The sequence below is a fragment of the Antribacter sp. NEAU-D49 genome (assembly GCF_057158775.1).
In genome coordinates, this window is sequence record NZ_JBXTSN010000013.1 from 70,841 (window position 1) to 126,039 (window position 55,199).

General features: G+C 73.2%; 55 protein-coding genes and 1 riboswitch (1 of these 56 cut by a window edge). Of the genes, 34 read left to right on the top strand and 21 right to left on the bottom strand.

The features are described 5' to 3' along the window. Positions 1-90: 90 nt before the first annotated feature. Positions 91-867, bottom strand: coding sequence for an ROK family protein (locus AC060K_RS11870; RefSeq protein WP_483765618.1), 777 nt, complete (start codon positions 865-867; stop codon positions 91-93). 28 nt (positions 868-895) lie between these two features. On the opposite strand from AC060K_RS11870, the gene AC060K_RS11875 reads away from it, so the two are divergent. Continuing rightward, positions 896-1,804: a tRNA pseudouridine synthase A gene (locus AC060K_RS11875; RefSeq protein WP_483765619.1), complete on the top strand. Its 909-nt coding sequence runs from the start codon at positions 896-898 to the stop codon at positions 1,802-1,804. Positions 1,805-1,970: 166 nt separating this feature from the next. On the opposite strand, the gene AC060K_RS11880 is transcribed toward AC060K_RS11875, so the two are convergent. Next, on the bottom strand, positions 1,971-2,384 hold the full coding sequence (locus AC060K_RS11880; RefSeq protein WP_483765620.1) for a DUF5709 domain-containing protein: 414 nt from the start codon (positions 2,382-2,384) through the stop codon (positions 1,971-1,973). Positions 2,385-2,827: 443 nt separating this feature from the next. Here AC060K_RS11880 and rplM point away from each other — a divergent pair, with 443 nt between their 5' ends. From rplM to AC060K_RS11900, 4 genes are all read left to right on the top strand, one after another. Then, positions 2,828-3,277, top strand: a complete 450-nt coding sequence (gene rplM, locus AC060K_RS11885; protein WP_483765621.1) for a 50S ribosomal protein L13 — start codon at positions 2,828-2,830, stop codon at positions 3,275-3,277. Positions 3,278-3,310: 33 nt separating this feature from the next. Then, positions 3,311-3,796 (top strand): 30S ribosomal protein S9, encoded by a 486-nt coding sequence (gene rpsI / locus AC060K_RS11890; protein ID WP_483765622.1) that lies wholly within the window; start codon positions 3,311-3,313, stop codon positions 3,794-3,796. Between the two features lie 211 nt (positions 3,797-4,007). After that, positions 4,008-5,369: a phosphoglucosamine mutase gene (glmM, locus tag AC060K_RS11895; protein ID WP_483765623.1), complete on the top strand. Its 1,362-nt coding sequence runs from the start codon at positions 4,008-4,010 to the stop codon at positions 5,367-5,369. A gap of 153 nt (positions 5,370-5,522) precedes the next feature. Continuing rightward, a complete protein-coding gene (locus AC060K_RS11900; protein WP_483765624.1) occupies positions 5,523-6,272 on the top strand; it encodes a DedA family protein in 750 nt (249 codons plus the stop codon). Here the strand turns inward: AC060K_RS11900 and coaA are convergent. Next, positions 6,269-7,261, bottom strand: coding sequence for a type I pantothenate kinase (coaA, locus tag AC060K_RS11905; protein WP_483765625.1), 993 nt, complete (start codon positions 7,259-7,261; stop codon positions 6,269-6,271). The genes AC060K_RS11900 and coaA overlap by 4 nt on opposite strands. A 70-nt stretch (positions 7,262-7,331) precedes the next feature. Here coaA and glmS point away from each other — a divergent pair, with 70 nt between their 5' ends. Continuing rightward, positions 7,332-9,221: a glutamine--fructose-6-phosphate transaminase (isomerizing) gene (glmS, locus tag AC060K_RS11910; protein WP_483765626.1), complete on the top strand. Its 1,890-nt coding sequence runs from the start codon at positions 7,332-7,334 to the stop codon at positions 9,219-9,221. A gap of 30 nt (positions 9,222-9,251) precedes the next feature. Further along, entirely contained in the window at positions 9,252-9,602 is a 351-nt protein-coding gene (locus AC060K_RS11915; RefSeq protein ID WP_483765627.1) for a holo-ACP synthase, read from the top strand. 39 nt (positions 9,603-9,641) lie between these two features. Here AC060K_RS11915 and AC060K_RS11920 read toward each other — a convergent pair whose 3' ends face one another. Then, positions 9,642-10,673, bottom strand: a complete 1,032-nt coding sequence (locus tag AC060K_RS11920; protein ID WP_483765628.1) for an LLM class F420-dependent oxidoreductase — start codon at positions 10,671-10,673, stop codon at positions 9,642-9,644. 89 nt (positions 10,674-10,762) lie between these two features. Here AC060K_RS11920 and AC060K_RS11925 point away from each other — a divergent pair, with 89 nt between their 5' ends. The 5 genes from AC060K_RS11925 (at position 10,763) to AC060K_RS11945 (ending at position 16,123) form a co-directional block, all read left to right on the top strand. Next, the gene (locus tag AC060K_RS11925; RefSeq protein ID WP_483765629.1) at positions 10,763-12,478 is read left to right on the top strand and encodes a bifunctional ADP-dependent NAD(P)H-hydrate dehydratase/NAD(P)H-hydrate epimerase; all 1,716 of its coding nucleotides are present in this window, start codon (positions 10,763-10,765) and stop codon (positions 12,476-12,478) included. Positions 12,479-12,591: 113 nt separating this feature from the next. Then, positions 12,592-13,695 carry a hypothetical protein gene (locus AC060K_RS11930; RefSeq protein WP_483765630.1) on the top strand — a complete coding sequence of 368 codons (1,104 nt, stop codon included), beginning with the start codon at positions 12,592-12,594 and terminating at the stop codon, positions 13,693-13,695. A 23-nt stretch (positions 13,696-13,718) separates the two neighbouring features. Continuing rightward, entirely contained in the window at positions 13,719-14,969 is a 1,251-nt protein-coding gene (locus tag AC060K_RS11935; RefSeq protein WP_483765631.1) for a sensor histidine kinase, read from the top strand. After that, a complete protein-coding gene (locus AC060K_RS11940; RefSeq protein ID WP_483765632.1) occupies positions 14,966-15,622 on the top strand; it encodes a response regulator transcription factor in 657 nt (218 codons plus the stop codon). The genes AC060K_RS11935 and AC060K_RS11940 overlap by 4 nt, the downstream gene beginning before the upstream one ends. Positions 15,623-15,658: 36 nt before the next feature. Further along, the gene (locus tag AC060K_RS11945) at positions 15,659-16,123 is read left to right on the top strand and encodes a hemerythrin domain-containing protein (protein ID WP_483765633.1); all 465 of its coding nucleotides are present in this window, start codon (positions 15,659-15,661) and stop codon (positions 16,121-16,123) included. A gap of 19 nt (positions 16,124-16,142) precedes the next feature. Here the strand turns inward: AC060K_RS11945 and AC060K_RS11950 are convergent, their stop codons facing one another. Continuing rightward, entirely contained in the window at positions 16,143-17,174 is a 1,032-nt protein-coding gene (locus tag AC060K_RS11950; RefSeq protein WP_483765634.1) for an NAD-dependent epimerase/dehydratase family protein, read from the bottom strand. Between the two features lie 127 nt (positions 17,175-17,301). Here AC060K_RS11950 and AC060K_RS11955 point away from each other — a divergent pair, with 127 nt between their 5' ends. Further along, on the top strand, positions 17,302-18,351 hold the full coding sequence (locus AC060K_RS11955) for a Fic family protein (RefSeq protein WP_483765635.1): 1,050 nt from the start codon (positions 17,302-17,304) through the stop codon (positions 18,349-18,351). 94 nt (positions 18,352-18,445) lie between these two features. Then, positions 18,446-18,799, top strand: coding sequence for a hypothetical protein (locus tag AC060K_RS11960; RefSeq protein ID WP_483765636.1), 354 nt, complete (start codon positions 18,446-18,448; stop codon positions 18,797-18,799). A gap of 2 nt (positions 18,800-18,801) precedes the next feature. On the opposite strand, the gene AC060K_RS11965 is transcribed toward AC060K_RS11960, so the two are convergent. After that, positions 18,802-19,284, bottom strand: coding sequence for a glutathione peroxidase (locus AC060K_RS11965; protein WP_483765637.1), 483 nt, complete (start codon positions 19,282-19,284; stop codon positions 18,802-18,804). A 75-nt stretch (positions 19,285-19,359) separates the two neighbouring features. Between AC060K_RS11965 and AC060K_RS11970 the strand changes: the two genes are divergently transcribed. The 8 genes from AC060K_RS11970 to AC060K_RS12005 all read left to right on the top strand — a co-directional run bounded on the left by AC060K_RS11970 (position 19,360) and on the right by AC060K_RS12005 (position 25,554). Continuing rightward, on the top strand, positions 19,360-20,313 hold the full coding sequence (locus tag AC060K_RS11970) for a pseudouridine synthase (protein WP_483765638.1): 954 nt from the start codon (positions 19,360-19,362) through the stop codon (positions 20,311-20,313). A gap of 26 nt (positions 20,314-20,339) precedes the next feature. Continuing rightward, a complete protein-coding gene (gene alr / locus AC060K_RS11975; RefSeq protein ID WP_483765639.1) occupies positions 20,340-21,641 on the top strand; it encodes an alanine racemase in 1,302 nt (433 codons plus the stop codon). Next, a complete protein-coding gene (tsaE, locus tag AC060K_RS11980) occupies positions 21,638-22,216 on the top strand; it encodes a tRNA (adenosine(37)-N6)-threonylcarbamoyltransferase complex ATPase subunit type 1 TsaE (RefSeq protein WP_483765640.1) in 579 nt (192 codons plus the stop codon). The genes alr and tsaE overlap by 4 nt, the downstream gene beginning before the upstream one ends. Positions 22,217-22,245: 29 nt before the next feature. Next, entirely contained in the window at positions 22,246-22,989 is a 744-nt protein-coding gene (gene tsaB / locus AC060K_RS11985) for a tRNA (adenosine(37)-N6)-threonylcarbamoyltransferase complex dimerization subunit type 1 TsaB (protein ID WP_483765641.1), read from the top strand. Then, entirely contained in the window at positions 22,986-23,639 is a 654-nt protein-coding gene (rimI, locus tag AC060K_RS11990) for a ribosomal protein S18-alanine N-acetyltransferase (protein WP_483765642.1), read from the top strand. Before tsaB ends, rimI begins: the two co-directional genes overlap by 4 nt. After that, entirely contained in the window at positions 23,636-24,514 is an 879-nt protein-coding gene (locus AC060K_RS11995) for a sulfurtransferase (protein ID WP_483765643.1), read from the top strand. Before rimI ends, AC060K_RS11995 begins: the two co-directional genes overlap by 4 nt. A gap of 134 nt (positions 24,515-24,648) precedes the next feature. Then, positions 24,649-24,996, top strand: coding sequence for a PadR family transcriptional regulator (locus AC060K_RS12000; RefSeq protein ID WP_483765644.1), 348 nt, complete (start codon positions 24,649-24,651; stop codon positions 24,994-24,996). Between the two features lie 27 nt (positions 24,997-25,023). Next, complete coding sequence (locus tag AC060K_RS12005) at positions 25,024-25,554, top strand: HAAS signaling domain-containing protein (protein ID WP_483765645.1); 531 nt, start codon at positions 25,024-25,026, stop codon at positions 25,552-25,554. 4 nt (positions 25,555-25,558) lie between these two features. Here AC060K_RS12005 and tsaD read toward each other — a convergent pair whose 3' ends face one another. After that, the gene (gene tsaD, locus AC060K_RS12010) at positions 25,559-26,602 is read right to left on the bottom strand and encodes a tRNA (adenosine(37)-N6)-threonylcarbamoyltransferase complex transferase subunit TsaD (protein WP_483765646.1); all 1,044 of its coding nucleotides are present in this window, start codon (positions 26,600-26,602) and stop codon (positions 25,559-25,561) included. Positions 26,603-26,720: 118 nt separating this feature from the next. On the opposite strand from tsaD, the gene AC060K_RS12015 reads away from it, so the two are divergent. Further along, positions 26,721-27,338: a malonic semialdehyde reductase gene (locus AC060K_RS12015; RefSeq protein WP_483765647.1), complete on the top strand. Its 618-nt coding sequence runs from the start codon at positions 26,721-26,723 to the stop codon at positions 27,336-27,338. A 71-nt stretch (positions 27,339-27,409) separates the two neighbouring features. On the opposite strand, the gene AC060K_RS12020 is transcribed toward AC060K_RS12015, so the two are convergent. Further along, the gene (locus tag AC060K_RS12020) at positions 27,410-28,555 is read right to left on the bottom strand and encodes a glutamate--cysteine ligase (RefSeq protein WP_483765648.1); all 1,146 of its coding nucleotides are present in this window, start codon (positions 28,553-28,555) and stop codon (positions 27,410-27,412) included. Then, entirely contained in the window at positions 28,552-29,823 is a 1,272-nt protein-coding gene (locus AC060K_RS12025; protein ID WP_483765649.1) for a class I SAM-dependent methyltransferase, read from the bottom strand. The genes AC060K_RS12020 and AC060K_RS12025 overlap by 4 nt, the downstream gene beginning before the upstream one ends. Positions 29,824-30,267: 444 nt before the next feature. Here AC060K_RS12025 and groES point away from each other — a divergent pair, with 444 nt between their 5' ends. Beyond that, complete coding sequence (gene groES, locus AC060K_RS12030; RefSeq protein ID WP_125773677.1) at positions 30,268-30,564, top strand: co-chaperone GroES; 297 nt, start codon at positions 30,268-30,270, stop codon at positions 30,562-30,564. Between the two features lie 252 nt (positions 30,565-30,816). Here the strand turns inward: groES and AC060K_RS12035 are convergent, their stop codons facing one another. Next, the gene (locus tag AC060K_RS12035) at positions 30,817-31,104 is read right to left on the bottom strand and encodes a WhiB family transcriptional regulator (protein ID WP_125773679.1); all 288 of its coding nucleotides are present in this window, start codon (positions 31,102-31,104) and stop codon (positions 30,817-30,819) included. Between the two features lie 202 nt (positions 31,105-31,306). Between AC060K_RS12035 and AC060K_RS12040 the strand changes: the two genes are divergently transcribed. After that, the gene (locus AC060K_RS12040) at positions 31,307-32,509 is read left to right on the top strand and encodes a MerR family transcriptional regulator (RefSeq protein WP_483765650.1); all 1,203 of its coding nucleotides are present in this window, start codon (positions 31,307-31,309) and stop codon (positions 32,507-32,509) included. A 72-nt stretch (positions 32,510-32,581) separates the two neighbouring features. Then, positions 32,582-34,105, top strand: a complete 1,524-nt coding sequence (guaB, locus tag AC060K_RS12045) for an IMP dehydrogenase (RefSeq protein ID WP_483765651.1) — start codon at positions 32,582-32,584, stop codon at positions 34,103-34,105. Positions 34,106-34,174: 69 nt separating this feature from the next. Here the strand turns inward: guaB and AC060K_RS12050 are convergent, their stop codons facing one another. Both AC060K_RS12050 and AC060K_RS12055 read right to left on the bottom strand, forming a co-directional pair. Next, positions 34,175-35,728: a UDP-N-acetylglucosamine 1-carboxyvinyltransferase gene (locus tag AC060K_RS12050; protein ID WP_483765652.1), complete on the bottom strand. Its 1,554-nt coding sequence runs from the start codon at positions 35,726-35,728 to the stop codon at positions 34,175-34,177. Between the two features lie 73 nt (positions 35,729-35,801). Continuing rightward, the gene (locus AC060K_RS12055) at positions 35,802-36,524 is read right to left on the bottom strand and encodes an exonuclease domain-containing protein (RefSeq protein ID WP_483765653.1); all 723 of its coding nucleotides are present in this window, start codon (positions 36,522-36,524) and stop codon (positions 35,802-35,804) included. Between the two features lie 173 nt (positions 36,525-36,697). Here AC060K_RS12055 and AC060K_RS12060 point away from each other — a divergent pair, with 173 nt between their 5' ends. From AC060K_RS12060 to AC060K_RS12070, 3 genes are all read left to right on the top strand, one after another. Further along, positions 36,698-37,822: a GuaB3 family IMP dehydrogenase-related protein gene (locus AC060K_RS12060; protein WP_483765654.1), complete on the top strand. Its 1,125-nt coding sequence runs from the start codon at positions 36,698-36,700 to the stop codon at positions 37,820-37,822. After that, positions 37,819-38,247: a GNAT family acetyltransferase gene (locus tag AC060K_RS12065; RefSeq protein ID WP_483765655.1), complete on the top strand. Its 429-nt coding sequence runs from the start codon at positions 37,819-37,821 to the stop codon at positions 38,245-38,247. Before AC060K_RS12060 ends, AC060K_RS12065 begins: the two co-directional genes overlap by 4 nt. A gap of 87 nt (positions 38,248-38,334) precedes the next feature. After that, positions 38,335-39,945 (top strand): succinic semialdehyde dehydrogenase, encoded by a 1,611-nt coding sequence (locus AC060K_RS12070; protein ID WP_483765656.1) that lies wholly within the window; start codon positions 38,335-38,337, stop codon positions 39,943-39,945. Between the two features lie 5 nt (positions 39,946-39,950). On the opposite strand, the gene AC060K_RS12075 is transcribed toward AC060K_RS12070, so the two are convergent. Genes AC060K_RS12075 through AC060K_RS12095 form a run of 5 tightly spaced genes read right to left on the bottom strand, consistent with a single transcriptional unit; the run spans position 39,951 to position 47,459 of the window. Further along, positions 39,951-40,550: a SanA/YdcF family protein gene (locus AC060K_RS12075; RefSeq protein ID WP_483765657.1), complete on the bottom strand. Its 600-nt coding sequence runs from the start codon at positions 40,548-40,550 to the stop codon at positions 39,951-39,953. Positions 40,551-40,578: 28 nt separating this feature from the next. Next, positions 40,579-41,625, bottom strand: coding sequence for a DUF4031 domain-containing protein (locus AC060K_RS12080; RefSeq protein WP_483765658.1), 1,047 nt, complete (start codon positions 41,623-41,625; stop codon positions 40,579-40,581). Next, positions 41,622-42,821, bottom strand: coding sequence for an acetate/propionate family kinase (locus AC060K_RS12085; RefSeq protein ID WP_483765659.1), 1,200 nt, complete (start codon positions 42,819-42,821; stop codon positions 41,622-41,624). Before AC060K_RS12085 ends, AC060K_RS12080 begins: the two co-directional genes overlap by 4 nt. Next, a complete protein-coding gene (gene pta / locus AC060K_RS12090; protein WP_483765660.1) occupies positions 42,818-44,938 on the bottom strand; it encodes a phosphate acetyltransferase in 2,121 nt (706 codons plus the stop codon). The genes AC060K_RS12085 and pta overlap by 4 nt, the downstream gene beginning before the upstream one ends. Positions 44,939-44,948: 10 nt before the next feature. Then, positions 44,949-47,459, bottom strand: coding sequence for a phosphoketolase family protein (locus tag AC060K_RS12095; protein WP_483765661.1), 2,511 nt, complete (start codon positions 47,457-47,459; stop codon positions 44,949-44,951). Positions 47,460-47,666: 207 nt separating this feature from the next. Here AC060K_RS12095 and AC060K_RS12100 point away from each other — a divergent pair, with 207 nt between their 5' ends. Next, entirely contained in the window at positions 47,667-48,563 is an 897-nt protein-coding gene (locus AC060K_RS12100) for an SURF1 family protein (protein WP_483765662.1), read from the top strand. Between the two features lie 99 nt (positions 48,564-48,662). Here AC060K_RS12100 and AC060K_RS12105 read toward each other — a convergent pair whose 3' ends face one another. Together AC060K_RS12105 and thiE are read right to left on the bottom strand one after the other, a co-directional pair. Next, on the bottom strand, positions 48,663-49,388 hold the full coding sequence (locus tag AC060K_RS12105) for a YceI family protein (RefSeq protein WP_483765663.1): 726 nt from the start codon (positions 49,386-49,388) through the stop codon (positions 48,663-48,665). A gap of 103 nt (positions 49,389-49,491) precedes the next feature. Beyond that, positions 49,492-50,142 (bottom strand): thiamine phosphate synthase, encoded by a 651-nt coding sequence (gene thiE, locus AC060K_RS12110; protein WP_483765664.1) that lies wholly within the window; start codon positions 50,140-50,142, stop codon positions 49,492-49,494. 32 nt (positions 50,143-50,174) lie between these two features. Then, a riboswitch (TPP riboswitch) is annotated at positions 50,175-50,279 on the top strand. Between thiE and thiO the strand changes: the two genes are divergently transcribed. From thiO to AC060K_RS12125, 3 genes are all read left to right on the top strand, one after another. Then, positions 50,271-51,542: a glycine oxidase ThiO gene (gene thiO, locus AC060K_RS12115; RefSeq protein ID WP_483765665.1), complete on the top strand. Its 1,272-nt coding sequence runs from the start codon at positions 50,271-50,273 to the stop codon at positions 51,540-51,542. It overlaps the preceding riboswitch by 9 nt. Further along, complete coding sequence (thiS, locus tag AC060K_RS12120; RefSeq protein ID WP_483765666.1) at positions 51,539-51,787, top strand: sulfur carrier protein ThiS; 249 nt, start codon at positions 51,539-51,541, stop codon at positions 51,785-51,787. Before thiO ends, thiS begins: the two co-directional genes overlap by 4 nt. Next, complete coding sequence (locus tag AC060K_RS12125) at positions 51,784-52,599, top strand: thiazole synthase (RefSeq protein ID WP_483765667.1); 816 nt, start codon at positions 51,784-51,786, stop codon at positions 52,597-52,599. Before thiS ends, AC060K_RS12125 begins: the two co-directional genes overlap by 4 nt. An 80-nt stretch (positions 52,600-52,679) precedes the next feature. Here AC060K_RS12125 and AC060K_RS12130 read toward each other — a convergent pair whose 3' ends face one another. After that, entirely contained in the window at positions 52,680-53,981 is a 1,302-nt protein-coding gene (locus tag AC060K_RS12130) for a ThiF family adenylyltransferase (RefSeq protein WP_483765668.1), read from the bottom strand. After that, positions 53,978-54,370: a DUF3817 domain-containing protein gene (locus AC060K_RS12135; RefSeq protein WP_483765669.1), complete on the bottom strand. Its 393-nt coding sequence runs from the start codon at positions 54,368-54,370 to the stop codon at positions 53,978-53,980. Before AC060K_RS12135 ends, AC060K_RS12130 begins: the two co-directional genes overlap by 4 nt. 118 nt (positions 54,371-54,488) lie before the next feature. On the opposite strand from AC060K_RS12135, the gene AC060K_RS12140 reads away from it, so the two are divergent. After that, positions 54,489-55,199: the 5' end (the start) of an ABC transporter ATP-binding protein gene (locus tag AC060K_RS12140; RefSeq protein WP_483765670.1), read on the top strand. The gene runs 1,077 nt beyond the window's last position; 711 of the gene's 1,788 nt are visible here — the first part of the coding sequence; it begins with the start codon at positions 54,489-54,491; its stop codon lies beyond the right edge, outside the window.

The window sequence follows — 55,199 nt, forward strand, 5'->3', positions numbered from 1 at the left end:
GGCCGCCCCCCACGTCTGGGGGGCTTGGGGGGGGGGGGCCCCCCCCCCACCCCCCCCCCCCCCCCCGACGAACTGCCGAAGCAATGTGCGTCAGGCGCCCGGCGGGTCCCAAGCCCTCGGCAGGTCCCAGGCCCGTGCTCCGCCCACGAGGGCGGCCGAGTTGGGCACGACGACGACGTCGTCACCGAGGCGTGCCAGCGCCGACGCGGTGATCCGCCGTGAGTTGCCGCCGCCGACGTAGAGGCGGTCCCAGAGGAAGACGGGTCGCAGGCCTTCCACCATGGTGACGACCCGGCGCGACCACAGGGCGTCGCCGAGCCGACGTCGTTCCGGCTCGCCGACGTACTGGTCGTACGTGAGGTTCCGGCGCACGGGCGCGTGCGACCACTCCAGGTGCGGTGCGAGCCGGCCGCCGTGGAACAGTGCCGAACCGAGCCCGGTCCCGAGAGTCAGGACGAGCTCCAGCCCGGACGCCGCGACGACGCCGGCCCCGTGCACCTCGGCGTCGTTGAGCACGAGCGACGGGAGACCGAGGCGCGCGGACACGGCCGCCTGCATGTCGAAGCTGCGCCACTGCGCCTGCAGCGCGGGATCGACCCGGGAGCGCGGGCCGGACCGCGTGATGTAGTGCGGCGTGTGCACGACCACGCCGCGGCGGATCATGCCGGGCATGCCCACCGTGGCCCGGCGGGCGGACGGCAGCTCCGCCGCGATCCCGGCGATCGTCTCGACGAGCAGCGCCGGGGGGAGCGGGTAGGGCGTGGGGACCCGGACCGGGTTGGCATGGGCGGTACCCGCCGCGTCGAGCACCGCGGCCTTGATGCCGCCGCCGCCGCAGTCCACCGCCAGCGTCAGGGTGTCGTCCATGCCGTCACTGTAGGTCGGGGCTGGGAGAATGGACGGCGTGAGCGACACCCCGACCGTCCGCGTCCGCCTCGACCTGGCCTACGAGGGCACACGATTCGCCGGCTGGGCGCGGCAGCCGGTCCTCCGTACCGTGCAGGGGGCCCTCGAGGAAGCCCTGGCGATCGTGCTGCGCACGGAGCCCCTGGGTCTTCCCGAGCCGCGGCTGACGGTTGCGGGCCGCACGGACGCAGGGGTCCACGCCCGTGGTCAGGTGGCCCACGTCGACGTCCCCCGCGAGCGGTGGCTCGCTCTCCCGGGGCGGTCCGGGCGGGAACCCGGCGACGCGCTGGTGACCCGGCTCGCGGGCGTCCTGGACGCCGACCTGGTGGTCCACCGCGCAGCCCCCGCGCCGACGGGGTTCGACGCGCGGTTCTCGGCGCTGCAGCGCAGCTACACCTACCGCATCGCCGACGATCCGGCGCTGCGTGACCCGCTCCGGCGTTCCCACGTGCTGTGGAACCGGCGCAGGCTCGACCCCGGCGCGATGGCCGAGGCGATGGCACCGCTGCGTGGCGTGCGAGACTTCGCCGCCTACTGCAAGCCACGGCCGGGTGCCACGACGATCCGGGAGCTCCAGGAGATGACGTGGGAGCGACCGGAGGACGGTCCGGACGCGGGCCTGGTCGTCGCGCACGTCCGCGCTGACGCGTTCTGCCACAACATGGTGCGTGCGCTCGTCGGCGCATCGATCGCGGTGGGGGAGGGTCGGCAGCCCGTCGGCTGGCCGGCCGAGCTGCTCGCCTCCCGGCGGCGCGACTCAGGAGCCAAGGTGGTGCCTCCCCACGGGCTCGTGCTCGAGTCGATCAGCTATCCCGCCGACGCCGAGCTCGCGGCCCGTGCGGACCTGGTCCGAGCCAAGCGCATGGACGAGGACGTGTGGGAGATCCCCGCGAGATAGGCCCGCGTCGCACGAGACAGGTGAGGGCAGGGCGGGTGCCTCGTTCCTCGGCCCCCACCCTGCACTGCGCTCCGGTCACGGCTCCTCGCTGATGAGTCGCCGCGACCTGCACTCCGCTACGGGCGGGTGCCTCGTTCCTCGGCCCCCACCCTGCACTGCGCTCCGGTCACGGCTCCTCGACCCAGTGGACCGCGGCCTCCTCCGCGCTGGCCCCGGCACCGTCGATGCCGGCGTCGTCGCCGTAGACGTCGTTCTCACGCGCTCCGTCCTCTCCCGGGTCCGCGTCCGAGTCCGCGACCAGGCGACCGGCCCGTGTGGTGTCGGGGCGGCTCAGCGGGTCCTGCTCCCAGAAGTCGGGCTCCTCCTCCGCGAGGCGCCGGTCCATGGGCTCGCCGTGGACCTCCTCCCAGGGGGTCTCGCCCCAGTGGTTGGAGCGAGGGCGCTCGGGCGGTGAGTAGCCCTCGTCGAGCACGTCGTCACCGCCGCGGTCGAGGAGCGTGTCGTCGTTCTGCAGCTGGTTCGTGTCGCCCTCGGCCCCGGTCTCCGGGTCGGGCGACGTCGCTGGGGTGTCGGCTGTCATCCCCCTACCGTGGCACTGCCTGTGCGGAGACGCTACCTGCGGAAAACCTTGCCGTCGGCCCATATCACAAGCAGAGGTTGCACCCCGAGGCCGTGCGGGTAACCTCCAGGCATCGCAGAGGGGTGCGACGGGGTACAACGGGGGCAGCTCAGGGGCGCGGGGGCGCTAGGGACGGGCGGAGGCGCAACGGCGTTTCCGCCCGTCCGTCGTCCCGGTGTGACCAGTTCGACGACCGTGTGACGCGCTCCGCTTTGACCGCCCTCCCCCGAGCCGGGTATCGTGGTGAGTCGTTGTGCTATCCCTCCGACGTCCTGCGCTCGGCAGTGCGCCCACTCGCGTGCCGGCGTCTGGCCCGGTCGTCACCGGAGGTCCCGCGCACAACAACCGACTCTTCGGGCGCCGCTTCTCGCCCGACGACACCAAACACGAAAAGGTTACGAACCGTGCGTACGTACACCCCGAAGCCCGGCGACATCCAGCGTGACTGGTATGTCGTCGACGCGACCGACGTCGTCCTGGGCCGTCTGGCCACCCAGGTCGCCACCCTCCTGCGCGGGAAGCACAAGCCGACCTTCGCTCCGCACGTCGACGGTGGCGACTTCGTCATCGTCATCAACGCGGAGAAGGTCGCCCTGAGCGGCAACAAGCGTGAGACCAAGCTGGCATACCGCCACTCCGGCTACCCGGGCGGTCTGCGTTCCGTCGCGTACGGTGAGCTGCTGGAGAAGAGCCCGCGCAAGGCCATCGAGAAGGCCGTCCGCGGCATGCTGCCGAAGACGTCCCTCGGCCGCGGCCAGATCGCAAAGCTCAAGGTGTATGCGGGTGCCGAGCACCCGCACGCCGCGCAGCAGCCCAAGCCGTTCGAGATCACCCAGGTTTCGCAGCAGGCCTGAGGCCTCTGCTAGACGTAACGCGAAGGACACCAAGTGGCCGAGACCACCGTCGACATCGAGCTGGACGACGAGACGCCCAGCACCTACACATCCGAGACTGCCGCACCCGCGACGCGCGGCCAGTCGATCACCGCCCCGGGCCAGGCCCTCGGGCGCCGCAAGGAGGCCGTGGCGCGCGTGCGCCTCGTCCCCGGCACCGGCACCTGGAAGATCAACGGCCGCACCCTTGAGGACTACTTCCCCAACAAGGTGCACCAGCAGCTGGTCAACTCCCCGCTGAAGCTCGTCGAGGTCGAGGGCCGCTTCGACGTCATCGCCCGCATCACGGGTGGTGGCTCGTCCGGCCAGGCCGGCGCGCTGCGCCTGGGCGTTGCTCGCGCGCTCAACGCGATCGACTCCGAGTCGAACCGTGCGGCGCTCAAGAAGGCCGGCTTCCTCACCCGCGACGCTCGCGTCGTGGAGCGCAAGAAGGCCGGTCTCAAGAAGGCCCGCAAGGCTCCGCAGTACAGCAAGCGCTGATCGGTTCTCTCGCTCAGCGAGAGACCGTTCTGCACAGACGGCCCCGCCGGACTCTGTCCGGCGGGGCCGTCCCGCGTCCTGTTCGGGGTCGCGTCTCGTATTTCGGATTCCCCGGCCCGGCCGCTACCGTGATCAGGATCGACCGACGCGCGCCCCGAGGCGCGGCGTGGCTGGGGCTCGGGCCCTGGAATCACCCACAAGGAGGACACGCATGGGCAGGCTGTTCGGCACGGACGGCGTACGCGGGCTAGCCAACCAGCACGTCACGGCGGAGCTGGCGCTCGCGCTGGGGAGCGCGGCGGCGCGGGTCCTCACGTCGGCGGTCCAGCCGGGCCACCGCCCGCGTGCGATCGTGGGTCGCGACCCTCGAGCCTCCGGCGAGTTCCTCTCGGGCGCCGTCGCCGCGGGCCTCGCCTCTGCCGGCGTCGACGTGGTCGTCCTCGACGTTCTGCCGACGCCGGCGCTCGCCTTCCTCGTGAGCGACCTCGGTGCCGACCTCGGCGTCATGGTCTCTGCCTCGCACAACCCGATGCCTGACAACGGCATCAAGTTCTTCGCCCGAGGAGGCCTCAAGCTCGACGACGAGCTCGAGGATCAGATCGAGGCCCGCCTCGACGAAGAGTGGGACCGGCCGGTGGGCGCCGCCGTCGGGCGGATCCGGGGTGATGCGGGGGTCGCGGCCGCCTCCTATGTGAAGCACCTGACGGAGACCGTCGGCACGACGCCGGACCTCCGGCCGCTCGAGGGCCTCCGGATCGCCGTCGACTGCGCCAACGGCGCGGCGAGCGACGTGGGCCCCGCAGCGCTCCGGGCGGCCGGAGCAGACGTGGTGGTCATCAACGCGAGCCCTGACGGGCGCAACATCAACGAGAAGTGCGGCTCCACGTACCCCGAGCAGCTGCAGGCCGTCGTGGTGGCGTCCGAGGCCGACTTCGGCGTCGCCTTCGACGGTGACGCCGACCGCTGCATCGCCGTCGACCACACGGGCGCGCTCGTGGACGGGGACCAGATCCTGGGCATCCTCGCCCGTGGGCTCAAGGCCGAGGGGCGCCTCCCGCAGGACACGCTTGTGGTGACCGTGATGAGCAACCTGGGCCTCGTCCTCGCGATGCGGGAGCAGGGCATCCGGATCATCCAGACCGCCGTGGGGGACCGGTACGTGCTGGAGGAGATGCGCGCGCACGGGTACGGGCTGGGCGGCGAGCAGTCGGGCCACATCATCCTGGCCGACTACGCCACCACGGGCGACGGAGTGCTCTCCGCGCTCCACCTGGCGGCCCGCGTCAAGGCCGCCGGCCGTCGTCTCGCGGAGCTCGCCGCGGACGTGCCGCGGCTCCCGCAGACGCTCGTGAACGTCAAGGGCGTCGACAAGGCGCGTGCGGGCGCCGACGTGGGGGTGAAGTCTGCGGTGGCCGAGGCCGAGGCCCGGCTCGGCGACACCGGCCGCGTGCTGCTCCGCCCGTCGGGGACCGAGCCGCTCGTGCGTGTGATGGTGGAGGCGACCACCCAGGCGGAGGCTGACGCGGTGGCCGCGGACCTGGCCGGCGTGGTGCGGGAGCGGCTCGCGCTCTAGCCGGGAGGCGGCCCGGCGGCAGGATCCGGGGGTGGATCCAGGGGATGACCCTGGTGACTCTCAGGGTGCCCGGATGCGTACGCTTGAGCCGACGGCACCTGCTGGTGCCACCCTCTCTTCCCCGGCGTCCCGGGGCTGACGAACCGAGGTCTTGTGCTCGAACCGCTGACCGTCATCCTGGGCTCGATCGAGTCCTGGATCCTCGCCCTGGCGGCGTCGCCGTGGGTGTACCCGGCCATGTTCGGCTTCGCCACGATCGACGGGTTCTTCCCGCCGCTCCCGAGCGAGTCCGTCGTCATCACGCTCACCGTCGCCGCGCACGCGACGGGCACGCCGATCCTGCCGCTGGTGCTGCTCATGGCCGCGGCGGGAGCCTGGGTGGGCGACATCATCGCTTACCACATCGGCCGGGCCATCGGCACCGAGCGCGTGCCGTTCCTGCGGGGGCCGCGCGGCCGCAAGGCGGTCGCGTGGGCGGAGCGGGCGCTCTCCCGCAGGGCGGCGTCGTTCATCCTCGCCGCTCGCTACATCCCCATCGGCCGGGTCGCCGTGAACATGACGGCTGGGGCCGTCGGCTTCCCGCGGCGCCGTTTCGTCGGCATCGCGGCCGTGGCTGCGGTCATGTGGGCCATCTACTCGATGCTGATCGGGCTGGTCGCCGCGGAATGGCTCGGACACGAGAACACGCTGCTCGCGATCGTCTTCGGCGTGGTGCTGGGCGTCTCGCTCGGCTTCGTCGTGGACAAGATCGTCATGTGGATCTCGCGGCGCGACGACCGAGCGGACCGCGACGATCCGACGGCGGCGTCGGACCCCGGCGGGGAGGCCCGGGTGACCGTTCCGACGCGGGGCGACGACCCGGCGTCGGGCACCGACGGCGGCGAGGGCCCCTCGGCTCGCTAGAGCTTGCGGAGGCGGACCCGCTGCACCGTGTGGTCCGAGCCCTTGGTGAGCACCAGCGTGGCACGCCCCCGGGTGGGGAGGATGTTGTGCTCCAGGTTGGGGGCGTTGATGGACTCCCAGATGGAGAGGGCCCGCGCGGTCGCCTGCTCGTCGGTGAGGTCGGCGTAACGGCGGAAGTACGACTCCGGCCGGGTGAAGGCCGTGCGACGGAGCTCCAGGAAGCGGTCCACGTACCACTGCCGGATGTTCCGCGTCCGGGCGTCGACGTAGATCGAGAAGTCGAAGAAGTCGCTGACAGCGACGGTGGTCTCGTCGACGGCGCTGGGCCGGGCCGGCTGCAGCACGTTGAGGCCTTCGACGATCAGCACGTCCGGCTTGCGGACCACCACCTCCTCGCCGGGGACGATGTCGTAGGAGACGTGGGAGTAGACGGGTGCCCGCACCTCCGCCTGCCCTGCCTTGACGCGCGACAGGAAGCGGATCAGCGCCCTCCGGTCGTACGACTCGGGAAACCCCTTGCGCTCCATCAGGCCACGCCGGGACAGCTCCGCGTTCGGGTAGAGGAAGCCGTCGGTGGTGATCAGCTCGACGCGAGGGGTCTCGGGCCAGCGGGCGAGCATCTCGCGCAGCACGCGGGCGGTCGTCGACTTGCCGACGGCGACGGAGCCGGCGACGCCGATGACGTACGGGGTGCGGGGCGGGTCCTCGCGGAGGAACGTGGACGTGGCCTCGTGGAGGCTCGTCGTGGCGTTCACGTACAGGTTGAGCAGGCGCGACAGGGGGCGGTACACCGCGTCGACCTCGGCGAGGTCGATCGGGTCGCCGAGTCCGCGCAGGCGGGTGACGTCGTCGTCGGTCAGCGGGAGGGGCGTGGACGCGGAGAGCTTGCTCCAGGCCGCCCGGTCGAGGTCCACGTACGGGGACGCCGGCGCGAGGGACAGGAGGTGCTCGCCGACATCTGTGCCGGAGAACTGGGAAACCACTTGCATGATTCTGCCGTACGCGGTGCTGTGTCCTGCGTCATGGGGCCGAAACAAGCAGCCGGTTAGACTCGGCCGCATGTGTGGGATCGTCGGATATACAGGTCTGGGTCAGGGCGCGGTCGATGGCGTCGCGACGCCGTCGCGGACGCCGTTGGAGGTCGCGCTCGAAGGGCTGCGCCGGCTCGAGTACCGGGGGTACGACTCCGCGGGCGTCGCGCTGGTTGCCCCGGGCTTCGAGCGGGTGGCCTCCGCCAAGAAGGCGGGCAAGCTGGCCAACCTGGTCGAGGAGGTGGACCTCCACCCGCTGCCGGACGCGACGGCGGCCATCGGCCACACCCGCTGGGCGACGCACGGCGGCCCGACCGACGGCAACGCCCACCCGCACCTGGCAGACGGCGACCGGCTCGCCGTCATCCACAACGGCATCGTCGAGAACTTCGCCGCGCTGAAGCAGGAGCTCCTCGCCGACGGCGTGACGTTCCGCTCCGAGACCGACACCGAGGTGGCCGCGCAGCTCATCGCGAAGGCCTACCGCGAGACCGGTGACCTCACGGCGGCCATGGGCGTGGCCGCCCGCCGGCTCCACGGCACGTTCACGCTGCTCGCCGTGCACACCGACGTCCCGGACACCGTCGTGGGCGCCCGGCACGACTCGCCGCTCGTGGTCGGGCTCGGCGAGGGCGAGAACTTCCTCGGCTCGGACGTCGCCGCGTTCATCGCGCACACGCACGAGGCGCTCGAGCTGGGCCAGGACCAGATCGTCACGATCACACCCACGTCGGTGGCCGTGACGGACTTCGACGGCAACCCCGCCGAGGCCAAGCGCTTCACCGTCGACTGGGACGCCGCGGCCGCCGAGAAGGGCGGCTTCGACTCCTTCATGGACAAGGAGATCCACGACCAGCCGCACGCGGTGGGGGACACGCTCCTGGGCCGCACGGACGCGTCGGGCGCCCTCGTGCTCGACGACCTCCGGATCGACGAGTCGCTCCTGCGCGCGGTGAACAAGATCATCGTGGTGGCCTGCGGTACCGCCGCCTACTCCGGCCACGTGGCGAAGTACGCGATCGAGCACTGGTGCCGCATCCCCGTCGAGGTCGAGCTGGCGCACGAGTTCCGCTACCGCGACCCGATCGTCGACGAGAAGACGCTCGTCGTCGCGGTGACCCAGTCCGGCGAGACCATGGACACGCTCATGGCGGTACGGCACGCCCGCGAGCAGGGCGCCAAGGTGATCTCCATCGTGAACACGCACGGGTCGACGATCCCGCGCGAGTCCGACGCCGTGCTCTACACGCACGCGGGTCCCGAGATCGCCGTCGCCTCCACGAAGGCGTTCCTCGCCCAGATCACCGCCGCGTACCTGCTGGGCCTGTACCTGGCTCAGCTGCGGGGCAACAAGTTCCCCGACGAGATCGCGACGATCCTCGACGAGCTGCGTGACATGCCCCGGAAGATCCAGACGGTCATCGAGCGCGGCGAGTACGTGCGCGCCACGGCCCGCTCGATGCGTGACGCGTCGTCGGTGCTGTTCCTCGGCCGGCACGTGGGTTTCCCGGTCGCCCTGGAAGGTGCGCTCAAGCTCAAGGAGCTGGCCTACATCCACGCCGAGGGCTTCGCCGCCGGTGAGCTCAAGCACGGCCCCATCGCGCTCATCGACGAGGGGCAGCCGGTCTTCGTGGTGGTCCCGTCCCCGCGGGGACGCGACTCGCTCCACTCCAAGGTGGTCTCGAACATCCAGGAGATCCGGGCCCGTGGCGCCCGGACGCTCGTCATCGCCGAGGACGGCGACGACGAGGTGCGCAAGTACGCGGACGAGATCTTCTGGATCCCGCAGGCGCCCACGCTGCTCCAGCCGCTGCTGGCCGTGGTTCCCCTGCAGATCTTCGCGATGGCACTGGCGACCGCCAAGGGCCTCGACGTGGACCAGCCGCGGAACCTGGCGAAGTCCGTCACGGTGGAGTGAGCGGGCCGGGGCGGTGCGTAGGGTGACCCCATGATCATCGGCGTGGGCATCGACGTGGTCGACGTCGACCGGTTCATGGCGACGCTCGAGCGCACGCCCCGGCTCCGCGAGAAGCTCTTCACCGAGGACGAGCGGGACCTGCCGGCCTCGTCGCTCGCGGCCCGGTTCGCCGCCAAGGAGGCGATCGCCAAGGCGCTCGGGGCGCCGGGCAACCTACGGTGGCACGACGCGACGGTGCACCGGGTCGTGGGCGGCCCGCCCGAGGTCGAGCTGCGGGGAACCGTCGCGGCCCGGGCCACCGAATTGGGGGTGCGCTCGTGGCACCTGTCGATCTCCCACGACGCCGGCATCGCCTCGGCCATGGTCGTCGCGGAGGGGTGAGCCGCCCCGGCGCGAGCGGCTCACCCCTCGGCTCTGGCGCTACTGCAGGGCCGGGATGACCTGGCGGCCGAACAGCTCGAGGCCCGACCGGTCGTAGGCCGCCTCCAGGAAGTACGTGATGGCGTAGCCCATCCCGCGTGCTTCCATGGCCTGAAGCTTCTCCACGAGCTGTTCGGGCGTGCCCGTCAGGTAGGCGTTGCGCCACGACCCGGCGATCTCCTGCTCGGCCCGCTCCGGGGCCCACCTGCGCAGGTGCGACTCGATCCAGGCGAGCTTGTCGGCCACGTCCTTCTCGGTCTCGCCGATCACCACGTTGTAGTCGGCCGTCCGTGTGATCTGCCCGAAGTCGCGGCCCACGTCCTTGCAGTGCTGCTCCAGGATCCCGGACTTGTGCGAGAAGCCCTCCGGCGAGCCGTCGAAGTTGGTGTACTGCGCCCACTGGGCGGCGATGCGCAGCGTCTTCTTCTCGCCGCCTCCGGCGATCCACAGGGGGATCGACGGCTTGCCGTCGACCTGCTGCAGCGGCTGCGGGTAGCAGCGTGCGCCGTCGACCTGGTAGCGCGTGCCGTCGAAGGTGGCGGAACCCTCTCGCCACATCTGCGCCATGATCTGCACGCCCTCGTCGAGCGCGCGGAGGCGCTCGCCGGCCGTGGGGAAGCCGTAGCCGTAGGCGCGCCACTCGTGCTCGTACCAGCCGGCCCCGATGCCCATCTCCATCCGGCCACCGGAGATCAGGTCGGCCGTCGAGGCGACCTTGGCCAGGTACGAAGGCTCGCGGTAGGCCATGCACGTGCACATCTGGCCCAGGCGGACGCGCTGCGACGCGGCGGCGAAAGCCGCCATGAGGGTCCAGGCCTCGTGGGTGGCCTCGGTGGTGACCTGCGGGACCGTGTGGAAGTGGTCGTAGACCCACACGCTGTCCCAGGCGAAGCCCCCGCCCGGGACGGCCTCGCCGGCGGCCGCGTTGTCGGCGTGGTGCAGGAGCCCGAGCATGGTCTCCCAGTGCTTCTCCGGGGCGATGCCCACGAGGTCCATCCGCCAGCCCTGAGGAATGAAGAGTCCGAATCGCATGCGCCGAGCCTAAGGGCCGGGAGGCCTCCGCGGCGGGGTTCATCCACAGGTCGTCCGACGGGAGCCCTCGAAAGGGGCATCATGTCCCCATGATCCAGGCGTGGACTGCATCCGACGTGCGCGCGGCAGAGGAGCCTCTCCTCGCGGCCGGCGATCCGCTGATGGCTCGCGCGGCGTACGCGCTCGCCGAGGCCGTGGTCCGGGACGTCGCCCGGCGGCGGCCTGGCCGCCCCTCGCGACCCTCCCGCCTCCGTGGAGGGCTCGGTTCCGACGGGCTGCCGGGAGAGGTCGCGCTCCGGGCCGCGCGCCCCTCCCGTGGTACGCGAGAAGCGGTTCGCGGAGCGCGGGCGGTCCTCCTGGTCGGCGGGGGGAACAACGGCGGGGACGCGCTGTTCGCCGGCGCCCACCTGGTACGGCAGGGCCTGACGGTGACGGCCGTGGTCGTCTCGCCGGCAGCGCACGACGAGGGCCTCGCGGCGTTCCGCGCCGCGGGCGGCACGGTGGTCGGCCTGTACGAGACTCGCGTGCCCGCGGTCGTGGAGCAGGTCCGCACGAGCGACGTGGTCGTCGACGGCCTGGTGGGCATCGGGTCCCGTGGCGCCCTCCGCCCGCCCGCGGGCGGGCTCGTGCGGGCGCTCGCCGACGCGCGGCGCGAGGCGGAGTCCTCGGGCGGCGTGTGGCCCTGGGTCGTCGCGGTCGACATCCCCAGCGGCATCGGGGTCGACGACGGCTCCGTGCCCGGTCCGGTGCTGCCCGCCGACCGGACCGTCACGTTCGGCGCGCTCAAGCCCGGGCTCGTCCTGCCGCCCGCCGTGCACCTCGCGGGCGAGGTCGAGGTCGTCGACCTGGGACTGCGCCTGGGCGCGCGCCGCCCCGGCGCGGCCGGTGCACCCGGGCGGGGCACGCCGTCGTCGGGCAGCGTGCGGACCCTCACCGGGGGCGACGTCGCCGCCCTCCTGCGCGTGCCCGGACCGCACGACCACAAGTACACGCGCGGCGTGGTCGGCGTGGTCGCCGGGACCTCCACCTACCCGGGCGCGGGCGTCCTCGCCACGTGCGCGGCCGTCCGCGCCGGCGCGGGCATGGTGCGCTACCTCGGGCCCGCACGGGTCGGTGACCTCGTGGTCACGCGGCGGCCCGAGGTGGTGACCGCCGGGGGCCGGGTCCAGTCCTGGGTGCTCGGCCCGGGGATCCCGGCCGAGGGGGACGACGACGGCCAGCACCGGCGCGTCTTCGGGGCGCTCGCTGCGGTCACGGGCGTGCTGTCCGCCGACGTCACCGGAGGCGCCGTCCCCGCCGTGCTCGACGCCGGGGCGATCGACCTGCTCGAGCACCGCTGCCCGGCGTTCGTCGTGCTGACTCCGCACGCGGGCGAGCTGGCGGCGCTGCTCACCCGCGTGGGCCACGACGCGGACCGGGCCGCCGTGGAGGCGGAGCCGCTGCGCTGGGCCCGTGTCGCGCACGAGGCGACCGGTGCCACCGTGCTCCTCAAGGGGTCGGTCACCGTGGTGGTCGGGCCCGAGGCGGCCTACGCCCAGGCCGACGCGCCCGCATGGCTCGCCACTGCCGGTGCCGGCGACGTGCTCGCGGGCCTCCTCGGGACGCTCCTCGCCGCGCGCTGCGACGAGGTCCTGTCCAGGCCCTCGCTCGCGGCCGAGCTCGCCGCCGCCGCTGCGCTGGTGCACGGGCGCGCCGGATGGATCGCGGCGCGGGCGGCGGGCGGCGGCGCGACGGGGCCCGTGGTGGCGCTCGATGTGGCGGAGGCGCTGCCCGCCGCGGTCGCCGAGGTGCTCGCGGAGGCCTGACCGGGGGCCAAGATCCCCCGGCCGGGGCGCGGGATCCCCCGAGCGGGGGAGGGTCCGACCGGCGTCGTCCAGGAGTGTTGGAGACACCAGCCCCTGTGACGAAAGGACCTCTCATGGACCGCTCCAACCGCCTCGCGCTGACCGGCGCCACGGCGCTCAGCGGAGTCGCGGCCGCCCTCGGCGCCGTCTGGCTCCTCGGCTCCGGGGCCGGCTACTACGCCGACCCGATGCACTCCGTCGTCGGCACCCTTGCGGGCGCCGCCGCCGCGAGCCTGCTGCACACCGTCGCAGCCCTCGTGGGTGTGGCGGCCGGCGTCGCCGCTCTCGCCGGTGTCTTGTCCCGCCGGGCGGTCGTCGTCACGGCCGTCGCCGAGGTGCTCGTGTTCGGGTTCGCCCTGGCGGGCCTCAGCACCCTCTCGACCGTCGGCTACCTGGTCGCGATGGCCATGCCGGTGGCGGTCGTCGTCATGCTGGTCCAGGTGGTGCGCCGGTACCCCGTGGCGCGCTGGACGGCGGGCGTGCCCGCCCTCCTGCTCCTCGCGGCCGGCGCCGTCCTCGGGCGCGACTCGCTCGTGGCGCTCGTCGGGGAGCTCACCCCGGCGCTCGTCCGCGAGCTGCCCAACATCGGTGCCACCCTCCTGCTCGTCGGTGTCGGGGCCGCCTGGGCGGCCACCGCGTCGACGACGCTCTCCGGCTCGCAGCACCTGGAGCGGGCGACCGCCTGGGTGGTGCGTCACCGCGTCGCACTCACGATCGCAGCTGCCTGCGGCCCGCTGCCGTACGCGCTGGTCCGGCTCACCTGGCTCTCTCCCTGGCCGATGTTCGGCCAGGGAGTCATCGACGACCTGCCCACCCGCATCTGGGGCGTGGTCCTCTCGAGCGGCGCCTGGCTCGGCTTCGCCCTGACGATCGGACTCATCCGTCCCTGGGGCGAGGTGTTCCCGCGCTGGATGCCCGGCCTGGCCGGAAAGACCGTCCCCGTCGCGGCGGCGGCCGTGCCCGGCGGCGCCATCGCCGCGGTGCTCACCTTCTCGGCGGTGCCGCTGCTGACCATGATCCCGTCCGACGGCGTGGTCCAGACCCTGGCCTCGGCCGTCTTGTTCCCCTGCTGGTTCTGGGGGCCGATGCTGGCCCTCGCGGTCTGGGGCTACGTGGCGCACCGCCGGGGCGCCGACGGTTCGCGGCCTGATCGCGCCGCGGCGACCTCGGCCGCCTGACCGGCATGAGAGAGGATGACGGCATGCCGAGCACGCTCCGCCGCCTGGTCCACCGGTCCGCCTGGCTCATGCTCGGCGCGGCCATCGGCCTGGCCCTGGTGCTGCTCGGCGTGACCGTCGTGCAGTCGGTGCACCTCGGGGCGCCCGTGGGGCTCGTCGTGGTCCTGACCGTCCTGGCTGCGGGCGCCCTGGGGCTCGTCCCCGGGGCGCGCGAGCTCGAGGTCACCGCCGCGCGGGCCATGCTCCACACGGAGGCCGAGGTCGTGGTGCCGCGCCGCACCCGCCCCCTGCACCGCGTGCAGACGGCCGCCTGGGTGCTGTTCCACCAGCTCGCCGGCCTCCTCGTCGCGACGGCCCTCTTCGCGGGCGTCCCCTACGCGGTGCTCGCCGGCGTCGAGGCGGTCACCGGCCGCACCATCGGCACGTTCCTGCCCCCGCCGTCGGGCGCGGTGGAGGCTGCGGTCCGGGTGGTGCTGTGCGTCGTCGTCGGCCTCGTCCTGGTGTCCCTCGCCTGGCCGGCCGGGTGGCTCGCCGCCCGCCTTGCCGGGCGGGCTCTCGGGCCCACCGCCCACGACCGGCTCGAGGTCGCGCTCGACCGCGCGAGCCGGGAGGCCGAGCACACCCGGCTCGCCCGCGAGCTCCACGACGGGATCGGCCACGCCCTCACGATCATCAGCGTCCAGGCCGCCGCGGGCCGCCGGGTCGCCGGCCGCGACCCGGCGCTGGCCGCCGAGGCGCTCGCCGCGATCGAGGACACCGCCCGCGGGGCGCTCACCGAGCTCGACGACCTGCTCGGGGTGCTGCGGGCGGACCGCGGCGGGCCGGGGGCCGGACCGGACGAGGACGGCGCGCGTGCCGATCTCGCGACCGTCGCGGACCTCGACGGGATCGTCGCAGCGCACCGGCGGGCGGGGCTGGAGATCGAGGCCACCGTGGACGCACCGCCCGTGCTGCCGGCCCTGCTGCGTCGCACCGTCGACCGGATCGTCGCCGAGGCGCTCGCCAACGCCCACCGGCACGGGGGCGCCGGCGCGGTCCGGCTCGTCGTCCGCCACACCGCTGAGGAGCTCGTCGTGGAGGTCACCAACCCGTTGCCCGGAGGCGCCGGGCGGGCGTGGCGCCAGGGCCGCGGTGGCCGCGGGCTGGCCGGGGTCCGTGAGCGGGTGGCACTGTTCGGCGGCACGGTTGTCGCGGGGCCCGACGGCGACCGCTGGACCGTCCGCGTGACCCTGCCCCGGCCCGCCGTCGAGGCCGCACCCGAGGAGGACCGATGACTGCCGACAGCAGCCGGCCCGTGACCGTCCTGATCGCCGACGACGAGCCCCTGGTCCGGAGTGGCCTCCGGCTCATCCTCGACAGCGAGCCCGGCCTGCAGGTGGTGGGCGAGGCCGGTGACGGGTCCGAGGCGGTGGCGCAGGCCCGGCGGCTGCGGCCCGACGTCGTCTGCATGGACGTGCGCATGCCCGGCGTCGACGGCCTCCGCGCCACCGAGCTGGTCCTCCGGCTCCCCGACCCGCCCAAGGTGCTCGTGGTGACCACCTTCGAGCACGACGACTACGTGCTGGACGCCCTCACGGTGGGCGCCTCCGGGTTTCTCCTCAAGCGTGCGAGCGCCGACGAGATCGTGCAGGCGGTCCGCACGGTCGCCGTCGGGCAGAGCCTGCTCTTCCCCGAGGCCGTCCGCTCCCTCGTGCGCGGGCGCAAAGGCACGGTCGGGGCTTATGCGGGGCCGCCGCTGACGCCTCGGGAGACCGAGGTGCTCGGGCTCGTGGCGCAGGGGATGACGAATGCCGAGATCGCTGCCGAGCTGGTCGTCGGGGTGGAGACGGTCCGCACGCACGTGGCCTCCGTGCTCGGGAAGCTCGGCGCGCGGGACCGGACCCAGGCGGTCGTGACCGCCTACCGGACCGGGCTGGTCGAGGTGTGAGCCCCGCCCCCGTGGCGGACGGCTAGGGTGGCTGCGATGGACGAGCGGGTGGTGGCCTGGGGCCAGGAGCTGGCGGTGGTGCACGAGCGGCTCCGCGACGCCCTCGAGGTGGCGCGCGCGGCGGTGCACGACGGCGGCTCGACCCCCGCCGCGGCGCGCGAGCTGCGGCTGTTCTGCCTGGGCTTCTGTGCGGCGCTGACGGGACACCACCGGGGCGAGGACCGCACCCTGTTCGAGGTGGTCCTGGCCGAGCGGCCCGACCTGGCACCTGTTGTCTCCGCCCTGAAGCAGGACCACAACGTGCTGGACCACCTGCTCGGCGAGCTGGACCTGGCGGTCAGCTCCGGCCTCCCGGCCGAGGACCTGCTGCGCCACCTCGATGGCATCGACGCCATCATGGAGACCCACTTCAGGTACGAGGAGAAGATGCTCGTCCCGGTGCTGGACGCGACGGCCCGTCAGGACCTGGACCGCAGGGAGCTGTTCGGGCCGCTGGGTTGAGGTGGGTGCCGTCGCGCGGTCACGCAGGCGCCCGGGCTGCGAGGTACGTGTCCTCGCCGGAGTAGTCGAAGTAGCCGCGGAAGAACGGATGATCGAGCGCGCGCTGCTCGACCTGGGTGCGGACCAGCCAGTCGACGGTCTCGCGGACCGTCTCCGCGTACGTCCCGACGGGTTCGTACCCGAGGGCGTGCGCGGCGGACAGGTCGAGGACGATCGGCGACGGCGTGCTCCACGGCGTTCTGCCGATGCCCGCCGCGGCGGTCACCGGCTCGTCGAGCAGCACCTCGTCCCAGGAGTGGTCCAGGAGCCTGGCGATGGTCTGCGCGATGGCGCGTGCATCCGGTGCGTCGGGGTCGGCGCTGTTGAGTACCCGAGCGCCGGGCCGTGCGGCCACCACCTCGACCAGGGCCGCCAGATTGGCCGCAGCCGTCGGGTGGTCGACGCCGCGGCCTCGGTCGGCGAGGAGCAGGGTCCGCCGCCCGTCGAGAGCGCGCCGGACGAACACCCACTCGCGCGCGGGAACCGCGCCCTCGCCGTGCACCTTCGAGGCGCGGACCACCGTGACGGGGCAGCCGGACCCGAGGAGCTCCTGCTCGGCTGCCACCTTGTTGGCGCCGTAGCCGGCGGGGGAGTCGAAGGCGCCGCTCCGGTCAGGGGCCATGGTCGGTGCGTCCTCTCGGACGAGGCCCTCGAACCGCGGCTTGACCGGTGAGTTCACGTGATTGCCGCTCGCGTCCACGTAGACCGCCTTGCTGGAGATCATCACCGTCGACGCCACGTGCGGCAGCAGCGGCAGCAGGCCGCGCGCGTCGGCGGCCGTGAAGCACAGGCAGTCGACGAGCAGGTCCGCACCAGCACCGAGCAGCCGCGCGGTAGCAACGTCGTCGGTCCGTCCGAGCGCGTGGAAGGCAGCGCCCGCGTCGACCAGGTCGGCCGGGAGACGGGCAGCGTCGCGGCCCGTCAGGTCCACCCGCCAGCCGGATCGCAGCAGACGACGGGCCACCGCCCGCCCCACGAGGCCGGTCCCACCGAGGATCACCGCTCTGCGCATCGGGCGATCCTAGGGTCCGGGCTAGGTGCCAGTGGGCCGCCCACGGTGCTGCAACCTACAGCGAACCTAGTAAAGGTACTAAGATGAACCGAAAAATAGTCTATTTATCGAGTTGCTTGGGGGTCTCATGCGGTCGTTCGTCGACCTGGATGTACTGATCGGGCGTGTGCCGTTCGACGTCGTTGCGAACCTTCGAGTGATCGATACAGGTCGCGGTAGTGAGGCGCTCTTCCAGGACAAGCTTCCGCAACTGCTCACCAGTCTCGCCGATCGCGCTCGTGTGGCAAGCATCGAGGCGTCCTCCGCTATCGAAGGTGTCGTGGTTGAGAGCAGGGAGCGAGCGGATCTCATCCTCCGAGGTCAGCCAATGACGTTGCGGGACCGCAGTGAAAAGGAGCTGGCGGGGTACAGAGCGGCCCTTGACTACCTCTACCGCGAGGACTGGAGACCGCTGAACGTCGGGCTCGTGCTCCACCTGCACCGGTTGCTGTTCTCGTACACGGATCTCCCAGGGGGCGCGTTCAAGACGTCGGAGAACGTCGTCGTCGACCGCCTTCCTGACGGAACGCACGTCAAGAGGTTCACGCCTGCTTCCGTGGACCAGACGCCCTGGCTCATGGACGAGCTTGTCGCGAGGTTTGCCGGGGCGGCCGGGGCCGACCGGCATCACCCGATACTCCTCGTAGGGCTGTTCGTCCTGGATCTCCTGACGATCCATCCGTTCCTGGACGGCAACGGCCGGGTTGCCCGGGCGCTCACCAATGCCCTTCTCCAGGACGGGGGCTACGAAGTGACGCGATACGTCTCGCTCGAGGCGTCGATCGCCACGTCCTCGGACAGCTACTACGACGCGCTGAAGTTCTCCACGCACGGGTGGCACGAGGCGGAACATGATCCATGGCCTTGGCTCCGCTACTTCGTCCGAGTCGTTCGCGGCGCGTACGAGGAATTCGCGTCGGTCACCTCGCTCGCGCGTGCCGGCTCCACCAAGCAGGACAGGGTCCGGTCGTACATCCTCGAGCACGCTCCGTCGTCGTTCCGGCTGGCCGACATCCGGATGGCGCTGCCCGGGGTGAGCGATGCGACGATTCGCGTCGTCCTCGACTCGTTGCGTACTGATGGCCGGATTGCCGTCGACGGTGTCGGCCGCGGAGCAACCTGGAGCCGCCTCACCTGACCGGGCCGGCCCGCCGGCGGACCTGCCGCGGAAAATGTGGGCCCCGTCACGTCCGAGTGCTGTGACTTCTCGCCCTTCCGAGCGTCAAGGGTGCATGAGCACCAAGACAGACCTGACGTCCGTGATCGACCACCTGGCCGGGTTGGACACGATCGCGCTCCGGGTCACGCGGGGCGTGCCGGACCTCGTGGACCGGCTGCTGGGCGGCTCCGGTGACAGCACCGGCGACGGCGCCGCAGGCGGCACGGACCTCATCACGATCGACGTGGTGACGGGGTCCCGCTCGGCGACCGACGAGGTGGTCTCCCGGTACGACCTGCAACCTCAGTCCTCACCGGGAGACCTCGGGCTCGCCCGGAGCTGGGTGTGGGCGGGGCCGGTCGCCGACCTTCCCGGAACGGTGCCGGTGGTGGTGCGCCTCCGCCTCGTGGAGGACGTGAGCGGCTGAGCTCAGCGCGGCAGGTGCGCCTCGATGGTCTCGACGATCGTGGGGTCGTCGGGCGTGGTCGTGGGGGCGAACCGCCGCACGTCACCGCCGGGCAGCACCAGGAACTTCTCGAAGTTCCAGCGCACGCGGCCGGTGTGGCCGTCGGCGTCGGACGACTTCTTGAGCTCGGCGTAGAGCGGGTGCGTGTGCCGGCCGTTGACCTTGACACGTGACACGACGGGGAACGTCACGCCATAGGTCATCGAGCAGAACTCGGCCACCTTCTCGTCCGTCGCCAGCTCCTGGAAGAACTGGTTGCTCGGGAATCCCACGACGGTGAAACCGCGGTCGGCGTACGTCTTCTGCAGCTCCTCCAGCGTCGCGTACTGGGGCGCCAGACCGCACCGGGACGCGACATTAACGACGAGGACGACGTCGTCTCGGTGGGCGGCGAGGGAGGTCTCGCTGCCGTCCATGGCCAGGAACGGGATGTCGTAGAGAGTCACGCCGGCCATTGTGCTCCTCCTGGCGGGCCCAGGACAGGTGCCAGGGGCGACCACCGCGGCGGGTTACCGTGAAGCGTGACCCAGGCTCCGCCGTCGGCCCCCCGGAACCCCACGAGGCCTCTGCCCGTCCGGGACGGGCTCAACCCGACCCGGCTCGTGCTGCCGCACGACGCGGCGACCGTGGCCCGGTACACCCGGGCGCTCGACTACCTCCTCGACCGCTTCCCCGACGACGTGGCGCGCCTGGAGGAGAAGGTGGCCGCGGGCGAGGTCATCACCGGGCGGGGCGAACCGCTGACGGCGAGCACCCCCTACGAGCCACGCGGCTTCCTCTTCCTCTACCGGGACCCGCCGCCCGAGGACGTGGTGCCGTTCGAGGTCGACGTGCTCCACCGGGACGAGAACCTGCTCGCGGTCGACAAGCCCCATTTCCTCGCGACGATGCCGCGAGGCCGCTGGATCACCCAGACGGTCCTCGTGCGGCTGCGGCGAGACCTCGGGCTGCCCGACCTCTCGCCCGCCCACCGCCTGGACCGGCCCACGGCGGGCGTGCTGGTGCTGACCGTGCGGCCCGAGGTCCGCGGCGCCTACCAGGAGGCCTTCGCCCGGCGAGAGGTGACCAAGGTCTACGAGGCGGTCGCGCCGCTGCGCGACGACCTCGACCTGCCGCGCACCGTCCGCTCCCGGATCGTGAAGCTGCGGGGCGTGACCCGCGCCCAGGAGGAGCCGGGGGAGCCCAACGCCGAGTCGCGCGTGGCGCTCGCCGCCCGCGACGACGTGCGCGGGCTCGGCCTGTACCGGCTCGAGCCGCACACGGGCAAGACGCACCAGCTGCGCCTGCACATGGCGTCGCTCGGCATCCCGATCCTCCACGACCCGTTCTGGCCGGTGCTCCGCGAGACCGACCCCGACGACCACGCCCGCCCGCTCCAGCTCCTCGCGCGGTCCCTGGAGCTCGTGGATCCCTTCACCGGCGAGCGGCGCCGCTTCGAGTCGCGGCGCTCGTTGTCGGAGTGGCCTCCTCGCTGAGGGCAGAGGTGCGAGAATCGGTGACCGTGAGCACCACGCACCTGGAGGACGGGACCGCCGCGTTCCCCGCGGAGTTCCCGGCACGCGCCGTGATCGATCTCGCCGCGATCCGCGACAACGTCGTGGCGCTGCGGGACGCCGCACCCACGGCCGCCCTGATGGCGGTGGTGAAGGCCGACGCCTACGGGCACGGGCTCGTGCCGAGCGCGTGGGCGGCGCTCGCGGGCGGCGCCACCTGGCTCGGCGCGGCGCAGGTCGCGGAGGCTCTTCAGCTGCGCGCCGAAGGCATCGGACCCGACGCAGCGCGCATTCTGACCTGGCTCTACGCGCCCGGCGCGCCGTTCGAGCAGCTCGTCGCGGCCGACGTGGACGTCGCCGTCGGCGCAGCCTGGGCCCTGGACGAGGTGGCGGTGGGCGCTCGCGCTGCCGGGCGGCCCGCGCGCGTGCACCTGAAGATCGACACAGGCCTGGGCCGCAACGGGATCATGCCCGCCGACCTGCCCGCCGCGCTCGCACGCGCCGGCGCGCTCCAGGCGGAGGGTGTGGTCCGGGTCGTGGGCCTCATGTCGCACTTCGCGGTGGCCGACGAGCCGGAGCACCCGACGGTCCTCGCCCAGGCGGCCGTCTTCGAGGGCGTCGTCAAGGAGGTCGAGGCCGCGGGCTTCGACCTCGAGGTGCGCCATCTCGCCAACTCGGCCGCGACCCTCACCAACCCGTCCGTGCACTACGACCTGGTGCGCCCCGGCCTCGCCGTCTTCGGCCTGTCGCCCGTGCCGCGGCTGGGCGCCCCGGGCCACTACGGGCTCACCCCCGCGATGACACTCGAGGCGCGGCTCGCCACCGTCAAGCGGATCCCGGCGGGCAGCGGGGTGTCGTACGGCCACTACTACACGGCCCCGCAGGACACGGTCCTCGCGGTGGTCCCCCTCGGCTACGGCGACGGGATCCCGCGGCACGCGTCGGGCGGCTCGCTCGGCGAGGGCGGGCCGGTCCTGGTGGGCGGGGGTGTCGGGGACCTCGCGACGCCCGGCGCCGGCTCCGGCACCGTCCGGGTGCTCCGGGTCGCGGGCCGTGTCTGCATGGACCAGGTCATGCTCGACCTGGGCCCCTATGCCACCGAGCAGGCCGGTGACGTGGTCACCCTGTTCGGCGCGTGCGACGGCCTCGCCCATGCGGGCGCGCCGAACGCCGAGGACTGGGCCCGTGCCGCGGGCACCATCAGCTACGAGATCGTCACCCGGCTGGGCGCGCGCGTGCCGCGCGTCTACCGGGGCCAGGATGCGCTCGGCTCCGGTGCGGCGCGCGCGGCGCGGGGAGAGTGGTCATGAGCGGCAGTACTCCGGGACTCACCACCGTCGAGCTCGACCTGCCCGACGCGGAGTCCACCCGTGGGCTCGGGCGGGCGCTCGCGAGCGTGCTGCGGGCGGGCGACCTGGTGATCCTCACCGGTGACCTGGGGGCGGGCAAGACCACGCTCACCCAGGGCCTCGGCGCGGCGCTGGGCATCCGCGGCCAGGTGGCGTCACCCACGTTCATCGTGGCGCGCGAGCACCCGCCGCTGCCCCGGCCCGACGGCACCCGCGGCCCGGCGCTGGTGCACGTCGACGCCTACCGGCTCGGCTCCCTCGCCGAGCTCGACGCGCTCGACCTGGACTCCACGCTCGACGAGGCCGTCACCGTGGTCGAGTGGGGCCGGGGCCTGGCCGAGGCGCTCACCGACGACCGGCTCGAGATCGACCTCCTGCGGCCCCGCGGGGCGGGAGGCTCTGGCGGGGCCGGGGCCGGCGCAACGGACCTCGACCTCGGCGACGACCCGGAAGCCGGGGTGCGGCGCGCGACCGTCCGTGCCGTCGGGCCGCGGTGGGCCGGCGTAGACCTGGCCGCGGTGCTCGGGGCCTCCTGAGCGGGCCCGTGCCGAACTAGGCTGGGACCGTGCCAGTTCTCGCTCTCGACACCTCAGCAGCCGTCGCCGTCGCCCTGGTGGGCGAGGACGGGGCCCGTCTCGCTTCTCGTACGTCCGACGAGCGCCGTCGCCATGCCGAGTCGCTCGCGCCGCTGATCGCCGAGGTCCTGGCGGAGGCAGGGGTGGACCGCTCCGACCTGACCGCGGTCGTGGCGGGCACGGGCCCCGCCCCGTTCACGGGCCTCCGCGTGGGCCTCGTCACTGCTCGCACGCTCGCGCTCTCGCTGGGCATCCCCGTGCTCGGGGTCCCCAGCCTGGACGCGCTCGCGGTGCAGGCGGTGAGCGACCTCGGCCTCCGGCCGGGTGACGAGGTGCTCGCCACCTCCGACGCGCGCCGCCGCGAGGTCTACTGGGCCCGGTACCGCGTGGTCGCGCACGAGGGCCCGGGCGGTGTCCCGGTCGTGGAGACCCTCGCGGGGCCCGACGTCGCCCGGGCCGGGTTCGTCGCTCGGGCCCAGCTGGGTGAGGGGACGAGCGAGGCGGCCGGGACCGCGGCGGTGCACGTCGTGGGGGAGGGCGCGATGCTCTACCCCGACTTCCTGCCGGTCGCCGAGGACGCCCCCCTGGTTCCGGACGCGACGGTGCTGGCCCGTATCGCGCTCGTGCGCCGCGCGCAGGGTGTCGAGCAGCCGTCGGAGCCCCTGTACCTCCGTCGCCCGGACGTGCAGGAGCCCGTCGGCCGGGTGGTGCCCGCGACGGGAGCCTCCGCGTGAGCAGCTGGGGCTGGGGCGGGCAGACCGCGGGAGGTGCGCGCGGGGCGTCGGGCATCGTGCTGCGGCCGTTGCGCAGTGCCGACTTCGATCGTGTGCTGGAGCTCGAGCGGGTGCTGTTCGGCCGCGGCGCCTGGACCTACGGGATGCTCGCCGACGAGCTGGCCGGCCTGGGCCGCTGGTACGTGGTGGCCGAGCCCGACCCGGACGACGCGGTGGGTCCGCAGCCCGTCGTCGGGTACGCGGGCCTGTGGTTCGACGGCGACGTCGCCCAGGTGATGACCATCGGCGTGGACCCGGCGTGCCAGCGGCAGGGCGTCGGGCGTCTTCTGCTCGAGGCGCTCATCGACCGGTCGCGCGCCCTGCGGGCCGAGGCCGTCCTGCTGGAGGTGCGGGTCGACAACTGGGCCGCCCTAGCGATGTACGAGAGGTTCGGCTTCGAGCGCCTCGGCGTCCGCAAGCGCTACTACCAGCCCGAGGACAAGGACGCGTACACGATGCGGCTGCCGCTGCGGTACGAGGACGAACCGGTCGCCGACGCCGGGCCGGGGGTGCGGCCGGGTGGTCGCCCGGACGGCGGGGCGGGCGGCCGGGCGGGCGACGGGGCGGACCATCAGGGCCGGCCCGACCACGAGACGGGGGACGCGGCATGACGCGCGAGCAGGTGCTGATCGGGACCGAGGAGCTGGCCGCCGACCTGGGGCTCGGTGCCGGCCTCGGCCGGACCGACCCGGCGGAGGGCGCGCCGGTGGTGCTCGACGTCCGCTGGGCGCTCGGGATGACCGACGGTCATGCCCGGTACCTCGCGGGCCATGTGCCGGGGGCGGTCTACGTGGACCTGGAGTCGGAGCTGGCGGCTCCGGCGTCGGCCGCGGAGGGCCGGCACCCGCTGCCGTCCGCCTCGGCGTTCCAGGAGGCGGCGCGCCGCTGGGGGGTGAGCGACGACTCCCGGGTCGTCGTCTACGACACGGTGGGCGGTACCTCCGCCGCACGCGCCTGGTGGCTCCTGCGGTACTTCGGGCTGGACGACGTGCGGATCCTCGACGGCGGGCTGCCTGCCTGGGAGGCGGAGGGACTCGGAACCGAGGTGGGCGAGGTCGAGCCCGAACCCGGCGACGTGGTGGTCCGGCCCGGTGCGCTGCCCGTGCTCGACGCCGACCAGGCGGCGTCCCTCGCCGCCGGTGGTGGACTGCTCCTCGACGCTCGCGCGGCGGAGCGCTACCGCGGCGAGACGGAGCCGGTCGACCCGCGGGCGGGGCACATCCCCGGTGCCCTCAGCGCGCCGACCACGGGCAACCTGTCGGACACGGGCCGCTTCCGTCCGCACCGCGAGCTCGTCGAACGGTTCGCCGAGCTCGGGCTGCGGGAGGGTGTGCCCGTGGGGGTCTACTGCGGGTCGGGCGTGACCGCGTCGCACGAGGTGGCGGTCCTCGCGACCCTGGGGGTGGAGGCCGCGCTCTATCCGGGGTCCTGGTCGCAGTGGGCGAACGACCCGGCTCGGCCGGCGGCGACGGGCGCCGCTGCCTGATCCTCGCGCTCGTCGTTCGTTGTGGGTATGGCTGTGGCGGGAATTCCGACCGGATTCCCGCCACAGCCATACCCACACGCGGTGGGTCGGTTCAGGTAGTTGGCAAAACCAGATAGCAGGCGTAGCCTTCTTCTATGACCGGTGACACCCAGCTCCTCAAGGGCGTGCTGCCCATGCTCGTCCTCGGCGCCCTGCGGGCCCGGGGCGAGTCGTACGGGTACGAGCTCGTCACGACCCTCCGGCAGGCCGGCCTCGACGACCTCACGACGGGGACGCTCTACCCGGTGCTCAACAGGCTCGAGCGGGACGGCTGGGTCACCTCCCGGCTCGTCGCATCAGCCTCGGGCCCGGCCCGCAAGTACTACACGCCCACCGAGTCCGGCGCCGCCGAGCTCGCGCGCGCCCACGGCGCGTGGCTGGACCTCGCGGACGTCGTCGTCGGGCTGCTCGGCAGCCGGGCCGACGACGAGCCCGCGGCCTGACCGCCCGATCCCCACCTGGAGGAACCCATGGACACCATCGCTGCTCCCGCCCGGCCCGCGGCGTTCGGGGACCGGCTCCGGCTCGAGTGGTACCTGCTGTGCCTCGAGACGGCCCTGCAGGACTACCCCGGTCGCCGACGGCGGCAGATCCTGCGTGAGCTGCGGGCCGAGCTGACCGCCACGGCCCAGGAGACGGGCATGGCCGCCGCGCTCGCCGACCTGGGCCGGCCCGGCCGGCTCGCCGCCCAGTACCTCAGCGAGCTGGACGTCCCGCGGCCGCGCTGGAACGACGGCGCGGTGGTCGCGACGCTCGTCGCGTTCGGCCTCCCGCTCTACTTCTGGTTCGGCTACGGCATCGGCGCGTCGGAGGCGCTCGAGGCGCTCGGCGGCGGCTCGGCCGACCTGCGCAGCGTGTTCGGCGTGGAGGTCCGGGCCGTGCACACGGCCGAGGAGCTCTCCATGGCGTTCCTGCCCCACTGGGGGTGGTTCGCCGGTGTCGTCGTCGCCTGGGTCGTCCTCTTCCTGCTCGCCGCTCGCGCGTGGCGCTCGCTGCGCTGACCCGTCAGACGGTGACGGTCGTCAGCGGCATGGACGAGTCGACCGGGATGTCGAGGGCCGACGGCGCCACGCCCGCCCGCACCACGGCCGACCCGAGCGCCGCGATCATGGCGCCGTTGTCGGTGCAGTAGCGGATCGGCGGGATGCGCAGGTTGATCCCGGCCTCGGCGCACCGCTTCGCGGCCATCTCGCGGAGCTGGGAGTTGGCGGAGAAGCCGCCGCCCACCACGAGCGTGTCGACGTCGTGCCGGCGGCAGGCCGCGATCGTCTTGGCCGTCAGCACGTCGGCGACGGCCTCGGCGAACGACGCAGCGACGTCGGCCAGGGGGATCTCCTGGCCGGCGTCCGTACGGGCCTCGACCCAGCGCGCGACGGCCGTCTTGAGGCCGGAGAAGGAGAAGTCGTACGCGTGCTTCTCCTGGTCCTTGCGGGCCGTGAGGCCCCGGGGGAAGCGGATCGCGTGCGGGTCGCCCTCGCGGGCGAGACGGTCCACGTGCGGCCCGCCCGGGTACGGCAGCCCGAGGAGGCGGCCCACCTTGTCGAAGGCCTCGCCCGCAGCGTCGTCGAGCGTGGAGCCGAGCTCCGTCACTCGCGTGGCGACGTCCTCGACGAGGAGCAGCGAGCTGTGCCCGCCGCTCACGACGAGGGCCATGGTGCGTTCGGGGAACGGGCCGTCGACGAGCTGGTCGACTGCCGCGTGGCCGATCACGTGGTTGACGCCGTAGAGCGGCTTGTTGAGGCCGATGGACAGAGCCTTGGCGGCGCTGGCGCCGATCGTCAGCGGGCCCACGAGGCCGGGCCCCGCGGTGACGGCGATGGCGTCGACCTGGCCGAGGTCCACGTCCGCCTCGCCCAGCGCGCGCTGGATGGTGGGCACCATGGCCTCCAGGTGGGCGCGGCTCGCCACCTCGGGGATGATCCCGCCGTAGCGGGCGTGCTCGTCCATCGAGCTCGCGACAGCGTCGACCAGGAGCTCGTTGCCCCGGACGAGGGCGACGCCGGTCTCGTCGCAGGAGGTCTCGATGCCGAGGACCAGGGGATCAGCCATGGGCCTATTATCCCGCGTGCCGGGCCACGGCGGGCCTTGTTGCCTGGAGCGACGGAAGTGACCGACGTCACAGTTGAAAACTGAACTAAATGCTCGGCGGACACGCGTTGAGGCGGGCATGACCGACACAGTTGCTGAGCGCACCGCGCTCGCCATCGACGCCACCACCGCGGACCAGCTCTTCCGCGCCGCGCGCACCGCGAAGACCTTCACCGACGCCGACGTGGCGGACGAGACGCTCGCCGCCGTCCACGACCTCGTCAAGTGGGGCCCGACGTCGATGAACATCAGCCCGCTGCGCGTGCTGGTGGTGCGCAGCCAGGAGGCGCGTGCGCGCCTCGTCGCGAACATGCCGGAGGGTAACCAGGAGCGCGTCGCGAGCGCGCCCGTCACCCTCGTCCTCGCGTACGACCCCGAGTTCCACGAGCGCCTCGACGTCCTGGTCCCGCACTTCCCGGGAGCGCGCGACATGTTCGCCGCCGACGACGAGATGCGCGCCGGCGCCGCTCGCACCAACGCGCTCCTGCAGGCCGGCTACCTGATCGTCGGCCTGCGCGCCGCCGGCCTCTCCGCGGGCCCGATGCACGGCCTCTACGACGGGATCGACGCGGAGTTCTTCGCCGAGAGCGGCTGGAAGAGCCTGCTCGTCGTCAACGCCGGCTACACCGAGGGCGAGGGCACCGACCGCCCGCGCGCGCCGCGCCTGTCGTTCGACGAGGTGTCGCGGGTCGTCTGACCTGTCCCAGCCCTGCCCCTGCCGAGGTAGTCACGTCGTCCGGCGACGTGACTACCTCGGCGTCTGTGGTCTCACGGGAGCGGGCGGCCGGCCCGCATCTCAGCCACCAGCGCGTCGACCACCGCCTCCAGGTCCCCGCCGTGCTGCGCCGCCGTGGCCCGCTGCCGCTGGTAGGAGGCGCCGGTCCGCAGGATGTCACGCACGCCGGCGAGCTCCGCGCTGCAGCCGAGCCGCTCGGCGACCGGCTCCAGCTCGACGAGCAGCTTGCCGACCGAGTCGGTGACCAGCTCCTCCTCGCCGTCGGCGTCCGTGATGACGATGGCCTCCATGCCGTACCGCGCCGCCCGCCACTTGTTCTCCCGGACGAACCAGTGGGGCATGGTCGGCAGGGTGCGGCCGTGGTCGAGCTGGGTCGACAGATGCTCCACGAGGCAGTGCACCAGCGCCGACAGGGCCAGCAGCTCCGTGAGGTTCGTGGGCCCGTCGCAGACCCGCACCTCCAGGGTCCCGTAGGCGGGCGACGGGCGGATGTCCCAGTGGATCTCGTTGAACTGGTCGACCACCCCTACGTGCACCAGGTCGCCCGCGTACGCCTCGAGCTGCTCCCACGTGTCGAACTGGTAGGGGAGGCCCGCCGTGGGGATCTGCTGGAACAGGAGCGTGCGGGTCGAGGCGTAGCCCGTGTCCGTCCCGCTCCAGTACGGCGACGACGCCGAGAGCGCCTGCAGGTGCGGCATGTAGGGCAGCAGCCCGGCCAGGAGCGGCAGCGCCTTGGCCTGGTCCTCGACCCCCACGTGCACGTGCAGCCCGTAGATCAGGAGCTGCCGGCCCCAGAACTGCGTGCGGTCGATGATCCGGGTGTACCGGTCCTTGTCGGTGACCTTCTGCGCCTCCCAGCTCGCGAAGGGGTGCGTGCCGGCGCACATCAGCTCCACCCGCTGGGGATCGGTGATGCGGCGGATCTCGTCGACCGAGCGCTGCAGGTCGGCTCCCGCCTCGCCGACGGTGCGGCTCACGCCGCTCACCACCTCCACGGTGTTGCGGAGGAACTCCGACTTGAACCGGGGGTGGTCGCCGTCCGGCGCCAGGGCGTCCAGCACCGTCCCGGCGGTCTGCCGCAGGTCGCCGGAGTCGGCGTCGACCAGGGCGAGCTCCCACTCCAGGCCGACAGTCGACCGCTCCGACCTGGCGAACGGCAGGCGTGCGGGCGTGCTCATGCACGGCTCCCGAGCGGCTCGACCACCAGGACCTGCTGAGATCCCGCGACGCGCGTGAGGATGACCGTGGCTTCCTCGGACCCGGTCAGGACGAGCTGGGACCGCAGCTGCTCAGGCACGACGGCGGTGCCCCGCTTCTTGATGGTGATGCGGCCGACGTTGCGCTCGCGGAGGTACGCCTTGAGCCGCTTCAGCCCGAACGGCATCGTGTCGAGCACCCGGTACCCCGTGGCGACGGGAGCAGGCGAGCCGTCGTCGGCCGGGCTCGGGGCGGCGCCCGTGGGCAGAGGCGCGGGCGCGTCGGTGGTGATGTACGCGATCGTGGGGTCCACGAGCCGCCCGCCGAGCTCCGCCGCGACGTGCGCCACGAGACCGGCGCGGATGACCGCGCCGTCGGGCTCGTAGAGGTACTGGCCGACCGCCCCTACCTGGGGCTCCACGAGCGTTCCTGGCTCCTCGCGGACCGTGCGGCTGAGGGTGTGCTCCTTGCCCTCGGCATCGGTCACGGTGCGGAGCACCAGAGCCGACCGGCCCGGCCCCGACGGGGCGAGGGGGCCGAACCAGAGCCCGGCCTCGACGACGTCCCCGTCCACCGACACCCACTGCGTCTCGGCGTCCGCGGGCAGGCCGTCGTGGGGGATGCCCGGGCCCACCTTGATGCCCACGGCCGGTACAGCGTCCCGCAGGGCCCACACGGCGTCGAGCGGCGGCGCGTACGCGCGCGGGTCGAAGATGCGGGTGCCCGTACGCGTGCGGCGGGCCGGGTCGGCGTAGACGCCGTCGACGCCCTCGGCGACGAGGTCGAGCGCCAGGCCGTCAGCGTGGCGCACCTCCGCCTCCGGGAAGTGGCGGAGGTTGACGGTAGCGATGGCCGACGTGACCTCGTCGATGTCCGTGGCCAGCACGCGCAGGCCGGTGGCGGCGAATGTCATGGCGTCGGCGCCGATGCCGCACGTCAGGTCGGCCACGAGGGTGGCGCCCGCGTCGCGGTAGCGCCGGGCGTGCACGGCGGCGACGAGGAGCCGCGTCGCCTGCTCCAGCCCGTCCGGGGTGAACAGCATGCCGTCGGCGAAGTCGCCGAACTTGGCCCGCGCCTTGGCCCGCAGCCGCGACTGGGTCAGCGCGGCGGCGGCGAGGTCCGGTGCGATCCCGCCGTCCCGCAGCCTCGTCGCCGTACGCATGGCGAGCCGTTCGTCGTAGGGCGGGAGGGCGCCAAGCAGTGCCCAACCTTCCGGGCTGAGAAGTTTGCTCAGAATCGCCGCATCCATGGGCAGATCTTTCCATGCGAGTCGGGCGGCTGGCGAGACCCCCACGAGGGCACTTTTCGCGAACTTTGCCTAACGGGGGTGAGTAATTGGCTTGTTGAGCCACCCGGTGCCCGATCGACCCGCTGTGGGTGAAGGTCCTGGCCCGGAGGCCTGTACCCCCAGCACATCACGGATCGGCCGTGTGTCGCGAGACGGCCCGTGCGCGACGGCGGTGACGGCGCCGTCGCGGCCGGGGCGAATTGGCACTCGCCTTGACCGAGTGCTAGCGCCGACCTAGATTTGGGGGTGTCACCGCCGCCCTCGGCTCTGCCGGGACGGCGGCGGTGCCGTGAGATGTTCCGTGCCCGCCGGCACCCGCGACGACGGCGGAACGCCGAACGCTCGACCCGCTCAGACAACCACCGCAGCTGATCAACGATCTGCTCACGAAAGAGGAGGTCCGACGTGTCGGTCCCCATCAAGCCGCTCGAGGACCGGATCGTGGTCAAGGCTCTCGAGGCCGAGACCACGACCGCTTCCGGCCTGGTCATCCCGGACACCGCCAAGGAGAAGCCCCAGGAGGGCGAGGTCCTGGCCGTGGGCCCGGGCCGCGTCGACGACAACGGCAACCGTGTGCCGCTGGACGTCACCGTGGGTGACAAGGTGATCTACTCGAAGTACGGCGGCACCGAGGTCAAGTACGCGGGTGAGGAGTACCTGGTGCTCTCCGCTCGCGACATCCTCGCCGTGGTCGTCAGCTGACGCTCGGCCCACACGCCTGAGCGCGGCGGACACCGCGATCGCCGAAGGCCCCGCACCGCCATGGTGCGGGGCCTTCGTGCGTCACGCGGAGGGCTTGTCGCGGCACGCTCCGGACGCTCAGGTGCTCGGGGTGGTGCGGCCAGATCTGCTCGTGCGGCCAGATCTGCTCGTGCGGCCAGATCTGCACGGGCGGGCGGCTGCTCGCGCGGGGCGCGGCACAGCGGTACCGACGCTCGTCTGGGGTGCGGTCCGTCAGGCGCTGACGGCCTTGCCCGCCAGGATCGCGGCCCGTTCGTCCTCGCTCAGGCCGCCCCAGACGCCGTAAGGCTCGCGCACCCGGAGCGACTGCTCCCGGCACTGCATCATCACGGGGCAGCTGCGGCAGATCGCCTTGGCCGCCTCCGCGCGGCGGCGCCTGGTGGAGCCCCGCTCGCCCTCTGGGTGGAAGAACAGGGTGTCGTCCGCATCGCGGCACGCCCCCTGGTACTGCCACTCCCACAGTTCCATCACCGGTCCGGGAAGCCTCGAGATCTCCGTCATGCCGAACAACCTACAAGTTGTGCAGAAATTGTTCAAGGGGCGTGCCGAAATGATCCAGACCGATTCGATCGTGACAAAAGCGTTTCAGGGCTGGCTCGGTTCGTGACCTGATTTGTTCGGAACTGCAACGAAATGGCCGCAGTTACGCGGCTCGCCGGGGTTCGCAGTGGCGACAGCCTGTCCGTCTCGGCAGAATCGAGGCATGACATCCTCGCGACCTGCCCCGTCCACGGGCGGGTCACGCGCGTCCAGTCCCGGCCTTGCCGTCGCTGCCGTCGCCAGGCGGCTCGGGGTCGCTCCGGCGACCCTGCGCACCTGGGACCGTCGCTACGGGCTGGGGCCCTCGGGACGCACCGCCGGCTCGCACCGCCGCTACACGCCCGACGACGTCGCCCGCCTCATGGTGATGCGACGGCTCACGCTCGAGGGACACGCGCCGGCGGACGCCGCGCAGCTCGCCAAGGAGGCGGGGGCCGAGGAGCTCACGACCGTCGGTGACCTGCAGGACGACGGCGAGGGTGCCGGGGGCGGCCAGGACGAGGGCCACGACCCCGATGCGCTCGGCGGGCCGCTGACCGCACCTCCCGCCGCTCCTGGCGACCTCGGCCGAGCGCGAGGCGAGGCGCCCGCCGGGGCCGGGGCGCCGTCGTCGGGCAGCGAGGAGGAGACGCTCCGGCGCGGCCACCTGCGCGCCCTCCCCGGCGGCGCTGCCGCGAGCACCGTGGCCACGCTGAGGTCTGCTCCCGCGGCGCCCACGCCGGGGCGGCTGTCGGCCCTGGTGGACGCGGCGCTGGCCTACAACCGCACGTCGTGCGACGCCCTGCTGGCACTGGGCCCCGACGGCGACCCCGCCACCTGGTGGACCGAGCTGGTCGAGCCCGCGTGGCGCCGCGTCGCGGAGCGCACCGTCCTCGCGACGCCGGGTGAGGTCCCGGAGGTGGTGCTCGCCACGGCTGCGCTGAGGGCGCTGCGCAACTACACCGAGGAGTTCGAGCGGGCGATCGTCGAGGCAGGCGGCCCGCCGGCCAACCACCCGAGCCGGATGCGCAAGATCGTGCTCGTGTTCGCCGCGCCGGACGAGCTGGTGCCCCTGTCCGCGCACGCGCTCGCCGCGGCGCTGGCGGCACAAGGGTCGATGGCCAAGATCGTGACGGGACCGGCGAGCACGCACCGCTCCGTGGAGCTCGTCACCATGGTCCGGCCGGCGGCCCTCGTGCTCGCCACCACCCAGGCGCGGCCCGACCTCGATGTGGTGCACGCGGTGCACGAGAGCTATCCCGAGCTGCCCATCTTCGTGGGTCTGCGCCGGGACGCCGCGGCGTCGGACCTGCCGTTCGGCCCCACGGTGCAGCAGCTGCGGTCGTTCAACGGGCTGCTCCACGAGGTGCTCGCCGTCCTGCGGTGACCGGCTCGCGTGACGCACGCGACCCCCGGACCCGCTGGCCGGGTCACGGGGTGCTCGGCGTAGACTCTTGACATGACGGACTCGACCTCTGGGGTGCCCGCGCGCGACCCGTTCGCCTTCCTCGGCCTCACGTACGACGACGTGCTGCTGCTGCCGAACGAGACCGACGTCATCCCCAGCGAGGTCGACACCACGTCGCGCCTGACCCGGGAGATCGACGTGCGGGTCCCGCTCCTCTCGGCGGCGATGGACACGGTGACCGAGTCGCGCATGGCGGTGGCCATGGCCCGGCAGGGTGGCATCGGCATCATCCACCGCAACCTGTCCATCGAGCGCCAGGCCAGCCACGTCGACCGCGTGAAGCGGTCCGAGTCGGGGATGATCACCGACCCCGTGACGGTGGGCCCCGAGGCCACGCTCGCCGAGCTCGACCGGCTGTGCGGCACGTACCGGGTGTCGGGCCTGCCGGTGGTGGAGCCCGACGGCAAGCTCGTCGGCATCATCACCAACCGCGACCTGCGCTTCGTGAACCCCGCCGACTTCGAGACCCGCAAGGTCCGTGAGGTCATGACGCAGATGCCGCTCGTGACCGCGCCCGTGGGCATCTCGCGGGACGACGCGGCGGCGCTGCTCGCCAAGCACAAGATCGAGAAGCTGCCCCTGGTGGACGGTACGGGCCACCTCCGCGGCCTGATCACGGTCAAGGACTTCACCAAGGCGGACCAGTACCCGCACGCGACCAAGGACGGCGAGGGCCGGCTCCGTGTGGGCGCCGCCATCGGCTTCTTCGGCGACGCGCTCGACCGCGCTGCGGCCCTGCGGGACGCGGGCGTCGACGTGCTGGTGGCCGACACGGCCAACGGCCACGCGCGGCTCCTGCTCGAGATGATCACCAAGCTCAAGAAGGACCCCGCGTTCGCGGGCGTGCAGGTCATCGGCGGCAACGTCGCCACGCGGGCGGGCGCCCAGGCGCTGGTCGACGCGGGCGCGGACGCGGTGAAGGTGGGCGTGGGGCCGGGCTCGATCTGCACCACGCGCGTGGTCGCGGGTGTGGGTGTGCCGCAGGTGACGGCCATCTACGAGGCGTCCCTCGCGGCCCGTCCGGCCGGTGTCCCGGTCATCGGCGACGGCGGGCTGCAGTACTCGGGTGACATCGCGAAGGCTCTCGTGGCCGGCGCCGACACCGTCATGCTCGGCTCGCTGCTCGCGGGCTGCGACGAGTCCCCGGGCGACCTGGTGTTCGTCAACGGCAAGCAGTACAAGCACTACCGCGGCATGGGCTCGCTCGGGGCCATGGCGTCGCGCGGCAAGAAGTCGTACTCGAAGGACCGCTACTTCCAGGCGGACGTGGTGGCCGACGACAAGATCGTGCCCGAGGGCATCGAGGGTCAGGTCCCCTACCGCGGCCCGCTCTCCGCGGTGGCCTACCAGCTCGTGGGCGGGCTGCACCAGTCGATGTTCTACGTGGGTGCGCACACCATCCCGGAGCTGCAGGAGCGCGGTCACTTCGTGCGCATCACGGCGGCGGGGCTCAAGGAGTCGCACCCGCACGACATCCAGATGACGGTCGAGGCGCCCAACTACGGCCGGCACTGACCGGACAAGACAGTGATCCCTGCCAGGCTCCGGCGAGAGAGCCTGGCAGGGATCACTGCGCTCACCGTATCAGTCGCGGAAGGTCTCGATGTGCGCGCCCAGCTCGATGAGGCGCTCGGTGAGCTGCTCGTAGCCGCGGGCGATGATGTCGACGCCGCGGAGCTCCGAGGTGCCCTTCGAGGCGAGCATGCCGAGCAGGATGACCACCGCCGGCCGTAGGGCGGGCGGGCAGCTGACCTCAGCACCCGAGAAGCGCGTGGGGCCCGTCACCTGGAGCCGGTGCGCATCGAGCAGCCGCACGTCGGCGCCCAGCCGCGTCAGGTCGGTCAGGTGTACCGCACGGCCCTCGTAGACCCAGTCGTGGATCAGCGTGGTGCCGGTGGCGCACGCGGCGATCACCGCGAAGAACGGCAGGTTGTCGATGTTCAGGCCGGGGAACGGCATGGGGTGGATCTTGTCGATCGGGGCGCGGAGCGTGCTCGGGTGCACCGTGACGTCCACGAGCCGCGTGCGGCCGTTGCGCGCGAGGTACTCGTCGCTCAGCGTGTACTGGAGGCCCATCTCGGCGAGCGTGGCGAGCTCGATCTCCATGAACTCGATCGGGACGCGGGCCACCGTGATCTCCGACCCGGTGACGATGCCGGCGGTGAGCAGGCTCATCGCCTCGACCGGGTCCTCCGAGACCGCGTACTCCACGTCGGCGTCGATTCGCTGCCGGCCGTGGACACGGAGCGTCGTGGTCCCGATGCCCTCGATCCTGACGCCGAGCAGCTCCAGGTAGAAGCACAGGTCCTGGACCATGTAGTTGGAGCTGGCGTTGCGGATAGTCGTGACGCCGTCGCGCCCGGCGGCCGCCATGAGCGCGTTCTCGGTGACCGTGTCGCCACGCTCGGTGAGCACGATCGACAGGTCGCCGCTCGCCCGGGAGACGGTGGCGTGGTAGCGGTTCGCGGTGGCCGTGACGTCCAGGCCGAAGGGCCGCAGCGCGATCATGTGCGGCTCGACCGTGCGGGTGCCGAGGTCGCACCCGCCGGCGTACGGCAGCTCGAACCGCTCCTCGGTGCCGAGCAGCGGGCCGAAGAACATGATGATGGAGCGGGTCCGGACCGCCGCGTCGACGTCGATCCGGCTCAGGTCGAGGGTGGCCGGCCGGACGATCTCGAGGTCCCGTCCGTCGGCCGACCACTCGGCGCGCACGCCGACCGACCGGAGCACGTCGACGATGCGGTCGACCTCCACGATGCGGGCCACGCCACGCAGGACCGTGCGGCCGCTGTTCAGCAAGGACGCGCAGAGCAGCGCGACCGCGCCGTTCTTGGAGGAGTTCACCTCGATGCGGCCCGAGAGCTGGTGACCGCCCTCGACGCGGAGGTGGGAGTGCTTGGGAGCGCCGACGCTGATGAGCGTGGACTCGAGGGCTGCGCTGATCCGGCCGATGATCTCGAGGCTGAGGTTCTGCTGGCCCTGTTCGATCCGGTGGACGGCGCTCTGACTGGTCCCGAGTCGTTCGGCGAGCTGTGCCTGGGTGAGTCCCCGGTGTCGCCGGGCGGAGCGGACGAGCGCTCCGACCTGGGCGGCATCCACGGTGGGGATCTCGCTGACGGTCGTCATACCGATGGTCATGACGACGAGCGTATCTCACCTATGAGATACGCTCGCGCCAAACGGCGAAAGAAGCGCGTGACCAGCGGTTGTCTTATGCGCTCCGTGCGTTCTGCACAGGCCACAGCCCCGACGCTCCGGGACCGTCCAGCCCCTGCCTCGCCCGCCACTCGTTGAAGCCCTCGGCCCACTCGCGGTGGGCGCCCGCCTGCTCGTGGTGGAGCTCGAGCAGCGACATCTCCGCGAGCTCCGGGAACCGGGTCACGAGCGCCTGCAGCACGTCGAGGGTGGCGAGGACGTCCACGTCCGCGGAGTGCAGGTCGCCCTCGTTGGTGATGCCGTACCACTCGCTCAGGTCGCCGAGTCGGCGCTTCCCCTGGCGGAAGCGGTCCTTCCACCGGTCGATGACGAGCGGGTCGATGACGGGTCCCACCGACGTGCCGAGCCGCTCCGGCAGTGTGGCGAGGCCGTTGCGGGTGAGCTCGGCGTCGAGGATGGACAGGTCGAAGGCCGCGTTGTACGCCACGACGGGCACACCCTGCCGGAGGCGGAGCGCCAGCTCCGCGGCGATCTCGTCGAGCGCCTTGCGCGGTGCCTCGCCGTGGGCGCGTGCGTGCTCGGTGGTGATCCCGTGGATCGCGGCGGCCTCCTCCGGGATCTCCACCCCGGGGTCGAGCAGCCAGGTGCGCACGTCCGTGCTCACCCCCGGCACGCGCAGCACGAGCGCGGCCGTGACGATGCGGTCGCCTCCGACGTCGACCCCCGTGGTCTCCGTGTCGAAGCCCAGCAGCGGCCCCCGTGTCCAGTCCTGGTCCATCGGTGCGCTCCTCCCCTGTGTGTGATCCACCACTGCGTGATCTACGCCGCGTGGCGCCCGTCCGTGCAGGTGACCGGCGGTCCTGGTGACCCGTCCGGTTCCTGCACCACGAACTGTGCCACCCGTCACCGACATCCACGGCCGCCGCCCGCGCGGGTCGGTAGGCTGTCCCGGTGAGCAACGAGATCGAGATCGGACGTGGCAAGCGCGGGCGGCGCGCCTTCTCCTTCGACGACATCGCGGTGGTGCCGTCCCGCCGTACCCGCGACCCGAAGGACGTCTCGGTCGGCTGGCAGATCGACGCCTACCACTTCGACCTGCCGATCGTGGCGGCGCCCATGGACTCTGTGATGAGCCCGGCCACCGCCGTCGCCCTGGGCCGTGCGGGTGGCCTCGGTGTTCTCGACCTCGAGGGCCTCTGGACCCGCTACGAGTCGCCGGAGCGGCTGCTGGAGGAGATCGCCCAGCTGCCGGCCGGCGAGGCCACCCGGCGCATGCAGGAGATCTACGCCGAGCCGGTCAAGGAGGAGCTGATCACCGAGCGCCTGCGCGAGGTGCGGGCCTCGGGCGTGACCGTGGCCGGCGCCCTGTCGCCGCAGCGCACGCAGGAGTTCTACAAGACGGTGGTCGACGCCGGGGTGGACCTGTTCGTCATCCGCGGCACCACCGTCTCGGCGGAGCACGTGAGCGGTAACGCCGAGCCGCTGAACCTCAAGCGCTTCATCTACGAGCTCGACGTCCCCGTCGTGGTGGGCGGTGCGTCCACCTACACGGCGGCGCTGCACCTCATGCGCACCGGCGCGGCGGGGGTGCTGGTCGGCTTCGGCGGCGGCGCCGCGCACACCACGCGCGTCAGCCTGGGTATCCACGCGCCGATGGCGACCGCAGTCGCCGACGTGGCGGCCGCCCGCCGCGACTACCTCGACGAGTCCGGCGGTCGCTACGTCCACGTCATCGCCGACGGCGGCGTGGGCCGCTCGGGCGACATCGTCAAGGCCGTGGCGTGCGGTGCTGACGCGGTCATGCTGGGTGCCGCGCTGGCCCGTGCCGCTGAGGCGCCGGGCAAGGGCTGGCACTGGGGCCCGGAGGCGCACCACGCCCAGCTGCCGCGTGGCGAGCGGGTCGAGGTGGGCACCGTGGGCTCGCTCGAGGAGATCCTCTTCGGGCCGGGCCAGCAGGCCGACGGCACGCTGAACCTGGTGGGCGCGCTCCGGCGCGCGATGGCCACGACGGGTTACTCCGACCTCAAGGAGTTCCAGCGCGTCGAGGTCGTGGTCTCGCCCTACCAGCCGCGGTGACGGCGGGGGTCGAGTTCCGCGAGATCACGGACGCCGACGTCGAGCAGGTGGTCGCTCTGTGGCGCGACTGCGGGCTCACTCGCCCGTGGAACGACCCGCACCGCGACGTGGCCGACGCGCGCACGGGGGAGACCTCGACCATCCTCGTCGCGCGGGACGCCGGTGCCGTCGTGGCGACCGTGATGGCGGGGCTCGACGGGCACCGGGGCTGGCTCTACTACGTCGCGGTCGCCCCGGACCGGCAGGGCGCCGGGCTCGGCCGTGCAGCGGTCGTCGCCGGCGAGGCCTGGCTGGCGGGTCAGGGCGCGCGCAAGGTCCAGCTCATGGTCCGTACCACCAACACGAAGGTGGCCGGCTTCTACGAGCGGCTCGGCTACGCGGACCAGGAGACGACGGTCCTCGGGCGCTGGTTCGACCGCCCGTGACGCCTCGCGATGCCCCGAGCAATCGGTTGCTGATTTTCACTCGGTGGGGGCTACGGGGCTCAGGGTTTTCCGCGTAGGGTGGCCGCCATGATCGACGACGCAGCAGTCGGAAGCGTGATCGACCCGGAGCAGCCGGAGGCTACCTACGTGCTGGAGCCGGACGTCGTCGCACCGCTCCTCGCGCGCATCGTCACGTCGCACGAGGCCGGTACCCACCGGTCGATCTGCCCCTTCACGGGGGCGCCCCTGGCGACGCTGCCGCTGTCGTCGGCCGCCGACGTGGCCGGGGCGGTGGAACGCGCCCGGGCCGCCCAGCGTTCGTGGGCGCACGTCCCGGTCCGGGAGCGGGCGGGCGTCCTCGGGCGGTTCGGCCGCATCGTCCTCGACCGCCAGTCGGACGTGCTGGACCTGGTCCAGATGGAGACGGGCAAGTCCCGCCGCTCGGCGTTCGAGGAGGTCGCCGACGCGGCCCAGGTGGCGCGCCACTTCGCCGTGCGCGGCCCCCGTTACCTCGCGCCCCGGCGCCTGGCGGGCATGCTCCCGCTCCTCACCGGCGTCCGGGTCCACCGTCGCCCGGTCGGGGTGGTGGGTGTCATCGCCCCCTGGAACTACCCGCTCACCCTTGCGCTCTCGGAAGCGCTGCCGGCGCTCCTCGCGGGCGACGCGGTGGTGCTCAAGCCCGACCCCCAGACCACCCTCACCGCCCTCTGGGCTGCCGAGGTCCTTGAGGACGCGGGGCTCCCGGCCGGGCTCTTCCAGGTCGTCGCCGGGGCCGGCGACGTGGGCGCCGAGCTGATCGAGCACGTGGACCACGTCGCGTTCACGGGTTCCACCGCGACCGGCCGCAAGGTCGCGGCGCGGGCGGGCGAGCGGCTGGTGGGTGCCACGCTCGAGCTCGGCGGCAAGAACCCCTTGTACGTCGCCGAGGACGCGGACGTCCTCACGGCCGTGCCGTCGGTGATCCGCGCGTGCTTCGCGAACACCGGCCAGATGTGCCTGTCGGTGGAACGCCTCGTGCTGCACGAGGACATCGCCGACGAGTTCCTCGCGCGGTTCGTCCCTGCGGTCCGTGCGCTGCGGCTCGGCGCCGCGCTCGACTACTCGGCCGACGTGGGCTCGCTCGTCTCCGCCGAGCAGCTCGCGAAGGTGGAGGCGCACGTGGACGACGCCCTGGCGCTCGGCGCACGGGTGCTCGCCGGCGGGGTGCACCGTAGCGACATCGGGCCGTACTTCTACGCGCCCACGATCCTCGACGACGTCCCGAGCGCTGCCCTGTGCACCCGTGAGGAGACCTTCGGGCCCGTCGTGGCGGTCACCCGCGTGGCGTCGGACGACGAGGCCGTCCGCGTCATGAACCAGACCGAGTACGGCCTGCACGCCTCCGTCTACTCGTCGGACGTCGCCCGGGCGCGCCGGATCGCAGCCCGCGTCGAGGCCGGCTCGGTCGCGATCAACGACGGGTACGCGCTCCTGTGGGGTTCCGTGTCCGCGCCCCTGGGCGGCTGGAAGGCGTCGGGGCTGGGTCGTCGGCACGGGGCCGCGTCGATCGAGGCGCTGACCGAGACGCAGACGATCGTCGTCGACCGCGGCGCCCGGATCGGTGCCACCCTGGACGCGCTCTACGGCCTGGACGACGACCGCCCGAGCGAGGTGCTCACCGCCGCCCTCCACGCGATGCGGCGCCTCCGCCTGCGCTGACCTGGCTAGGCCCCGACCAGCGGGCGCACCGCCGCCTTCCAGCTCGCGGGCAGCTCGCGGACGTGCCACCACGCCGACTTCAGCGGCAGCACGCTCGCCGCGCTGACTCCGAGGCCGACGGCGTCCAGCCCGGCCTCCACGCACGAGTACAGGGTGCGCCGCAGGTGGTAGTCCTGCGTGACGACCACGGCGGTCCGCACGCCGAACACGTCGTAGGCACGGCGGCACGTGGCGGTGGTGTTGTACCCTTCGCCGTCGAGGACCAGCGCGCCCTCGGGCACTCCCTGGCTCACGGCGTAGTCGCGCATCGACGCCGGCTCGTCGTACCGGGTGCCGTTCGGGCGGGTGTGGGCGTCGCCGCTGAGGATCACGGTCTGCGCCACGCCCGCGCGATAGAGGGCGACTGCTCCGTCGACCCGGCGCCGGAGGAAGGTCGACGGCGTGCCGTCCTCCCGCAGCCCGGCGCCCAGCACCACGATCGCGTCCACCTTCTCGACGCCCTGGACGCTCGCCCGGACCCGGGACTGCCCCACACCCTGGACCCAGGCGACGGGCACCGCGAAGGCGAGACCGAGCACGGCGAGGACGATGAGCGCGATCTTCACGGACGGCACGCTACCTGGTCGGACGAACTCACTGTCCCGGCGGGGGGCGGAGCAGGGACCGGCGCTCCGTGCGGAGGTTCGACGTCGCCGGCTTCTCCCACCGGGCGACGCCCGGCGCGGTCCGGAAGAGGTTCCCGCCCGCGAGCAGCTGGGTGAGGACCGCGGCGCGCCCGAGCCTGAACGTCAGCCCGGGCACGTCCGCGTACTCGGCGCGCACCTGCTGCGCATAGCGGGCGTAGGTGCCGGGTGCCGCGCCCAGGACGGCGAGGTCCGCGTCGCTGACCAGGGCACCGGCGAGGTCGCCGGGCGCTGGGTCGTGAGCGGTGGTCACGAGCACGAGCTGCGCCACCTCCTCGACGAGGCTGCCCGACGCGGGTCCGCCCTCCGTTGTGGGTATGGCCGTGGCGTGAATCTCGGCAGGAATTGTCGCCGTAGCCATACCCACAGCGGACAGGGAGGTGCGGGCCAGGTCCGCCGAGCGTTCCTCGTCGCGGCCGGCCTCGCCGTCGTGGACCGCGTCGTGGAACCACAGGGCTACGCGGGCGGCCCAGACGGTCGCCGGGTCCACCGGCGTGCCGGCCGCGGCCAGATCGCCGAGCAGGAGGTCCAGCGCGTCCAGGGACTGCGCCAGGTGGAGTCTCGTGTGGTAGACGCGGTGCGGCTCACGCCAGCGGTCGAGGAGGTCCTCGCCCAGGGCGCCCCACGCCTCGGGTGAGACGGCGCTCCCGGGCGACCCGGCCGACGTCGGGCAGCCGGGTTCACCCGGGCGGAGGGCCGACCAGCGGGCCGCGAGGGACTCCCGCGACGCGCGACCCCGCTCCGCGCCGGAGACGCGTAGCACCGAGCCGCCGAGGCGGCGGGCCAGCTCCCGGCCGTCGACCGGCAGGGCACCGGCCGCGACGAGCGTGTCGTAGCGGTGGGCCGGTACGTCGTAGTGGTCGAGGTCGAGTGCTCGGTCGGGCACGCCCGCCGCACGAGCGAAGATCCGGAGCTCGTACAGCGACTGGTCCGAGACGAGGTGGGAGAAGTGCGTCCCGTGCGCAGGCCAGGCGGGCGGGTCGATCAGGACGGTCACCTGCTCACGAGCTCCATCGCCTGGCGGGCGATCGCCAGCTCCTCGTTCGTGGGGACCACCATCACCAGGGCCGGTGCGCCCGCCGGGGAGACCACGCGCGCCTCGCGCGACGGAGCCTCGTTGCGCTCCGGGTCCACCTCGAGGCCGAGGAACCCCAGGCCCTGCACGACACCGGCCCGCACGCGGACGTCGTTCTCGCCCACGCCCGCCGTGAACGTCAGCACGTCGATCCCGCCCAGCACCGCCGCGTACGCGCCCACGTACTTGCGGAGGCGGTGCAGGTAGACGTCCATCGCCAGGCGCGCCGGCTCGTCACCCGCGGCCACCAGACCCTGCAGCTCGCGCATGTCGTTCACGCCGGCGAGGCCCTTGAGCCCCGACGACTTGTTGAGGAGCGTGTCGACGTCGTCCACCGACATCCCCGCGTTGCGAACCAGGTGGAACACGATCGCCGGGTCGAGGTCACCCGACCGCGTGCCCATGACGAGCCCCTCCAGCGGCGTGAGCCCCATCGAGGTCTCCACGGCCACGCCGTCGAGCACCGCCGACGCCGACGCCCCGTTGCCGAGGTGGAGGACCACCTGCCGCAGCGGGGACCGGCCCAGCGCCCGGACGTCGGCGTGCGCCGCCACCGCGGCCGACACGAACTGGTGCGACGTCCCGTGGAAGCCGTAGCGGCGCACCCCGTGCTCCTCAGCGACCTTGCGGTCCACCGCGTAGGTCGCGGCGGCCGACGGGAGCGTCGAGAAGAAGGCGGTGTCGAACACCGCGACGTGCGGCACGCCGAGCAGCTCACGCGCCACCTCGATCCCCGTCACGTTCGCCGGGTTGTGCAGCGGCGCCAGCGGGACCAGGGAACGGATCTCCGCCACCGCGTCGTCGTCCAGGAGCACAGGCGCGGAGAACAGCGCGCCACCGTGCACCACCCGGTGCCCGACGGCGCGCACACCCGCCTCGGCCAGCGACGGCCCGGCCTCGTCGAAGAGGCCGAGCGCCAGCCTGAGCGCGTCCGCGTGCGACGGCACCGGCTGCTCCCGCTCCACCGTGCTCCCGCCCGCCTCGTGCTTGACCCGGCCCGACTCCTCCCCGATGCGCTCGATCACGCCCGAGGCGAGCGCGTCGCCCGACGACGGGTCCACGAGCTGGTACTTCAGCGACGAGGAGCCCGAGTTGAGCACCAGCACTGTCGACGTCATCGGGTCGCTCCCTGCGCCTGGATGGCCGTGATGGCCACGGTGTTGACGATGTCCTGGACCAGCGCCCCGCGGGACAGGTCGTTGACCGGCTTGTTCAGGCCCTGCAGCACCGGGCCCACCGCCACGGCGCCGGCGGAGCGCTGCACCGCCTTGTAGGTGTTGTTCCCGGTGTTGAGGTCGGGGAACACGAACACCGTCGCGCGCCCCGCCACGTCGGACCCCGGCAGCTTCGACGCCGCGACCGACGCGTCCACCGCGGCGTCGTACTGGATGGGGCCCTCCACGTCGAGGTCGGGACGGCGCTCGCGGACCAGCTCCGTCGCGGTGCGGACCTTGTCCACGTCGGCCCCCGAGCCGGACGTGCCGGTCGAGTAGGACAGCATCGCGATCCGCGGGTCCACCCCGAACTGGGTGGCCGTGGCGGCGGACGAGATCGCGATGTCTGCCAGCTCCTCGGCGGTGGGGTCGGGGATGACCGCGCAGTCGCCGTAGACCAGCACGCGGTCCTCCAGGCACATGAGGAACACCGACGACACCGACGAGACCCCGGGCTGCGTCTTGATGATCTCGAACGACGGCCGGATGGTGTGCGCGGTGGAGTGCGCGGCGCCCGAGACCATGCCGTCGGCGAGGCCCAGGTGCACCATCATGGTGCCGAAGTACGACACGTCGGTGACCACCTCGCGAGCCCGCTCCACGGTCATGCCCTTGTGGGCCCGGAGCCGGGCGTACTCCTCGGCGAAGCGCTTCACGCTCTCCGGGTCGGTCGTCGACAGCACCCGCGCCGTCTCGAGGTCGAGGCCCAGCTCCGTGGCGCGGCCGCGGACCGCGGTCTCCTCGCCGAGGATGGTCAGGTCGGCGATCCCGCGCGCCAGCACCGTCGACGCGGCCCGCAGGATGCGGTCGTCGTCGCCCTCCGGGAGCACCACGTGCCGCCGCTCCTCCCGTGCTCGCTCGATGAGGCGGTACTCGAACATCAGCGGGGTGACGACCTGCGGTGGCGGTACGTCGAGCCGTGCGGCCAGCTCCTCGCCGTCCACGTTCTTCTCGAACAGGGCCCGCGCAGTGTCGATCTTGCGGGTGGAGGCACGAGTGACCCGCCCGCGCGTCTTGGCCGCCGCCCGCGCCACGGGGTACGTGTCGCCGTCCGTGCGGATGATGGGGACCTTGGGCTCCAGCGCGGCCACCAGCTCGGCGGTCCGGCCCTCCGGGTAGAACCCGCCGCCGAGCACGATGCCCGCCAGGGACGGGAACGTCGGCGCCGTCTGCGCGGCGAGCAGGCCGATCAGCACGTCGGTGCGGTCACCGGGGGTGATCACCACCGCGCCGTCGGACAGCCGCTCCAGCAGGTGCTCGAAGCTCATCGCCCCGACGAGCACGTCCAGCGCCTCGCGGGTCAGCAGCTCGGGGTCGCCGAGCGTGAGCTCGCCGTCCACCGCCTCGAGGAGCTGTCCCACGGTGGGGGCGGTGAGGAACGGCTCCTCGGGGATGACCCACACCGGAAGGTCTTCCTCCGCACGCAGGTCGGTGAGGGCGGCGCGGACGTCGTCGGGCCGCGCGCCCGGCTGCGTGCCGCACCGGTTGACGACGATGCCGACCGGCTGGGCATGGTTCGCGCGGAGCTCGGCCAGGCTCACCTCGGCCAGGGCGCGCACCGCGTCCGGGGTGCGCTCGCGCCCCGAGACGACGAGCAGCACCGGCGCGCCGAGGTTCGCCGCGATACGCGCGTTGAACGACAGCTCGGTGGGCCCCGCCACGTCCGTGTAGTCGGTGCCCAGCACCACCACCGCGTCACAGTGTGCGGCCATGTCGTGGTACCGGGAGACGATGCGCGACAGCGCCGCCTCCGGGTCCGCATGGACCTCGTCGTACGTGACGCCCACGGCGTCCTCGTACGGCACGTCCACGCCGTCGTGCTCGAGGAGCATCTCCAGGACGTAGTCGCGGTCGGGCGTGTCCGGCCCCGCGGAGGGGACGCGGGAGACGGCGCGGAAGACCCCGACCCGCTGGACCTGGCGGACCAGCAGGTCGAGGACCCCCAGCGCGACCGTCGACTTCCCGGTCTCCCCCTCGGGCGACGCGATGACGAGGGAACGGACTGTCGGGCTCGCGGTCATGGACGCATCTCTACTCGTTGTCGCCGCCTGTGTCGAGCGCGGCGCTGTACTGCGGCCCGCCCTCCTCGGTCGCGGTCTCCCCGACGTCCGGGAACACCCAGTCGCGCACCTCGGGGATGTCCTCCCCGTGCTCGCGCGTGTACGCGCGGGCACGGAGCCGGGCGTCCTGCATCCGCTGCCGCAGGCCTGCCTGTGCCGCGCCGAGCGACGGCACGCGGTCGATCACGTCGATGACCAGGTGGTACCGGTCGAGGTCGTTGAGCATGACCATGTCGAACGGCGTGGTGGTGGTGCCTTCCTCCTTGTACCCGCGGGCGTGCAGGTTCGCGTGGCCCGTGCGGCGGTACGTCAGGCGGTGGATCAGCCAGGGGTAGCCGTGGTACGCGAAGATGATCGGCCGGTCCGCGGTGAAGAGCCCGTCGAACTCCGAGTCCGTGAGCCCGTGCGGGTGCTCGCGGGAGTCCTGCAGGCGCATGAGGTCCACCACGTTGATCACGCGGACCTTCAGCTCGGGCAGCTCGCGACGCAGGATGTCGGCCGCCGCCAGCACCTCCAGGGTGGGCACGTCGCCCGCCGCCGCGAGGACCACGTCCGGCTTCTCGCCGGGCACCTCCGTGCCCGCCCACTCCCAGATCCCCAGGCCGCGGGTGCAGTGCTCGACCGCCTGCTCCATGGTGAGGAAGTTGGGCGCCGGCTGCTTGCCGGCCACCACCACGTTGACGTACTGCCGGCTGCGCAGGCAGTGGTCGTAGGTGGACAGGAGGGTGTTCGCGTCCGGCGGCAGGTACACCCGCACGATCTCCGCCTTCTTGTTCACCACATGGTCGATGAAGCCGGGGTCCTGGTGGCTGAAGCCGTTGTGGTCCTGCCGCCACACGTGGCTGCTCAGCAGATAGTTCAGCGAGGCGATCGGCCGGCGCCACGGGATGTGGTTGGTGACCTTCAGCCACTTGGCGTGCTGGTTGAACATCGAGTCGACGATGTGGATGAAGGCCTCGTAGCTGGTGAACAGCCCGTGCCGGCCCGTCAGGAGGTAGCCCTCCAGCCAGCCCTGGCACTGGTGCTCGCTGAGCATCTCCATGACGCGGCCGGCGCGAGCCATGTGCTCGTCCACGTCCTTGCCCAGGAAGTCGGCGTTCCACTGCTTGTCCGTGACCTCGTACACCGCCTGCAGGCGGTTCGACGCCGTCTCGTCCGGCCCGAAGATGCGGAAGTTGGTCGGGTTCAGGCGGATCACGTCGGTCAGCCACTGCCCGAGGACACGCGGCGCCTCGGAGACGGAGCCGCCCGGCGCAGGCACGTCCACGGCGTACTTCCGGAAGTCGGGGAGCCGCAGGTCGTGCAGCAGGAGCCCGCCGTTCGCGTGCGGGGTCGCGCTCATCCTCAGCGAGCCCTCCGGCGCGAGCGCGGCGATCTCGGGCAGCACGCACCCGTCCTCGTCGAACAGCTCCTCCGGGCGGTACGACCGCAGCCACTGCTCGAGCACCTGCAGGTGCTCCTCCGTGTCGCGGGCGCTCGCCAGCGGCACCTGGTGCGCCCGCCACGAGCCCGTCGTCTTCTTGCCGTCGATGGTGTCCGGACCGCTCCAGCCCTTGGGCGTGCGGAACACGATCATGGGCCACATGGGGCGCGTCAGGTCACCGTCGGCGGCGCGGGCCTTGATGGCCGCGATCTCGTCCAGGACCTCGTCCAGCAGTGTGGCGAACCGTGCGTGGAACTCGGCGGGCGACTCCTGCGACTCGTCCTCCACGGCGAAGAAGTACGGCTTGTGCCCGTACCCCACCATGAGGTTGCGGAGCTCGTCCTCGGGGATGCGCGCCAGCACCGTCGGGTTGGCGATCTTGTAGCCGTTGAGGTGCAGGATCGGCAGCACCACGCCGTCCTGCGCCGGGTTGACGAACTTGTTCGAGTGCCAGCTCGTGGCGAGCGGCCCGGTTTCCGCCTCGCCGTCGCCCACCACCGCCGCGACCAGGAGGTCCGGGTTGTCGAACACGGCCCCGTACGCGTGGCTGAGCGCGTAGCCCAGCTCGCCGCCCTCGTGGATCGAACCGGGCGTCTCCGGGGCCACGTGGCTCGGGATGCCGCCCGGGAACGAGAACTGCCGGAACAGCCGCTTCACGCCCTCGGTGTCCTGCGTGATGTCGCTGTAGTACTCGGAGTAGGTGCCGTCCAGGTACGCGGCCGCGACCAGGCCCGGGCCACCGTGGCCGGGGCCGGTCACGTAGAGGGTGGGCTGCTGCCGGGCCTTGATCGCCCGGTTCAGGTGCGCGTAGAGGAAGGTCAGGCCGGGCGTGGTGCCCCAGTGGCCGAGGAGGCGCGGCTTGACGTGGTCCCGGGTGAGCGGCTCCCGCAGCAGCGGGTTGTCGAGCAGGTAGATCTGGCCCACGGAGAGGTAGTTGGCCGCGCGCCACCACGCGTCGATCAGGTCCAGCTCCTCGGGCCCCGGCTCCGCGGTGCCGGCGGCGCGCCAGGCGCCCTCCGTGGCCGCTCGGTCGGTGCTCGGGACGGTGGTCGTCGTCATCACACGCTCCTGTCTGCCAGGGCTGTCGGGTCGGCTGCGGCGACGTGCGCCGCGCTTTCATTCGACCCCAGAACATGCCCGGGCGCACCAGGTGATCGGGGTGAGGTGGATCTGGCGCTCTGTCAGGTCATATTCCGTGACGGAGACCGCACACCTGAGGGCCGCGAGGATTCCGCCGGAGCGGTCGCGGACGACTACCGTGGGGGCATGCCTTCTCCCGTCGCGACCCCGGCGTCCGTGACGCCGACGCCCGAGGCGGGCGACCGGCGTCGGACCTTCTGGGAGGTGGCGCGGGAGCCCCGCATGGTGGGTGTCCTGCTCCTGCTGCTCCTGGCAGCGGCGGTGTGCGGGCGCCTCGGCGTCTGGCAGCTGGACCGCGCGTACGAGCGCGCGGAGCTCGCCGACCGGCAGGCCGCCGCGGAGGCCGTGGCGGAAGGGCCCGCCTGGCTGGGCGAGGTGCTCGCACCGCAGGAGTCCTTCCCCGGCGACCTCGTCAGCCGGCAGGTCCAGGTCAAGGGAGAGTACGAGCCGGACGGCCAGCGCCTGGTGCCCGGGCGCGTCCTCGACGGGCGCGAGGGGTACCTGGTGCTCACGCCGCTCCGCGTGTCCGACGACGGCACCGGCGGCGGCTCGTGGGCCGGGCTGTCGGGCCCGCCCGCGGTGGCGGTGGTGCGCGGCTGGGTCGCGTCGCCCGGCGAAGCCGTCGGCCCTCCCGCCGGAGAGATCCGTGTGACGGGCTGGCTCCAGGCGGGCGAGGCCGTCTCCGGCGGCGGCCCCGTGCTGCCCGAGGGGCAGGTGGACCGGATCGCGCTCGGGGCTCTCGTGCAGGAGTGGGGCGGACCGGTCTATACCGGGTACGTGGTGCTCTCGGACGCGTCGCCCTCGCCGGCGGCTGACGGGCCCGCCCTCCTTCCCCGCCCTACCCTCGACGGGGGCTCCGGCGTCAACGTGCAGAACGCGTTCTATGCCCTCCAGTGGTGGGTGTTCGGAGCGTTCGCCGTGGCGCTCTGGGTCCGCATGGTGCGCGACGACATGGCCGGCGGCCGCCGCCGTGGCGGCGACGCGTCCGACCCGGCGACGGGGATCGCGGGCCTCCCGGGCTGAGCCGGCGGCGGGCCCGCACCGGCGCCCCGCGACCAGGTAGCTGTTCCCTTTCTGCGGTCGAGGCGGGGAAGAACTACCTGGTGACGGCGGTCCGTGGCGTCAGCGGGCGAGCTGCAGCTGGGCCTCCACGAAGCCCTCGTCCTCCACCGTCACGAAGCCGAGCTTCGGGGCGTCGACGCCGTAGTCGGTGAAGACCACGGGGATCTGCGTGCTGACCTCGGCACCGGCCTCGGTGAGGCGCACCTGCAGGGTGGCGGTCACGTCCTGCGAGGTGCCCTTGATGGTCATGGTGCCGGGGGCCTCGACGGTGACGGTCTCGCCGTCGGCCACGGCCGAGACGTCCACGGGCGAGGCGAGCTCGAAGGTGGCGACGGGGTGCGTGGCGGTGTCGAGGATGGACCGGAACTGGCCGTCACGTGCGGACTCGTCGGTCTCGATGCTCGCCATGTCGACCTCGACGGTGGCCTCGCTGAGCTCGCCGTCCGCGATGGTCGCCGAGCCGGTCACCTGGTCGGTGCGGCCCACCACCGTCACGTCCTCGCCGGCGAGCACCTCGTCGACGCGGTAGCCGGCCTCGGAGCCCTCGGCCACGGCGTACTCGCCGTCGAGGTCCTCGACCGCGGCCGCCGAGACCGGGGCCTCGGTGCCGACGGCGGGCGCCGCGACGTCGTCGCCCGTCTGCATGCTCGCGTACAGGCGCGTGCCGCCGAAGACGGCGAGCGCGAGGACCACGAGGCCGATCACGACCCACAGGACGATCCGGGCCGGGCTGCGGGAGCCGGAGCTCGCCGGACCGGTGCTGCCAGGGGTGCTGGGTGCCGCCACGTCTCCTCCAGGGTTCACAGGTCAGGCGCGGCGGGCGACCACCGGCGCCGGTACCAGCCTGCCCTCCCACGCTGGGAACCGCCTGACAGGCGGCCGGGGAGGGTCAGCCGGTCGCTGCGACGACCCGCTCACGGAGCTCGCGCGCCGCGCGCTCGGGGTCGGCAGCCTGCGTGATCGCGCGCACGACGACGATCCGTTCCGCCCCCGCGTCCAGCACCTCACCGAGCCGGTCGGCGTCGATGCCGCCGATCGCGAACCAGGGCGTGGCCGGGCGGCTCTCCGCGACCTGGCGCAGCAGGTCCAGGCCGACGGCGGCTCGACCCGGCTTGGTCGGCGTGGCCCACAGCGGGCCCACGCAGAAGTAGTTCACGTCCGGGTCGGCCTCGGCCGCCGCGGCCTGCTCGCGGGAGTGGGTGGAGCGGCCGAGCACCGGTACCGGGCCGACGAGCGAGCGCACCCCCGCGACCGGGAGGTCCCGCTGGCCGGTGTGGACCACGGGCGCGCCGGTGAGCGCCGCGACGTCGGCCCGGTCGTTGACGGCCCAGAGCGCGCCGTGCTCGGCGGCCACCCGTGCGACGAGCCGGTGCAGCTCGAGCTCGCGGGCCACGTCGAGCGTCTTGTCGCGGAGCTGGACCACGTCCACGCCGCCGGTCAGCGCGGCGTGCAGAAAGTCCTCGAGGTCGCCCCGCTCCTCGCGGGCGTCGGTGCAGAGGTAGAGGCGGGCGTCGGCCAGGCGGGCCCGGAAGTCGGTCACGCCGGTCAGCCTAGCCAGCGGCCGGAGTAGGGTGGGCCACGCACGGGAGCCCCGGACGGGGCTGAGAGGGCGTTGGAGCGCCGACCGTCGAACCTGATCTGGGTCATGCCAGCGAAGGGAGCAGCCAGATGACGGTGCCACGGCACCACCCCGGTCCCCCCGAGGGCGCGTCCGCGCGCCCTGTCGACGTGCTCGTCGTCGGGGCGGGGATCGTCGGCGCCGCCGTGGCGTGGCGGGCTGCCCGCGCGGGGCTGACGGTCACCGTCCTCGACCCCGCGCCGGGCGACGGGGCCACGCACGCCGCCGCCGGGATGCTCGCCCCGGTGAGCGAGTCGTGGTTCGGCGAGGAGGCGGCAGCCCGCCTCGGTCTCGCGGGGGCCGCTGCCTGGCCCGCGTTCGCCGCCGGCCTGGAGGCCGCGACGGGGGCCGGCACCGGCCTGCGGACCACCGGCACGCTCACCGCCGCGTACGACGCCGACGACATGGCCGAGCTGCGCCGCTGGGCCGGGCTCCACCGACGCTGGGGGCTCGACTCGACCGAGCTCGGGCCCGCGCAGGCGCGTCGCAGGGAGCCGCTCCTCGGGCCCCGCGTGAGCGGCGCCGCCTGGATGCCGGGCGACCACACGGCCGACCCCCGCGCGACGCACGCCGCCCTCCTGGCGGGACTCGCTGCCGAGCCGGGCGCCGTCGTCGTGCACCGGGCCGCCGTCCGCCTGCTGCGCGACCGGGGGGCCGTCACCGGGGCCCTGGACGACTCCGGGCGTGAGTACCGGGCCGGGACCGTGGTGCTGGCCGCCGGCTGGCGGTCGGCGGAGCTGGTCGCGGACCTGCCCGTCGCCGTGCCGGTCCGGCCCGTGCGGGGGCAGACCCTCCGGCTCGACGCCGCGCCGGGCGGTGCACCGGAGCACGTGGTGCGCGGCGTCGTCCAGGGGCGGCCCGTCTATGTGGTGCCGCGCGCGCCGGGGACCGGCGCGGCGCCGGGCGGGGGACCGGAGCACCGGGAGGTGGTCGTGGGCGCGACCAGCGAGGAGGCGCCCGACGACCGTCGCGCCACCGCGGGCGGCGTGTTCGCCCTGCTCCGCGACGCGCGGGCGCTCCTTCCCGCGCTGGACGAGGCCGCCCTGGTGGAGGTGACCCCGCGGGCCCGGCCGGCCACGCCCGACAACCTCCCCCTGGTGGGCGCCACCGAGGTGCCCGGCCTGTGCCTCGCCACCGGCCACTACCGCAACGGCGTGCTGCTCGCGCCGATCACCGCCGACGCGGTGCTCGCCGTCCTGACCGGCCGCGAGCCACCGGCCGCCCTGGCCGCTGCCGACCCACGGCGCTTCACCCCGGCCCGCCCGGGGACCGCCGGCCCTGACACACCCACCCCTGCCCCGACCCGAGGAGCCCCCGCATGACCTCCCCGTCCTCCGCCCCGCCCACCGCGTACGCGGTGGTCAACGACGAGCCGTACGCGCTGGACCGCGGCGCGCGCATCGACCAGCTGGTGGTCGCCCTGGTGCCCGGCTGCGTCGTGGACGGCACGCCCCAGGGCGTGGCCGTCGCCGTGAACGACGCCGTGGTGCCGCGCGGCGCCTGGACCACGACGATGCTGTCGCCCGGCGACCGCGTCGAGCTCGTCACCGCGGTGCAGGGCGGATGAGCGCCGTGGGCACGCTGACGATCGCCGGGACGCCGCTCGGCTCCCGGCTGGTCATGGGCACCGGCGGCGCGCCGAGCCTGCTCGCGCTCGAAGAGGCGCTCGTCGCGTCCGGCACGGAGCTGACGACGGTCGCGCTGCGGCGGGTTGCCAGACCACGGCCGGGCGCGCCCGCGAGCGACGCCTCCGTGTGGGGCCTCCTCGACCGCCTCGGGATCCGTGCCCTCCCCAACACCGCGGGCTGCTTCTCCGCGCGGGAGGCGGTCCTCACGGCGCACCTCGCCCGCGAGGCGTGCGGCACCGACTGGGTCAAGCTCGAGGTGATCGCCGACGACGTCAGCCTCCTCCCCGAACCCCTCGGCCTCGTGGAGGCCGCCGAGGAGCTGGTGCGCGACGGCTTCGTGGTGCTCCCGTACACGAACGACGACCCGGTGCTCGCGCGCCGGCTCGAGGACGTCGGCTGCGCGGCCGTGATGCCGCTCGGCGCGCCGATCGGGTCCGGGCTCGGGATCCTCAACCCGCGGAACATCGCGGCCATCGCGGGCTCGGCCCAGGTGCCGGTGATCCTCGACGCGGGGATCGGCACGGCGTCGGACGCCGCGCTCGCGATGGAGCTCGGCTGCGACGCCGTGCTGCTCGCCACCGCGGTGACCCGCGCCGGGGACCCGGTCCGGATGGCCCGGGCGATGCGCCTCGCCGTCGAGGCCGGGTACGACGCCGCCCACGCCGGCCGCATCCCCCGGCGCGAGGGGGCGCTGGCGTCGTCGCCGGCCGAGGGCCGGATGGCGGTGAGCAACCTGGACCTGGCGCTCTGACAGGCCGACCATCGCTGTGGGTATGGCTATGACGTGAATATCGCCGCGGATTCACACCACAGCCATACCCACAGCAACGGTCAGTAGGAGCGGAGCGTGGGGTCCACGTCGCGCGACCAGGCCACGATGCCGCCCGCCACGCTCCGGGCGTCGAGCCCGGCGTCCCGCAGCACCGCCGCGACCCGCTCCGACCGCACGCCCGACTTGCACAGGACGTGGACCGTGCGGCCGCCCGCGAGGTCGGCCACGTGCGAGGTGGCCGCTGCGACGTCGCCGCGCAGGAAGTCGCCCGAGGGGACCACGTGCGCGCCGTCGAGGGCGGCGATCGCCACCTCCCAGTCCTCGCGGACGTCCAGGACGAAGGGCTCGTCGGCCCCGACGGCCCGGTCGCGCAGCGCGGCGAGCTCGCGTGGGGTCACGGTGGCCGACGGCGATGGGCCGGGCCGCGCGTCGGCCTCGCCCTGAGCGGTGACCGGGTAGGCGCCGGCCAGTTGCGCGGCGTCGGTCGGCGCCGGGGGCAGGCCGCAGAAGGTGGCGTACGCGGCGTCGTCGGGCAGCTCGGTGACGGGGGCGCGCGACGGGTCGGGGCGCACCGTGAGGTGGCGCCAGGTGAGCTCGAGCGCGTCGTAGACCGCGAGCCTGCCCAGGAGCGTGCGCCCCGCGCCGGTGACGAGCTTGATCGCCTCCGTCGCCATGACGGAGCCGATCGTGCCGCAGAGGGCGCCCAGCACGCCGCCGGTGGCGCAGTCCGGGGCGAGCGCGGGCGGCGGCGGCTCCGGGAAGACGTCCCGGTACGTCACGCCCGGCACGCCGCCCGGCGGCGCGGCCCAGAACGTGGCGACCTGGCCCTGGAAGCGGTAGAGGCCGCCCCAGACGACGGGCACACCGGCGAGCTCCGCGGCGTCGGACACGAGGTAGCGCGTGGCGAAGTTGTCGGAGCCGTCGAGCACCAGGTCGTAGCCCGACAGGAGGTCCCGCGCGTTGGCCGAGCCGAGGCGCTCGCGGTGCTCCACGACGCGCGTCGCCGGGTTGACCCCCGCCAGCGTCTCGCGGGCGGAGGCCGTCTTGGGCCGGCCCACGTCACCGGCCCCGTGCAGCACCTGGCGCTGCAGGTTGGAGGCGTCGACGACGTCGTCGTCCACGATGCCGAGCGTGCCGACGCCGGCCGCCGCCAGGTACAGGAGAGCCGGGCTGCCGAGCCCGCCGGCGCCCACGACGAGCACGCGCGCCGCCGCGAGGCGGCGCTGGCCCTCGACGCCCACGCCGGGCAGGGAGAGATGGCGTGCGTAGCGGGCGAGGTCGTCCGGGGTGAGCTCCGGCCCGGGGGCGACCAGCGGCGGGAGCGCCGGGGCGGGGGCGCCCGTGGTGACGGGGTTCGTCACGACAGGTAGCGCTCCTCCAGCGCGGCGAGCTTCGCCAGCGCCTCCGAGTGGACCTTCTTCTCCAGCACGAACGACATCACCGGCACGACGCCCGCGAGGACCATCGTGACCAGGCGCCCGAAGCCCCAGCGCATCTTGGACCAGAGGTCGGCGACGGTGACGAGGTACGCCACGTAGATCCAGCCGTGCGCGAAGGGCACCCAGGCGATGAAGGGCATGATCCCCGACACGTCGGTGACCGCCCCCAGCCCGTACTTGATCCCCATCTCGACGACCAGGACGAGGAGCATGACACCCGTCAGGAGCGCCATGAACCGGTAGCGGTACAGGGCCCCCCGCGCCTTGCGGATCGCGGTGGTCGCTGCGTCGGTGGTGATCTCGGTGCTCACGCCACGAGGATATGCCTCCGGCCGTGCCCGGCCGCCATCCGCGGGTGCGCCGGTGGCGCACCTCACGCGGGCGTCCGCTTAATGCGTGGCTCCGTGCCGGTGGCGGCTCGTACCGTAGATGATCGTGCGCCCCCTCCCTCTGCCGGACCCCGGCAGCCCTCCGCTGATCTCACCCGCCCGACTGCTGCTCTGGCAGGCGGGTCAGCAGCGTGGCGTGCTGACCCTGAGCGTGCTGATGGGCACGGTGACCATGCTCGCCTCGGCGGTGGGCCCGCTGCTCCTGGGGCGCGCGATCGACGACGGGCTGGCGCGCGGGTTCGGCTCGGGGCTGTTCTTCTGGTGCGGTGTGCTGGCGCTGAACGCGCTGGTCATCGTGGTGGCGGGCGTGCTGGACCACACGTGGGACGTCGAGAACTGGATCCGGTCGGCGTTCTCCTTCTCGCAGCTCGTGGGCTTCAAGGCCTCGCGCGCCGGGCACGCCATCACCAAGACGCTCCCCACCGGGGAGGTCGTCTCGGCGGTGGCCAGCGACGCCTTGCGGGTCGGGGAGGTCTACGCGCACCTCGGCCGGTTCGTCGGGTCGGTGGTGTCGTACCTCGCCGTGGCGGTGGTCATGCTGGTGCTGCACCCGGTGCTCGGCCTGGTCGTGGTGCTGGGCATCCCTGCCGTCGCCGCGGTGCTCGCGCTGCTGGTGCGCCCGCTGCAGTCGCGTCAGGCGTCGCAGCGCGAGGCCACGGGCCGGCTGACGACCCTCGGCGCCGACACGGTCTCGGGCCTGCGCATCCTCCGCGGGATCGGCGGCGAGGACGTCTTCGCCGGCCGCTACGCG

What these genes read in the sequence shown, in the direction of transcription:
- AC060K_RS11870 (WP_483765618.1), bottom strand. Translation starts at nt 867, where the DNA reads ATGGACGACACCCTGACGCTGGCGGTGGACTGCGGCGGCGGCGGCATC.
- AC060K_RS11875 (WP_483765619.1), top strand. Translation starts at nt 896, where the DNA reads ATGGACGGCGTGAGCGACACCCCGACCGTCCGCGTCCGCCTCGACCTG.
- AC060K_RS11880 (WP_483765620.1), bottom strand. Translation starts at nt 2,384, where the DNA reads ATGACAGCCGACACCCCAGCGACGTCGCCCGACCCGGAGACCGGGGCC.
- glmM (WP_483765623.1), top strand. Translation starts at nt 4,008, where the DNA reads ATGGGCAGGCTGTTCGGCACGGACGGCGTACGCGGGCTAGCCAACCAG.
- coaA (WP_483765625.1), bottom strand. Translation starts at nt 7,261, where the DNA reads ATGCAAGTGGTTTCCCAGTTCTCCGGCACAGATGTCGGCGAGCACCTC.
- glmS (WP_483765626.1), top strand. Translation starts at nt 7,332, where the DNA reads ATGTGTGGGATCGTCGGATATACAGGTCTGGGTCAGGGCGCGGTCGAT.
- AC060K_RS11915 (WP_483765627.1), top strand. Translation starts at nt 9,252, where the DNA reads ATGATCATCGGCGTGGGCATCGACGTGGTCGACGTCGACCGGTTCATG.
- AC060K_RS11920 (WP_483765628.1), bottom strand. Translation starts at nt 10,673, where the DNA reads ATGCGATTCGGACTCTTCATTCCTCAGGGCTGGCGGATGGACCTCGTG.
- AC060K_RS11925 (WP_483765629.1), top strand. Translation starts at nt 10,763, where the DNA reads ATGATCCAGGCGTGGACTGCATCCGACGTGCGCGCGGCAGAGGAGCCT.
- AC060K_RS11930 (WP_483765630.1), top strand. Translation starts at nt 12,592, where the DNA reads ATGGACCGCTCCAACCGCCTCGCGCTGACCGGCGCCACGGCGCTCAGC.
- AC060K_RS11935 (WP_483765631.1), top strand. Translation starts at nt 13,719, where the DNA reads ATGCCGAGCACGCTCCGCCGCCTGGTCCACCGGTCCGCCTGGCTCATG.
- AC060K_RS11940 (WP_483765632.1), top strand. Translation starts at nt 14,966, where the DNA reads ATGACTGCCGACAGCAGCCGGCCCGTGACCGTCCTGATCGCCGACGAC.
- AC060K_RS11945 (WP_483765633.1), top strand. Translation starts at nt 15,659, where the DNA reads ATGGACGAGCGGGTGGTGGCCTGGGGCCAGGAGCTGGCGGTGGTGCAC.
- AC060K_RS11950 (WP_483765634.1), bottom strand. Translation starts at nt 17,174, where the DNA reads ATGCGCAGAGCGGTGATCCTCGGTGGGACCGGCCTCGTGGGGCGGGCG.
- AC060K_RS11955 (WP_483765635.1), top strand. Translation starts at nt 17,302, where the DNA reads ATGCGGTCGTTCGTCGACCTGGATGTACTGATCGGGCGTGTGCCGTTC.
- AC060K_RS11960 (WP_483765636.1), top strand. Translation starts at nt 18,446, where the DNA reads ATGAGCACCAAGACAGACCTGACGTCCGTGATCGACCACCTGGCCGGG.
- tsaE (WP_483765640.1), top strand. Translation starts at nt 21,638, where the DNA reads ATGAGCGGCAGTACTCCGGGACTCACCACCGTCGAGCTCGACCTGCCC.
- AC060K_RS11995 (WP_483765643.1), top strand. Translation starts at nt 23,636, where the DNA reads ATGACGCGCGAGCAGGTGCTGATCGGGACCGAGGAGCTGGCCGCCGAC.
- AC060K_RS12000 (WP_483765644.1), top strand. Translation starts at nt 24,649, where the DNA reads ATGACCGGTGACACCCAGCTCCTCAAGGGCGTGCTGCCCATGCTCGTC.
- AC060K_RS12005 (WP_483765645.1), top strand. Translation starts at nt 25,024, where the DNA reads ATGGACACCATCGCTGCTCCCGCCCGGCCCGCGGCGTTCGGGGACCGG.
- tsaD (WP_483765646.1), bottom strand. Translation starts at nt 26,602, where the DNA reads ATGGCTGATCCCCTGGTCCTCGGCATCGAGACCTCCTGCGACGAGACC.
- AC060K_RS12015 (WP_483765647.1), top strand. Translation starts at nt 26,721, where the DNA reads ATGACCGACACAGTTGCTGAGCGCACCGCGCTCGCCATCGACGCCACC.
- AC060K_RS12020 (WP_483765648.1), bottom strand. Translation starts at nt 28,555, where the DNA reads ATGAGCACGCCCGCACGCCTGCCGTTCGCCAGGTCGGAGCGGTCGACT.
- AC060K_RS12025 (WP_483765649.1), bottom strand. Translation starts at nt 29,823, where the DNA reads ATGGATGCGGCGATTCTGAGCAAACTTCTCAGCCCGGAAGGTTGGGCA.
- AC060K_RS12035 (WP_125773679.1), bottom strand. Translation starts at nt 31,104, where the DNA reads ATGACGGAGATCTCGAGGCTTCCCGGACCGGTGATGGAACTGTGGGAG.
- AC060K_RS12040 (WP_483765650.1), top strand. Translation starts at nt 31,307, where the DNA reads ATGACATCCTCGCGACCTGCCCCGTCCACGGGCGGGTCACGCGCGTCC.
- guaB (WP_483765651.1), top strand. Translation starts at nt 32,582, where the DNA reads ATGACGGACTCGACCTCTGGGGTGCCCGCGCGCGACCCGTTCGCCTTC.
- AC060K_RS12050 (WP_483765652.1), bottom strand. Translation starts at nt 35,728, where the DNA reads ATGACCATCGGTATGACGACCGTCAGCGAGATCCCCACCGTGGATGCC.
- AC060K_RS12055 (WP_483765653.1), bottom strand. Translation starts at nt 36,524, where the DNA reads ATGGACCAGGACTGGACACGGGGGCCGCTGCTGGGCTTCGACACGGAG.
- AC060K_RS12070 (WP_483765656.1), top strand. Translation starts at nt 38,335, where the DNA reads ATGATCGACGACGCAGCAGTCGGAAGCGTGATCGACCCGGAGCAGCCG.
- AC060K_RS12085 (WP_483765659.1), bottom strand. Translation starts at nt 42,821, where the DNA reads ATGACGTCGACAGTGCTGGTGCTCAACTCGGGCTCCTCGTCGCTGAAG.
- pta (WP_483765660.1), bottom strand. Translation starts at nt 44,938, where the DNA reads ATGACCGCGAGCCCGACAGTCCGTTCCCTCGTCATCGCGTCGCCCGAG.
- AC060K_RS12095 (WP_483765661.1), bottom strand. Translation starts at nt 47,459, where the DNA reads ATGACGACGACCACCGTCCCGAGCACCGACCGAGCGGCCACGGAGGGC.
- AC060K_RS12100 (WP_483765662.1), top strand. Translation starts at nt 47,667, where the DNA reads ATGCCTTCTCCCGTCGCGACCCCGGCGTCCGTGACGCCGACGCCCGAG.
- thiO (WP_483765665.1), top strand. Translation starts at nt 50,271, where the DNA reads ATGACGGTGCCACGGCACCACCCCGGTCCCCCCGAGGGCGCGTCCGCG.
- thiS (WP_483765666.1), top strand. Translation starts at nt 51,539, where the DNA reads ATGACCTCCCCGTCCTCCGCCCCGCCCACCGCGTACGCGGTGGTCAAC.
- AC060K_RS12125 (WP_483765667.1), top strand. Translation starts at nt 51,784, where the DNA reads ATGAGCGCCGTGGGCACGCTGACGATCGCCGGGACGCCGCTCGGCTCC.